The sequence below is a fragment of the Dichotomicrobium thermohalophilum genome, from assembly GCF_003550175.1.
Lineage (GTDB): Bacteria > Pseudomonadota > Alphaproteobacteria > Rhizobiales > Rhodomicrobiaceae > Dichotomicrobium > Dichotomicrobium thermohalophilum.
The window spans coordinates 285,403-340,709 of sequence record NZ_QXDF01000002.1 but is presented as its reverse complement, the minus strand read 5'-3'; the positions used below and the strand labels follow the sequence as shown (position 1 = coordinate 340,709).

General features: G+C 64.2%; 55 protein-coding genes and 1 tRNA gene (2 of these 56 only partly in view). 21 read left to right on the top strand and 35 right to left on the bottom strand.

Features of this window, described 5'->3' with window-relative positions; translation table 11 throughout:
- Together BXY53_RS11635 and BXY53_RS11630 are read left to right on the top strand one after the other, a co-directional pair.
- Nucleotides 1-325, top strand: the 3' portion of a protein-coding gene (locus BXY53_RS11635) for a type I secretion system permease/ATPase (RefSeq protein WP_119062153.1). 1,586 nt of this gene lie to the left of the window's left edge; 325 of the gene's 1,911 nt are visible here — the last part of the coding sequence; its start codon lies beyond the left edge, outside the window; the stop codon is at nt 323-325.
- A 12-nt stretch (nt 326-337) separates the two neighbouring features.
- Nucleotides 338-1,675, top strand: coding sequence for an HlyD family type I secretion periplasmic adaptor subunit (locus tag BXY53_RS11630; protein WP_119062152.1), 1,338 nt, complete (start codon nt 338-340; stop codon nt 1,673-1,675).
- Here the strand turns inward: BXY53_RS11630 and BXY53_RS11625 are convergent.
- Nucleotides 1,672-2,235 carry a type 1 glutamine amidotransferase domain-containing protein gene (locus tag BXY53_RS11625; protein WP_119062151.1) on the bottom strand — a complete coding sequence of 188 codons (564 nt, stop codon included), beginning with the start codon at nt 2,233-2,235 and terminating at the stop codon, nt 1,672-1,674. The genes BXY53_RS11630 and BXY53_RS11625 overlap by 4 nt on opposite strands.
- 156 nt (nt 2,236-2,391) lie before the next feature.
- Between BXY53_RS11625 and BXY53_RS11620 the strand changes: the two genes are divergently transcribed.
- Nucleotides 2,392-2,880 (top strand): YciE/YciF ferroxidase family protein, encoded by a 489-nt coding sequence (locus BXY53_RS11620; RefSeq protein WP_119062150.1) that lies wholly within the window; start codon nt 2,392-2,394, stop codon nt 2,878-2,880.
- Nucleotides 2,881-2,889: 9 nt separating this feature from the next.
- A complete protein-coding gene (locus tag BXY53_RS11615) occupies nt 2,890-3,330 on the top strand; it encodes an NUDIX domain-containing protein (RefSeq protein WP_119062149.1) in 441 nt (146 codons plus the stop codon).
- A gap of 123 nt (nt 3,331-3,453) precedes the next feature.
- On the opposite strand, the gene BXY53_RS11610 is transcribed toward BXY53_RS11615, so the two are convergent.
- A complete protein-coding gene (locus BXY53_RS11610) occupies nt 3,454-5,148 on the bottom strand; it encodes a glycine/sarcosine N-methyltransferase (RefSeq protein ID WP_119062148.1) in 1,695 nt (564 codons plus the stop codon).
- A gap of 665 nt (nt 5,149-5,813) precedes the next feature.
- Here BXY53_RS11610 and pstB point away from each other — a divergent pair.
- Nucleotides 5,814-6,632, top strand: coding sequence for a phosphate ABC transporter ATP-binding protein PstB (pstB, locus tag BXY53_RS11600; RefSeq protein ID WP_119062146.1), 819 nt, complete (start codon nt 5,814-5,816; stop codon nt 6,630-6,632).
- Here the strand turns inward: pstB and BXY53_RS11595 are convergent.
- Together BXY53_RS11595 and BXY53_RS11590 are read right to left on the bottom strand one after the other, a co-directional pair.
- Nucleotides 6,629-7,714, bottom strand: coding sequence for an alpha/beta hydrolase family protein (locus tag BXY53_RS11595; RefSeq protein WP_119062145.1), 1,086 nt, complete (start codon nt 7,712-7,714; stop codon nt 6,629-6,631). The two genes, pstB and BXY53_RS11595, sit on opposite strands and share 4 nt — an antisense overlap.
- A 183-nt stretch (nt 7,715-7,897) precedes the next feature.
- Entirely contained in the window at nt 7,898-8,503 is a 606-nt protein-coding gene (locus BXY53_RS11590; protein ID WP_170144433.1) for an HdeD family acid-resistance protein, read from the bottom strand.
- 382 nt (nt 8,504-8,885) lie between these two features.
- On the opposite strand from BXY53_RS11590, the gene BXY53_RS11585 reads away from it, so the two are divergent.
- On the top strand, nt 8,886-9,335 hold the full coding sequence (locus tag BXY53_RS11585) for a cysteine rich repeat-containing protein (protein ID WP_170144432.1): 450 nt from the start codon (nt 8,886-8,888) through the stop codon (nt 9,333-9,335).
- Between the two features lie 63 nt (nt 9,336-9,398).
- On the opposite strand, the gene BXY53_RS11580 is transcribed toward BXY53_RS11585, so the two are convergent.
- Entirely contained in the window at nt 9,399-10,748 is a 1,350-nt protein-coding gene (locus BXY53_RS11580) for a DUF2254 domain-containing protein (RefSeq protein ID WP_119062142.1), read from the bottom strand.
- A gap of 103 nt (nt 10,749-10,851) precedes the next feature.
- Nucleotides 10,852-12,117 carry a CaiB/BaiF CoA transferase family protein gene (locus BXY53_RS11575; RefSeq protein WP_119062141.1) on the bottom strand — a complete coding sequence of 422 codons (1,266 nt, stop codon included), beginning with the start codon at nt 12,115-12,117 and terminating at the stop codon, nt 10,852-10,854.
- Nucleotides 12,118-12,308: 191 nt separating this feature from the next.
- Between BXY53_RS11575 and BXY53_RS11570 the strand changes: the two genes are divergently transcribed.
- Both BXY53_RS11570 and cpdR read left to right on the top strand, forming a co-directional pair.
- Nucleotides 12,309-12,791 carry a secondary thiamine-phosphate synthase enzyme YjbQ gene (locus tag BXY53_RS11570; RefSeq protein ID WP_119062140.1) on the top strand — a complete coding sequence of 161 codons (483 nt, stop codon included), beginning with the start codon at nt 12,309-12,311 and terminating at the stop codon, nt 12,789-12,791.
- A 180-nt stretch (nt 12,792-12,971) separates the two neighbouring features.
- Nucleotides 12,972-13,331 (top strand): cell cycle two-component system response regulator CpdR, encoded by a 360-nt coding sequence (cpdR, locus tag BXY53_RS11565; protein ID WP_119062139.1) that lies wholly within the window; start codon nt 12,972-12,974, stop codon nt 13,329-13,331.
- A gap of 73 nt (nt 13,332-13,404) precedes the next feature.
- Here the strand turns inward: cpdR and BXY53_RS11560 are convergent, their stop codons facing one another.
- Nucleotides 13,405-14,103, bottom strand: coding sequence for a winged helix-turn-helix transcriptional regulator (locus BXY53_RS11560; RefSeq protein ID WP_119062138.1), 699 nt, complete (start codon nt 14,101-14,103; stop codon nt 13,405-13,407).
- A 171-nt stretch (nt 14,104-14,274) separates the two neighbouring features.
- On the opposite strand from BXY53_RS11560, the gene BXY53_RS14175 reads away from it, so the two are divergent.
- Together BXY53_RS14175 and BXY53_RS11550 are read left to right on the top strand one after the other, a co-directional pair.
- Complete coding sequence (locus tag BXY53_RS14175; RefSeq protein WP_170144431.1) at nt 14,275-14,442, top strand: hypothetical protein; 168 nt, start codon at nt 14,275-14,277, stop codon at nt 14,440-14,442.
- Nucleotides 14,443-14,473: 31 nt separating this feature from the next.
- Nucleotides 14,474-14,548 (top strand) — tRNA-Val (locus BXY53_RS11550).
- Between the two features lie 24 nt (nt 14,549-14,572).
- On the opposite strand, the gene BXY53_RS11545 is transcribed toward BXY53_RS11550, so the two are convergent.
- The 3 genes from BXY53_RS11545 to BXY53_RS11535 are packed head-to-tail and all read right to left on the bottom strand — an operon-like array spanning nt 14,573 to nt 19,435.
- Complete coding sequence (locus BXY53_RS11545; RefSeq protein WP_210209228.1) at nt 14,573-16,117, bottom strand: SpoVR family protein; 1,545 nt, start codon at nt 16,115-16,117, stop codon at nt 14,573-14,575.
- Nucleotides 16,114-17,439, bottom strand: coding sequence for a YeaH/YhbH family protein (locus tag BXY53_RS11540; protein WP_119062136.1), 1,326 nt, complete (start codon nt 17,437-17,439; stop codon nt 16,114-16,116). The genes BXY53_RS11545 and BXY53_RS11540 overlap by 4 nt, the downstream gene beginning before the upstream one ends.
- Nucleotides 17,440-17,491: 52 nt before the next feature.
- Nucleotides 17,492-19,435 (bottom strand): PrkA family serine protein kinase, encoded by a 1,944-nt coding sequence (locus BXY53_RS11535; protein ID WP_119062195.1) that lies wholly within the window; start codon nt 19,433-19,435, stop codon nt 17,492-17,494.
- Between the two features lie 1,045 nt (nt 19,436-20,480).
- Between BXY53_RS11535 and hflK the strand changes: the two genes are divergently transcribed.
- From hflK to BXY53_RS11515, 4 genes are all read left to right on the top strand, one after another.
- Entirely contained in the window at nt 20,481-21,602 is a 1,122-nt protein-coding gene (gene hflK, locus BXY53_RS11530; protein ID WP_119062135.1) for an FtsH protease activity modulator HflK, read from the top strand.
- Entirely contained in the window at nt 21,599-22,582 is a 984-nt protein-coding gene (gene hflC, locus BXY53_RS11525) for a protease modulator HflC (protein ID WP_119062134.1), read from the top strand. Before hflK ends, hflC begins: the two co-directional genes overlap by 4 nt.
- Before the next feature lie 12 nt (nt 22,583-22,594).
- Nucleotides 22,595-22,780: a DUF2065 domain-containing protein gene (locus tag BXY53_RS11520; protein ID WP_119062133.1), complete on the top strand. Its 186-nt coding sequence runs from the start codon at nt 22,595-22,597 to the stop codon at nt 22,778-22,780.
- Between the two features lie 180 nt (nt 22,781-22,960).
- A complete protein-coding gene (locus BXY53_RS11515) occupies nt 22,961-24,433 on the top strand; it encodes a Do family serine endopeptidase (protein WP_119062132.1) in 1,473 nt (490 codons plus the stop codon).
- Between the two features lie 6 nt (nt 24,434-24,439).
- On the opposite strand, the gene BXY53_RS11510 is transcribed toward BXY53_RS11515, so the two are convergent.
- The 4 genes from BXY53_RS11510 to BXY53_RS11495 form a co-directional block, all read right to left on the bottom strand.
- Nucleotides 24,440-24,877 (bottom strand): HIT family protein, encoded by a 438-nt coding sequence (locus BXY53_RS11510; RefSeq protein ID WP_119062131.1) that lies wholly within the window; start codon nt 24,875-24,877, stop codon nt 24,440-24,442.
- Nucleotides 24,878-24,957: 80 nt separating this feature from the next.
- A complete protein-coding gene (locus BXY53_RS11505; RefSeq protein ID WP_119062130.1) occupies nt 24,958-26,142 on the bottom strand; it encodes a GNAT family N-acetyltransferase in 1,185 nt (394 codons plus the stop codon).
- Between the two features lie 20 nt (nt 26,143-26,162).
- On the bottom strand, nt 26,163-26,906 hold the full coding sequence (locus BXY53_RS11500; protein ID WP_119062129.1) for a glycerophosphodiester phosphodiesterase family protein: 744 nt from the start codon (nt 26,904-26,906) through the stop codon (nt 26,163-26,165).
- A complete protein-coding gene (locus BXY53_RS11495; protein WP_119062128.1) occupies nt 26,907-27,377 on the bottom strand; it encodes a RidA family protein in 471 nt (156 codons plus the stop codon).
- A 94-nt stretch (nt 27,378-27,471) separates the two neighbouring features.
- On the opposite strand from BXY53_RS11495, the gene BXY53_RS11490 reads away from it, so the two are divergent.
- The gene (locus tag BXY53_RS11490) at nt 27,472-28,344 is read left to right on the top strand and encodes a cell envelope integrity EipB family protein (protein WP_170144430.1); all 873 of its coding nucleotides are present in this window, start codon (nt 27,472-27,474) and stop codon (nt 28,342-28,344) included.
- Between the two features lie 11 nt (nt 28,345-28,355).
- On the opposite strand, the gene BXY53_RS11485 is transcribed toward BXY53_RS11490, so the two are convergent.
- Nucleotides 28,356-28,643, bottom strand: a complete 288-nt coding sequence (locus BXY53_RS11485; RefSeq protein WP_119062126.1) for a DUF3572 domain-containing protein — start codon at nt 28,641-28,643, stop codon at nt 28,356-28,358.
- Between the two features lie 233 nt (nt 28,644-28,876).
- On the opposite strand from BXY53_RS11485, the gene BXY53_RS14325 reads away from it, so the two are divergent.
- Entirely contained in the window at nt 28,877-29,293 is a 417-nt protein-coding gene (locus tag BXY53_RS14325; protein ID WP_280985264.1) for a response regulator, read from the top strand.
- Between the two features lie 658 nt (nt 29,294-29,951).
- On the opposite strand, the gene rpmG is transcribed toward BXY53_RS14325, so the two are convergent.
- From rpmG to topA, 5 genes are all read right to left on the bottom strand, one after another.
- A complete protein-coding gene (gene rpmG, locus BXY53_RS11475; protein WP_119062124.1) occupies nt 29,952-30,119 on the bottom strand; it encodes a 50S ribosomal protein L33 in 168 nt (55 codons plus the stop codon).
- Nucleotides 30,120-30,200: 81 nt separating this feature from the next.
- Nucleotides 30,201-30,929 (bottom strand): NUDIX domain-containing protein, encoded by a 729-nt coding sequence (locus BXY53_RS11470; protein WP_119062123.1) that lies wholly within the window; start codon nt 30,927-30,929, stop codon nt 30,201-30,203.
- The gene (locus BXY53_RS11465; protein ID WP_245410452.1) at nt 30,926-31,252 is read right to left on the bottom strand and encodes a DUF983 domain-containing protein; all 327 of its coding nucleotides are present in this window, start codon (nt 31,250-31,252) and stop codon (nt 30,926-30,928) included. Before BXY53_RS11465 ends, BXY53_RS11470 begins: the two co-directional genes overlap by 4 nt.
- Nucleotides 31,253-31,385: 133 nt before the next feature.
- Nucleotides 31,386-33,737 (bottom strand): ribonuclease R, encoded by a 2,352-nt coding sequence (gene rnr / locus BXY53_RS11460; RefSeq protein WP_119062121.1) that lies wholly within the window; start codon nt 33,735-33,737, stop codon nt 31,386-31,388.
- Nucleotides 33,738-33,818: 81 nt separating this feature from the next.
- Nucleotides 33,819-36,581, bottom strand: coding sequence for a type I DNA topoisomerase (gene topA / locus BXY53_RS11455; protein WP_119062120.1), 2,763 nt, complete (start codon nt 36,579-36,581; stop codon nt 33,819-33,821).
- A 213-nt stretch (nt 36,582-36,794) separates the two neighbouring features.
- On the opposite strand from topA, the gene BXY53_RS11450 reads away from it, so the two are divergent.
- Nucleotides 36,795-37,076: a hypothetical protein gene (locus tag BXY53_RS11450; protein ID WP_147361556.1), complete on the top strand. Its 282-nt coding sequence runs from the start codon at nt 36,795-36,797 to the stop codon at nt 37,074-37,076.
- 165 nt (nt 37,077-37,241) lie between these two features.
- On the opposite strand, the gene murB is transcribed toward BXY53_RS11450, so the two are convergent.
- From murB to BXY53_RS11395, 11 genes are read right to left on the bottom strand one after another with little or no spacing between them, the layout of a single operon-like run.
- Nucleotides 37,242-38,213: a UDP-N-acetylmuramate dehydrogenase gene (gene murB, locus BXY53_RS11445; protein WP_119062118.1), complete on the bottom strand. Its 972-nt coding sequence runs from the start codon at nt 38,211-38,213 to the stop codon at nt 37,242-37,244.
- Nucleotides 38,214-38,218: 5 nt separating this feature from the next.
- Nucleotides 38,219-39,664 (bottom strand): UDP-N-acetylmuramate--L-alanine ligase, encoded by a 1,446-nt coding sequence (gene murC, locus BXY53_RS11440; protein ID WP_119062117.1) that lies wholly within the window; start codon nt 39,662-39,664, stop codon nt 38,219-38,221.
- Between the two features lie 5 nt (nt 39,665-39,669).
- A complete protein-coding gene (murG, locus tag BXY53_RS11435; RefSeq protein ID WP_245410451.1) occupies nt 39,670-40,839 on the bottom strand; it encodes an undecaprenyldiphospho-muramoylpentapeptide beta-N-acetylglucosaminyltransferase in 1,170 nt (389 codons plus the stop codon).
- Entirely contained in the window at nt 40,836-42,023 is a 1,188-nt protein-coding gene (locus BXY53_RS11430) for an FtsW/RodA/SpoVE family cell cycle protein (RefSeq protein WP_119062115.1), read from the bottom strand. The genes murG and BXY53_RS11430 overlap by 4 nt, the downstream gene beginning before the upstream one ends.
- Nucleotides 42,020-43,429 (bottom strand): UDP-N-acetylmuramoyl-L-alanine--D-glutamate ligase, encoded by a 1,410-nt coding sequence (murD, locus tag BXY53_RS11425; protein WP_119062114.1) that lies wholly within the window; start codon nt 43,427-43,429, stop codon nt 42,020-42,022. The genes BXY53_RS11430 and murD overlap by 4 nt, the downstream gene beginning before the upstream one ends.
- Before the next feature lie 9 nt (nt 43,430-43,438).
- Complete coding sequence (gene mraY, locus BXY53_RS11420) at nt 43,439-44,524, bottom strand: phospho-N-acetylmuramoyl-pentapeptide-transferase (protein WP_119062113.1); 1,086 nt, start codon at nt 44,522-44,524, stop codon at nt 43,439-43,441.
- 57 nt (nt 44,525-44,581) lie between these two features.
- Nucleotides 44,582-46,045, bottom strand: a complete 1,464-nt coding sequence (locus tag BXY53_RS11415) for a UDP-N-acetylmuramoyl-L-alanyl-D-glutamate--2,6-diaminopimelate ligase (protein ID WP_119062112.1) — start codon at nt 46,043-46,045, stop codon at nt 44,582-44,584.
- A 47-nt stretch (nt 46,046-46,092) separates the two neighbouring features.
- The gene (locus tag BXY53_RS11410) at nt 46,093-47,751 is read right to left on the bottom strand and encodes a peptidoglycan D,D-transpeptidase FtsI family protein (RefSeq protein WP_119062111.1); all 1,659 of its coding nucleotides are present in this window, start codon (nt 47,749-47,751) and stop codon (nt 46,093-46,095) included.
- Nucleotides 47,748-48,041, bottom strand: coding sequence for a cell division protein FtsL (gene ftsL / locus BXY53_RS11405; protein ID WP_170144429.1), 294 nt, complete (start codon nt 48,039-48,041; stop codon nt 47,748-47,750). The genes BXY53_RS11410 and ftsL overlap by 4 nt, the downstream gene beginning before the upstream one ends.
- A gap of 60 nt (nt 48,042-48,101) precedes the next feature.
- Nucleotides 48,102-49,142, bottom strand: a complete 1,041-nt coding sequence (gene rsmH, locus BXY53_RS11400) for a 16S rRNA (cytosine(1402)-N(4))-methyltransferase RsmH (protein ID WP_425359187.1) — start codon at nt 49,140-49,142, stop codon at nt 48,102-48,104.
- Nucleotides 49,142-49,627: a division/cell wall cluster transcriptional repressor MraZ gene (locus tag BXY53_RS11395; protein ID WP_119062108.1), complete on the bottom strand. Its 486-nt coding sequence runs from the start codon at nt 49,625-49,627 to the stop codon at nt 49,142-49,144. Before BXY53_RS11395 ends, rsmH begins: the two co-directional genes overlap by 1 nt.
- A gap of 665 nt (nt 49,628-50,292) precedes the next feature.
- On the opposite strand from BXY53_RS11395, the gene BXY53_RS11385 reads away from it, so the two are divergent.
- Nucleotides 50,293-50,511, top strand: coding sequence for a tail protein X (locus tag BXY53_RS11385; RefSeq protein WP_119062106.1), 219 nt, complete (start codon nt 50,293-50,295; stop codon nt 50,509-50,511).
- Nucleotides 50,508-50,906, top strand: a complete 399-nt coding sequence (locus BXY53_RS11380) for a hypothetical protein (protein WP_119062105.1) — start codon at nt 50,508-50,510, stop codon at nt 50,904-50,906. Before BXY53_RS11385 ends, BXY53_RS11380 begins: the two co-directional genes overlap by 4 nt.
- A 118-nt stretch (nt 50,907-51,024) precedes the next feature.
- Here BXY53_RS11380 and BXY53_RS11375 read toward each other — a convergent pair whose 3' ends face one another.
- From BXY53_RS11375 to BXY53_RS11360, 4 genes are all read right to left on the bottom strand, one after another.
- Nucleotides 51,025-51,228, bottom strand: a complete 204-nt coding sequence (locus BXY53_RS11375; RefSeq protein ID WP_342634975.1) for a DUF2905 domain-containing protein — start codon at nt 51,226-51,228, stop codon at nt 51,025-51,027.
- Between the two features lie 130 nt (nt 51,229-51,358).
- Complete coding sequence (locus BXY53_RS11370; protein WP_119062104.1) at nt 51,359-51,736, bottom strand: hypothetical protein; 378 nt, start codon at nt 51,734-51,736, stop codon at nt 51,359-51,361.
- A gap of 179 nt (nt 51,737-51,915) precedes the next feature.
- Nucleotides 51,916-52,185, bottom strand: coding sequence for a 30S ribosomal protein S20 (gene rpsT, locus BXY53_RS11365; protein WP_119062103.1), 270 nt, complete (start codon nt 52,183-52,185; stop codon nt 51,916-51,918).
- Between the two features lie 107 nt (nt 52,186-52,292).
- Nucleotides 52,293-52,895 (bottom strand): histidine phosphatase family protein, encoded by a 603-nt coding sequence (locus BXY53_RS11360; protein ID WP_119062102.1) that lies wholly within the window; start codon nt 52,893-52,895, stop codon nt 52,293-52,295.
- Nucleotides 52,896-52,996: 101 nt separating this feature from the next.
- On the opposite strand from BXY53_RS11360, the gene BXY53_RS11355 reads away from it, so the two are divergent.
- Both BXY53_RS11355 and BXY53_RS11350 read left to right on the top strand, forming a co-directional pair.
- Nucleotides 52,997-54,784, top strand: a complete 1,788-nt coding sequence (locus tag BXY53_RS11355; RefSeq protein WP_119062101.1) for an OPT/YSL family transporter — start codon at nt 52,997-52,999, stop codon at nt 54,782-54,784.
- A gap of 26 nt (nt 54,785-54,810) precedes the next feature.
- A protein-coding gene (locus BXY53_RS11350; protein ID WP_119062100.1) for an acetamidase/formamidase family protein crosses the window boundary here: on the top strand, nt 54,811-55,307 show its 5' portion. Its footprint extends 436 nt past the window's final position; the window shows 497 of its 933 coding nt (coding positions 1-497); its start codon is at nt 54,811-54,813; its stop codon lies off the right edge, out of view.

The following is a 55,307-nucleotide window of genomic DNA, read 5'->3' as shown; positions in this document are numbered from 1 at the left end:
TGACGGCGAAAAGGCACTGCGGGCCGCGCTCAAACACGCCAAGGAGCAGGGCATCACGATCGTGCTCATCACGCAGCGGCTGGCGATCCTGGAATCGGTCGACAAGGTGATGGTGCTGCAGCAAGGCCGCGTTGCCGGCTTCGGCCCGGCCCGCGAGATCATCCCGCGCCTGCTCTCGACCCAGCAGGCCAGCCAGCAACAGCCGAAGCAGGAAACCCAGCGGGCGATCAAGGCCCGCCACGCCGGCACCCATGCAGCCTTTGGTTCAGGCGGGGGCGTCCAGGGCGTGACCGGCGCGGCGAACGTCACCTTCCAGCAATCCTAAGAGGAGACCGCAATGCTTCAGGAATGTCCGAACCTGCACAGCTGGGGCAAGGGCGTCCCCCGCGGCCTCGGCAAGGCGACGATCGCCGGTGTTCTGATCCTGCTGTTCGGCCTCGGCGGCTTCGGCGTCTGGGCGGGCACGGCGCCAATCGACGGCGCGGTGGTCGCCAGCGGCTCGTTCGTCGCCACCAGCCAGAACAAGACGATCCAGCATCTGGAAGGCGGCATCATCAATGAAATCCGCGTGCGCGAGGGCGATCACGTCGAGGCGGGCGAAACCCTTGCGGTCCTCGACGACACCGCCGCAAAGGCCAAGCTGGCGCGGCTGCGCGTGCGCCTGCGCCGGCTGCAAGCGGTAAGCGCGCGCCTTGAGGCCGAGACGAAGCTTGCCGAGGCCGTCGACTTCGGCGACCTAGCTGAAACGGCGAGGACCGATCAAACGCTCGCCGGGGTGCTTGAGCGCCAGCGCGCGGAGTTCCGCTCGCGGCTGACCAGGCGGCTCGATCAGGAGCGCGTACTGGACCTGGAGATCGCCAGCCTGAAGGAAAGTGTGCGCGGCTACCAGACGCGGATCGCTGCCCTGGGCACCCAGCTCGACCTGATCGAGCAAGAGCTGGCCGACAAGAAGACGCTGCTCCAAAAAGGATTGATGCGCAAGCCGGAGGCGCTGGCGCTGGAGCGCAAGCAGGCGCAGCTCGAAGGCGAGATCGGCACGCTGCAGGCGCGCATCGGCGAGGTGAAGGAGCGCATTGCGCGCGCGAGGCAGAAGATCGTGCATCTGCGTAGCAGCACAGTCAGCGCAGCTTACGAAGAACTGCGCAACGTTGAAACCCAGATCGACGACATTCGCGAGCAGATCGGCGCGGCCCGCGACGTTGTGGAGCGTTCGGAGATCCTCGCGCCGGTGGAAGGCACGGTTGTCGAGCTGATGTATCATACGCCGGGCGGCGTTCTGGAGCCGGGCGGCACGCTCTTAAAACTCCTGCCAAGCAACGACGATCTCATCATCGAAACGCGCGTGCGCCCGACGGACATCGACAACATTGCGGTGAACCAGAGCGCCCATATCCGGTTGACGGCGCTCAACCAGCGGACCACGCCGATGATCCCCGGCCAGGTCGAATACGTCTCGGCCGATGCGGTGAGCGAGGATCCTGCGAACAGCCGCAAGAAAGCTGCCTACATCGTCCGGGTGAAGCTGGACAAGGCGCGCGCAGCGGAAATTCCCGGCTTCGACGCCCGGCCGGGCATGCCGGCCGAGGTCTACATCAAGACGGGCGAGCGTACCTTCTTCGACTATCTGATGCGCCCGCTGAAGGACACGCTCACCCGCGCCTTCCGCGAGAGCTAGGCCACCGCGCGCCGCGAGTGCTTACCCTCCAGCACCTCCTCGGCGATCTTGTCGCAGAACGCGTCGAGGTCGCCGGGGTGGCGGCTGGTGATCATGCCCTGGTCGGTCACGACCTCGGAATCCTCCCACTGCGCACCGGCATTGATCATGTCGGTCTTGATCGAATGATACGAGGTCGCGCGGCGCCCGCGCACAATATCGGCCTCGATTAGCAGCCACGGCCCGTGACAGATCGCGGCGATGGGCTTCTGCGCCTTGTAGAAGGCTTTGACGAGTTCGACCGCCTTCGGCTTGGTGCGCAGGATATCAGGGTTGATCTGACCGCCCGGTATGACGAGGGCGTCATATTCCGACTGATCCACTTCGTCGAGCGGGCGGTCGACCGAAACGCTCTCGCCCCAGTTCGTCTTGTTCCAGGCCGTGATTGTGCCCGTCTCGGGCGAAACGACATGCACCTGCGCACCTGCCTCATGCAGCTTCTCGCGCGGCACGAACAACTCGGATTGTTCAAAGCCGTTGGTTGCGAGAATCGCGATCTTCTTGCCGGTCAGATCCTTCATGACGGCGTCCTCTCGTTTGAATTGCTGGAATGACGTTCTGCACGAATAACGCCGGAGCGCCCGCGTGCGTTCCGGCGGGAACCAGCCGGCGGAAAGCCGCGTTGTAGACGTAACCCGCGTGCGCCAGGCACAGCCGGAAATGCAGTGAGGAGAGCCATGAACGTCACCGACTTCAAGCAGATGTATCTCGCCGAGCTTCAGGAGCTCTATTCCGCCGAGGATCAACTCGCAAAGGCCCTGCCCGGCATGGCCGAACTGGCCCACAACCCGCAGCTCAAGGGCGCGATGGAAGGCCATCTGGGCCAGACGCAGTCCCACGTCCAGCGACTTGAGGACATCCTGAAGCGTCACAACATCGACCCGCGCGAACACCAGGACCAGTCGATGAAGAGCATCATCGGCGAGGCCGACAAATGGGCGCACATGATCGAGAACCCGGACCTGCGTGACGCCGGACTGATCTCGTCTGCGCAACGCATCGGACATTACGAGATCGCCGTTTACGGCACGCTGGCGAGCTGGGCGAAGCGGCTCGGCCATGAGGACGATGCCAACACCCTGCACGCGATCCTCGAAGAAGAGAAAAGCACCGACGAGAAACTGACCGAGCTGGCCAAGTCGGCCGTTAATCCACAGGCAGCCTAGCGCGTAGGCATGAGCTATACCTACGACCACCCGCGCATGGCGGTAACGGTGGATGTCGCGCTATTCGCCAATGGCGAGGCGCCGGAGGTCCTGCTTGTCCGGCGCGGAAAGCCGCCATTTGAGGGCACATGGGCCCTGCCCGGGGGGTTCGTGGGGATTGAGGAGAGAGTGGTGGACGCCGCCGCGCGCGAACTCGCCGAAGAGACCGGGGTCAGTGGCATCCCGCTGGGCTTTCTCGGCTATTTCGATGCGATCGACCGCGATCCGCGGGGCCGGACGCTGTCGCTGGCCTTCTGGGGACGGGCCGACAAGCGCGCAGCAGCCCTGCGCGCGAACGACGATGCGGCTGATGCCGGCTGGTTCCTGATCAATGAGTTGCCGCGGCTGGCCTTCGACCACGACCGCATCATAAGCGAGGCGCTGCAAGCGTTTCGCGCCGCTCGTGTTTAGACATCTCGACAGGTCGCGCAATGCATGGGCGGGGGGTAAGTGCGGGAATGACGTCTTCAAACCATCCGGGCGCTCCGCCACCCCACAAAAGGACCGGGCCGCGAACGGCCCGGTCTGATTGCGTTACGCCGGCTTGCGGAAAAGCTGGATACCCCAGGCTAGGTTGCCCTGGTCGGCGGCCTTCACCCAGTTCTCCAGGCCCACGGCCATCTTGTCGAGATATTCGGCCGAGGCGCCGTTCTCGCGCAGCTTGTCATAGTTGGCGAGCAGTTCTTCGCGCACGCGGGCGTAGTGATTGCGCAGATGCCCGGTCAGTTCATCCTGGCGCAGCACCTCGAAGCCCAGCGCCTGCGCAGCTTCGCGATAGAAACGCAGCGAGCCGAGGCTCGAGAGCTGGAGCCGATCGTAGACCGGCTGAAGCGCGGCCGGGTCGGCCTCGTCTGCCTGCATCGGGTCGGTGAAGACGAAGTAGCCGCCCGGCTTCAGCACCCGCCAGACTTCGGCCAGCACCTTCGCGCGCTGGTCGGAATGCAGGATGGCGTCCTGGCTCCAGACCACGTCGTAGCTGGCATCCGGCTCCGGGATATCCTCGAACACGCCGTGAACGACGCGGATCTTTCCGGCCAGCCCGGCCTGGCGCGTCTTGGCGCGGTTGTAGTCGTTCTGCGTCTCCGAGATGTTCAGGCAGGTCGCCTCGCAGCCATGCGCCTTGCAGACCCGCCGCATCGAACCGCCATAGCCTGCGCCAATGTCGAGGATGCGGGAGGATGGGCCGAGATCGGGCACGACAGCCGCCATCCGGTCGACTGTCGTGTCACTGGCCGCGCGGATGTCCTTGGTGTCGTCATAGACGCCGATGTGCAAGTCCTCGCCCCCCCAGATGGTGGAGTAGAAGGTGTCGGCGTCGTCGCTGTCGTAATAGTCCTCCGCGACGTCCCGCACGTCCGTCTCGCCGTCCGCGCGCGTGCCGCCACCCCAGCGCACGACGTGCAGCGTCGATTTCTCGGCGACATGAACGAAGAAATCCGGCTCGTTCTCGGCGTAGGTCTCCTGGAAGTCGCCGTAGGTGCGCACGCGCTGGAAACCGGCCTCGTTGAGCAGGCGGCGCACATAGTTCTTCCGGATCGGGCACAGGTTCAGCGTGTATTCCGAACCGTCGGGGAAGCTGTAAAGCATCCGGCAGAGGCCCTCGTCGATATGGCTCGGCTCCGCGCTGACCTGGTCGCCGCAATAGTAGTATTTGTGCTTTGAGGAAAAGCCCTCATCAAGCATCGCGTCGTAGTTCCGCTGGTCGAGGATCAGGATGCCGTCGTGCTTGAGCGCGGCGTAAAACTCCGCGAGCGCGCGGCGGCGATCGGCCTCGTCATGCAGGTGGGTGAACGAGTTGCCGAGGCAGATGATCGCGTCGTACTTGCCCTGAATGTCGCGGTTGAGCCAGCGCCAGTCGGCCTGCACGGTTTTCAGGATCAGCCCGCGCGACTGGCCGTTCTCGAACGCCTTGGCGAGCATCGCGGCTGAGCCGTCGGCGGTGGTGACGTTGAAGCCGGCCTCGGTCAGGCGGACCGAGTGAAAGCCGGTGCCCGCGGCGACATCAAGCACGGTCTCCTTGCCGCGGGCGCGCAGGACGTCAATGAAGAACTGGCCTTCGCTTTCCGCGCGCGCTGTCCAGTCGATGAGTTCGTCCCACTTCTCGACGAAGCTCATGACGTATTCGCCGCGATAGAGGTCGGTCTGGCGGTCGGCGAGCGGATCGTCCCCGTAGGTCTGCCGATCCAGGCTCAGTTCCGCATTCGTGCTCTTGAGGGCTGCTCGCGCCATTCAATGGCCTCCGTGTCGATTGTTGTCAGTTGGCCGCCCCGCGGTGGCGCGCCGGTCTGGCGCTGTGGATGCGAGGCGTTTTGGCGCCGGCGAGAAAAATCCAAGCTGCCGCTGGCAACCTGCCGTTTGTAAGCGCGCGGAGCGCGTTCGCCGGCTTCGGGCCGCGCTTGGTGGTAACGCGGCAGATCACCACGCTGAGGATAAAGTTCCGTTTGCGACATCACAAGGCCGAAAAGCGACATTCGGCCTCGCGGGGTTGACGGAACGGTGCTAGGCCGTTGAACGGGTTCGCCAAAATCAGATTGTGAAAATTTTGTGTTGGCCCGAATTCTCGCTACACCGGGCGGCATCTCGCAGGCGAAAAAGCCTCGACATTTGGCCGTGGCCGGAATGCGCTGTGGAAAATGATATTTCTCAACAAAAGGCGAATTTCATCGCCGCGTCAAAAACTATTCGAAAAAGAACTCGTGATAGGCGCTATTTTTATTCAAACTCAACTTCACTTTTCTGTAGCACGCTCGGCACGCTGAGCTTGCCGGTGGTTCCAGATGCGACGTATCACACTGACGAAGGAACGCGCCCAGATCCTTGTTGCTTAGTCGCCGCCAACAGCGCAAATTGGCCTCCGAGAACCGTGAACGACCGCCCCGATTGGGACTGCGGCCATGACCGACCCTGCTCTCGACGAACGCTTCAGATTCGGCGATGCGCACCATAACGATGGGGTGCACACCAAGATCGCTATCCGCCGGCTGAATTTCTGGTACGGCGAAACTCAGGCGCTTCGCGACATAAACCTCAACATTTACGAGCACGAAATCACCGCGTTCATCGGGCCATCGGGCTGCGGCAAGACCACGCTTTTGCGCTGCCTGAACCGTATGAACGATGTTATTTCCGACATTCATGTCGAGGGCGAGGTCCTGCTGGACGGTCAAGACGTCTACGCGCCGGGCACGGATCCAGTCGTTCTGCGCCAGCGCTTCGGCTGGGTAGCTCAGAAGCCCAATCCGTTCCCCTGGTCGGTTTACGAGAATGTCGCCTATGGAATACGCATTCACGGCCTGACCAACACGCGCGAGGAGCAAGACGAGCTCGTGAAGGTCAGTTTGGAACGCGCCGGCCTGTGGGATGAGGTGAAGGATCGGCTGCGCGATGCCGGCACCGACCTCTCCGGAGGACAGCAGCAGCGACTTTGCCTTGCACGCGCGATCGCCACCAGCCCCGAAGTCATTCTGATGGACGAGCCGGCCTCTGCGCTCGACCCGCTCGCCACCGCGCGCCTGGAAGAGTTGATCGAGGACCTGCGGAAAGACTACACGGTCGTCATTATCACGCACAATCTGCAGCAGGCGGCCCGCGTCTCGCAGCGCGCGGCGTTCTTCCATCTCGGCCGGCTGATCGAGGTGAACGACACGGAAGAGATGTTCATGCGGCCGGAAAACCAGATGACGCAGGACTATATCACCGGGCGCTTCGGCTAAGCGCGCGCTGTGAAGGCGGTGATACGCGGCGCGATTTCCCGGCGCACCGTGTCCCCGTGAAACGTGTTGAAATGCCCGCCACCGGGCAGGACATACCGCTCATGCCGCGCCGCCGGCAGATGCGGGCACAAACCATGGGCCGCTGCCCCCTGCCCCGGTGCAGCGATGTCGTCATATTCCGCTTCGACAGTCATCAGAGCGGTGTGATCCATAGCCGCCAGATCGACTGGCTGTCCCCCCCAAACCAGCGCGTTTCGCGCCAGGGCCCGCTCATGGAAGACGATGCGGGCATTATCGAGGAACCATGCCGCCGGCAGGTCCATCACCGAGGTGAATGCATCGAGAAACGGGAAGCGCGCCGGGTCCGCGCCGTCGTCCCGCCGCAACTTTTCGACCAGGACGCCGTTCTGGAGCAGGTGCCGCGAGAGATAGGTCATCAGGGCGCCGAGCTGGTACTGAGCCGGATAGACGCGCCGGCCCGCGCCGGGGTATCTGGCGGGCACATCTGCCAGCGCGTATCGCTCAAACCAGTCCAGCCGGCGCGCCCGGATCAGGCGCACGACATCTGTGGGGTTGGCGGTCGGATCCACCGGCGCGGCGATCAGGACGAGTGAGCACGGCGGCACGTCGCCGGTCTGCGCCATGATCGCGGCCGCCGCAAATGCGGAGACCGCGCCCTGGCATATGCCGACGACGTGAACATCGCCGTCCAGATACCGTATCGCCTCTATGGTCTCGGCAATGTCGCTGTCCAGTGTAAATGGCCCTTCAGCTGCCTGGACGTGACGCGCGTTGACCCATTCCAGAACGGCAACGTCATGGTCGGGCAGCAGCGCCAGAATGAGATCGCGAAACAGAAACGGGAAATGCCCGGACAGCGGCGGGATGAGCAAAAGCTTGCGCGCCGGGGCCGGGCCTTCACGCGCGAAGTGCGTAAGCACACAGAACGCCTTCCGGTAGAGATCGCGCTGCACGACCCGCAGTGTCGTGCCGGCGCTCTCGACCTCGTCGATACCAAAAGCGCGCCGGGCCGGCTGGTCCGCGCCGCGCCAGAAATCGTCCCTGCTCCCTCTTGGGGCCATGACCTGCGGGCCCTGCTGAGGCCGCCCGGGACATCACGCGGCGCAATCTTCGCAACGCCACGCGTCCCGGTACGGCGGTCGCACGAGGACGATATCTTAACGGAAAACAGGCGGCGCGCGCCTTGATGAAAGATAACGCGCGCCGCCGGACGGCTCGGGTGGGATCGCAGCGGCTCAGGGCACCTAGGTCCGCTGTCCCATTCCCAGTTCAGCTTCATGTCGCCGGGCGCTCATTGCCAAGGCGATATAGGCTACGCCCGAGGCGATCAGGTTGATCCCGACCAGCAGGCCGATCGCCCAAGCGGCAGAGCTTGGGAAGCGGTAGAGGATCATCAGTCCGACGATTACACCGAGGATGCCGGCGAACAGCACCCATCCCCATCCCTCGTGCGGACGCATGCGGAAGGACGAGATAATCTCCAGCACGCCCTGAATGACGAAGGTGAACGCGAGCATGAGCGTCAGCGTCAGCACGCCTGTCAGAGGGAAGAACGCCAGCCAGATGCCGACGATGGCGAAGACGATGCCGACCACCAGCTCAAGGAAGAAGTCGGTCCAGCGCGTCGTCGAGAACGAAAAGATAATCTGCGACAGGCCGGCGATCAGCAACACCCAGCCCATCATGATCTTGACGACAATTGCCGTCGTCAGCGGATAAACAAGCGCTACGACACCGATCAGCGTCAGAATAATGCCGAAGATCATGATCGGCGTGCGGTTTTCCTGGATCGTGTGCTTCAGGCTTTCCGAGCCTGCCGGGGACATGCCCTGTCTGAGTTGTTCCGCCATGGTGCATCTCCATGCGATTGCGTGAAGCGAGGCGCCGCGACCAAGGCGCTTTCGCGGAACAAGCCCACGATCAGGCGCCGGGCGACTCCTCGCGCGCGTTTCAATGCCGTTGCGCGCCCGCATGTTTGCGAGCGGAAACGCGACAAGCGATTATTATAGATTATGCACGGATGTGATCGGCGGTGATCTACTGTCATGAATAATAATTCTTTATGAGTACGCATTATTTACACAATAATATTTAGAGTTTTATTGATTGATGATTGTTAATCAACGCACAGCCATGCGGGATAATGCTCTGTCGACAGAACTGGAGGACGGCATTGACCGGAGGTCTGCACCAAGAATCGTCGTCACCACCATCCGTGAAAGGAGAACTGTGATGTCGCACGGCAAGTCCCTCTTAGCCTTCATCTGCTGGGCGGTGCTCACGCTCGGCGTGGCGAACGCAGCCGGAGCGCAGGAGCTCGGCGAAAAAGCCCGCAAAATCGGCGAAAACGTTCGTGAAGCCTGCGCCAAGGACATGAAGACCTTTTGCTCGCAGGTGACTCCGGGCGACGGCCGGATGGTGGCCTGTTTCTACGCCCACGAGGACAAGATCTCGGTCGGCTGCGACATGGCCATCCTTGAAGCGGGCGATAAGCTCGCGTGGTTCGTCGACGAGGTCCGCACGGCCGTTGCTGGCTGCGCGGCCGACATCCGCGAATACTGCCGCGGTATGACGCCGGGCGAAGGCCGGATCTTCCAGTGTCTGCGCGACAACCAGGGGGAACTGAGCCAGGGTTGTCGGGGGCTGGTCAGTCGCCTGGCCTCCCGCCTCGCCGCACGGTGATGCATGAGCCCGAAGCGTTCGCGCCGCCGCGAGCCTTCGGGCGTTCGTTCTCTTGCACCGAAGCTAGGTCTCGCTCGAGTTCTCAAAACCGGCCAGCGGCGGTTCCAGATCGGCAAACGCGTAAATTTCTTCCTGCTGGGCTCGCGAGAACCCCTTCCGCCTGGCCATCGCCACGACGCGGTCGAGCTGCTCCGTAATCGCCTCTTCCTGATGCAGGTAGCATGCCGCCCCGCGGAGTTGGCTGAGCACCTCAGCCAGCTTGCTCAGGATGATCGCGTGGTCCCCACCGGCCTTGATGATCGCATCGAACGCCAGTGACAGATTGCGCTCGAACGGCTCAGGCATGTGGATGATCCGCACTTTGCCGTCCTCGTCGCGGGTCACGCGCTGCTCCGTTTCCCGCGCCATCAGAACGCGGATGCCGTCAGCCAGCCGGTCGATGCAGGCCGCGGCCGTGTAGGGATCATTGATCCCGGGCGAGAGCGCGCGCAGCGCGACTTCGACCAGCGCCTTGAGATCGAACTCGATGGACGATTGTGGGGTTCGGCGCGAACCGACGGAAAGCTGGTTGCGAAACTGGCTCAGCGTGTTGTCCTCGATCTCCGCGTCCTTGCCCGAGATAGCGGTGAGCAGCGGGTGGCCGGCCAGCACGAATGCGCCGGGGCGTTCCTCGACGCGAAGCACCAGCTCGTGCTGCTGCGCCAGCCGGCACATGGCGTCGGTGTCGAAGCGAAGGAGATAACCGCTGCTTTCCAGCGCGACCGCGTAGCACTTCCCTTCCTCGAACTGCTCAAGCAGGTTTTCGCGCTCGGCGTCATCGGCGAAGGCGTCTTCGGCCTGCCCGCGCGACACGAAGGTCTCGGCCGCGGACCGGAAGTCGCCGCCGAGTTCGGCGATCAGGACATCCGCCTGAATGCGCGTGGCAATATGGTGGATGAAGTGGATCACCGTTCCGAGCGCCACGACAGATAACGCAACCGCGGCGATCACGGCCATCCCGGGCACCTGACCCCGGATGACCTCATCATCCAGGCGGGTCAGGACCACCAGCGCGAAGAGAAAGGTGGCGATGAACAGCCCAAGCACGATCTGAGTCGGCCGGTCGTCCATGAAGTGCAGAAGCGCGCGCGGCCCAAGCTGCTGCGAGACGAGTGTCAGGGCAACCAGTGTGAGCGAGAACACCAGCGAGGCCACGGTGATCATCGAGCCGGCGATCGTCGAAAGCACGAGGCGGGCGCTTTCCACCGGCATCTGCAGCGAGGGGATATAGGCGTCGTAGGCCCCGCGGGCGATCCAGAGATCGGCCTCGACAAACACGAAGGCCGCGGCGATCGCAATCAGCGACAGAATGGCCGGAATGAACCAGAAGTTCGACCGGATGGCGAAGATGATCTCGGAGATTTTCAGGCGCATGAACGGGTCTCTTTCCAGCGGGCCGCAAGCCTGGCGTACCCGACCGGGTCGGCGCCCGTGCGCAAGCGGGCGGGCTGCTTACGACACGATCGCGCCAAGGGTTTCAATCGCCGCTGCCAATAGCTCCGCTGGCACGCAGCGCCGCGATTTGCTGATCGTCCAGCCCGAGCGTGTTGCGCAGCACCTCGTCGGTGTGCTCGCCGAGAAGCGGCGGCGCGTGGCGGTAGGTTACTGGCGTCTCGCTCATCTTCACCGGGTTGCCGATCAGATCGACCGCGCCCCCTGGCGCCTTTTCATGCGACATCGTGATCCGCATCTCCCGCGCCAGCGTCTGAGGGTCGCTGAACACCTCGGAGAGCGTGTTGACCGGCCCGCAGGGCACGCTGACGTCTTCCAGCGCGGCAATCCATTCCCCTGACGGACGCGTGGCGGTGATCTCCTCGATCAGCGGCATCAGCGTCTTGCGGTTGCGCACGCGGTCGACGTTCTTGGCGAAGCGCGGGTCTTCGGCCCAATCCGGCCGGCCCAGCACCTCGCACAACCGCGCGAACTGCCCGTCATTGCCGACGGCGATGATGAAATGGCCGTCCGAGGCCGGGAACGTATCATAGGGCACGATGTGCGGATGGCCATTGCCCAGCCGTTCCGGGTTCTCCCCGCTGACGAGATAAGCAAGCCCCTGGTTGATGAGCCACGCGATCTGGCTGTCATAAAGGGCGAGGTCGATATACTGGCCCTTGCCCGACTGCTGGCGCGCGTGAAGGGCCGAGAGCACGGCCGTGGTGGCATACATTCCCGTCATGACATCCGCGATGCCGACGCCGACCTTGGTCGGGCGGCCACCGTCCTCATCCGGGAAGCCGGTGATGCTGCAGATGCCGCCCATGCCCTGGATCAGGAAGTCGTAGCCAACGCGATGGCGATACGGCCCCGTCTGGCCGAAGCCAGTGATCGAGCAATAGATCAAGCCGGGATTGATCGCCGAGAGGCTTTCATAGTCCAGCCCGTAGCGGGCCAGCCCGCCGACCTTGAAGTTCTCGCAGAGAATGTCGCTCCTGGCGGCGAGGTCCTTGATGAGCCGCTGGCCCTCCTCGGTTGCGATGTCGATGGCCACGGAGCGCTTGTTCCGGTTGGTGCAGAGGTAATAGGCGCTTTCGGTACCGTCCTCGCCGTCGAGAAAGGGGGGTCCCCAGCCGCGGGTGTCGTCCCCCTTTCCGGGGCGTTCGATCTTGATGACCTCCGCGCCCAGATCGCCCAGAAGCTGGGTGCAGGTCGGCCCGGCAAGAATGCGTGTCAGGTCGAGCACGCGCAGACCGGCGAGCGGACCGGGGGCAGTCTGGGCCTCAGGCGGTGTGGCGGATTGAGACATGGACCTCCCGACGGTTTGTCCTTGTGCGTATCAGTCCGCCGCGCCCGGGGCGCCGAAGCGGATGCATCCGCTTGTTCTAGCCAGACTTGCGGCCGAAATAAATAGCACGTCTTGGCGCCGCCCCAGATAACGGCCGAATATCATGGTCCGACGGGCTGGCGCGACAGGCCACGGCGCAGTAAGGTAGCGTAATGGCGAGCGGTTTCTGGACACACAATGCAGGCGCGGACGATGTGAGCGGACAGACACTGGCACAGCGTCACACGCGCCTTGAGATAGCCACGCGCGGCCCGGGCTTCACGGACATCACAAGTGACATCAGTCACTGGCTGAGCCAGATCGGCGCCTCCCAGGGCCTGCTGACGGCGTTCATCGCGCACACCTCCGCATCGCTTATCATCCAAGAGAACGCCGACCCCTCGGTGAAGAGCGACCTGCTCACCGCGCTGGAAAACCTCGCCCCGCGGGACGCCCCCTATCGACATGCCACGGAAGGCCCTGACGACATGCCGGCGCACATCAAGGCGATGCTGAACTCGGTGAGCCTGTCGATCCCGGTCGTTGGCGGCAGCCTGGCGCTTGGCACCTGGCAGGGCGTCTACGTACTGGAACATCGCGACAACCCGCATCGCCGCCGCATCGACCTGCAATTTATCGGCACAGTCGGTGGCTAATGCGCGTTCAAGTTGTGGAAAAGCCGGTGCGGCGCGCTGACAACGCTGGGCGTCGCCTTGACGGTAACGTTAATGTAACGCTGAGGCTGATTTCGCCATTGTTCTGGATAGGTTGGCGGCCGGGCACACAGTCGAGGGACCACGCCGTTCGTAGGGCGTGTATTGCGTATAGAGCGAACGATGCAGCGTATTCTTCTGGCCGAAGATGACGAATCCATGCGCCGCTTCCTGGCGCGCGCGCTCGAAAGGGCCGGCTACGAGGTGCGTGCGTTCTGTGACGGGGCACAAGCCTACAAGTGTCTGCGACGCGAACCGTTCACCCTGTTGTTGACGGATATCGTCATGCCTGAGATGGACGGCATCGAGCTGGCCCGGCGCGCTGCCGATCTTGATCCCGACCTCAAGATCATGTTCATCACCGGCTTCGCGGCCGTCGCACTTCACCCGGAGTCGACCGCGCCGCGAAACGCCAAGATCCTGTCAAAGCCCATCCACTTGCGGCATCTGGTCGACGAGGTCGATCGGCTACTGGCAGCGTGACGTAAACTACCGCAACCACAAGGCGTCGGTGCCTCGTTGCGCCGTGATAGGCGCCTTCGCGTGCCGCCTCTCCTCAGTCAACCAGCTTTCTCTGTCCGGCGAAGGGGCTCAGGCCGAGCCACTGCTGCATGGCGTCCGCAAGCGTCCGCTCGCCAATAAGTTCAAGCCGGTCGTTTGCTGCGGCAGCCCTGACCGTCGTCAGCCCCATCCAGATCTCGGTCATGCACCGGAGATCCGTCTCGACGTAAAGGTCGACAGCGAACCCGGGGTCGATCGAGCAGAGGTCGACCTCTGAACCCGGCGCTACTATCAGCCACCAATACCGCCGCACCTCCGGCTGGTCGGTGTAGGAGAAAGCCACAACCGTGTGCCGCGGGGGCATCGGCGTCGGGTCGAGGTTGCGGCGCATGTCCCACATCAGGAGCCCGGGATCGACGTTTGCCAGGCTGGGCTCGGTCCCGATCCACTTCTGGCCCCACATACCAATCGCTTCGATGATCGGACCGAGGTCGCGCCCCGCAGCGGTCAGCTCGTATTCGAAGTGGGCAGGCTCCTCCGCCATTCGGCGTCTATGCACGATCCCCGCCTCCTCCAACTCACGAAGCCGTTTGGAAAGTAGTGTCGGCGACATCCGCGGCACGCCGCGGCGCAGGTCATTGAAGCGGGTGGAGCCAGCCACAAGCTCGCGTATCAGCACGATCGTCCACCGCGTGCAGAGCACCTCGGCGGCCATCGCGACAGGACAGAACTGACGATAGCGATCCTGGGGCATGTCCAGCCTCCATAGGATTGAGCTGCGCATGCTAACCGATCTCGCCGACCTAATCGACACCAGTACCGTTCGGGCACTGGTCGCGCCGCGACCGGCCCTGCAGGGGCGCACCAGCGACCGCATTTGCGAGCGCCAAAAAGATTGAAACAAAGGGCAAAATTCACGAACAAAGTGGCAACCGCCAAGTTCGCCCTAGCGCTGACGGCGACGGCAGCCGGCGCGCAATCCGACAAGGCGAAGACCAATGAAGCACTGAGCGCCGCCCGCCCCAACTTCGCGACGACCTGGGGGCCGCGCGAGGGGCTTGCCGTCCCGCGCGGTCTCATGCTATCGAATTAGCAATATCAATCGTTCGCAGACTATCCCCTCAGCGCGCATAGCTCAGCGGGAGAGCACTACGTTGACATCGTAGGGGTCCCTGGTTCGATCCCAGGTGCGCGCACCATTTCTTGCCTGAAACTTGAAACGGTTACAGCTCGGCCGTCTCGTAGCTGCCGAGTTCCTCCCCGTCTTCCTCGACCTCGGTGAGCCGCACTTCATAGCCCCACAGCCGTGCGATATGGCGTAGCACGCGTCGCGTCTCCAGCGCGTCGAGCTGCTGGCCGTCATGCACCCAGTGACGCAGGTGCAGCTTACGGTCGCCGCGCAGGTCAGCGTCGACCACCTCGATGCGGGGCTGCTGCGCCGCCGGGTCGTAGAGGTCGGCCAGCGCACTGCGGATCTTGCGGTAGCCGGCCTCGTCGTGGATCGCCTCAACGAGATATTCCGGGTCCTCGGCGTCGTCGCGAAGCCGGAACATACGCCAGTCGCGGATCAGCTTCGGCGAGAGGAACTGGCGCACGAAGCTCTCGTCACGGAACTCGGACCACGCCCAGCGCAGGGTGCCGATCGGGTCATCATTGCCCGCGATCTCTGGAAACCACTCCTCATCCTCGCGCGTCGGCGCGGTGCAGATGCGGGCGATGTCGCGCATCATCGCAAAGCCGAGCGCATACGGGTTGATGCCCGGATAGCCACGCTGGTCAAAGTCCGGCTGGGCAACGACATGCGCGTGCAGATGCAGGAACTCCAGCATCGCGCCCTCGTCGATCTCACCGCGGTCGCGCAACCGGTTCATGATCTCGAAATGGCACCAGGTCGCGCAGCCCTCGTTCATCATCTTCGTCTGGCGCTGCGGCTCGAAATAGGTCGCGAGTTGGCGTACGATGCACAGGAGCTCGCGCTGCCAGTCCTCCAGCAGCGGCGCGTGCGACTCGAGGAACAGCAAGAGATTGTCCTCAGGCAGGCCCAACGCCCTGCGCTCGGCGTCGCGGTAGGCTTCCTTGGCGTCTTCCTCCTCGTCGGCGAGGGCATGTGGTACTGTGCGCAGCCACAGCTCATCCATCGCCTCAAGCGCCTCGCGGCGGCGGCGGCGCAGCCGCTCGCGCTGCTCCAGCGGGTCAGGACGCTGCGCCTTGTCGCGGCCGACGCCGTGGGCGAACAGCGTGTGCGCGGCGTCCAGCACCTGCTCGACGGCGTGGCGGCCGTGCCGGTCCTCGCACGCCTTCACGAAGCTGCGCGCATAGCGCAGATCGTCGAGGATCGTGTCGGGCGCGGTCCAGGCCTGGAAAACCTGGTTGTGCTTGAAGAAGTGGTTGTGCCCCATGGCCGCGTGCGCGATCACGGTCGCCTGCGTGGCCATGGTGTTCTCTTCCATGATGTAGCAGAGGCTGGGATCGGAGTTGATGACGATCTCCAGCGCCAGGCTCTGATAGCCCTTGCGGTAGAGAAGCTCCTGCTGGGCAAAGCGCTTGCCGAACGACCAGTGCGGATACATCACCGGCATTCCGGTCGCCGCATAGGCATCGAGCATCTGCTCGGAGGTGATGACCTCAAGACGCGTCGGGTACGGGTCGAGGCCAAGGTCCTCCAGCGCGACGCGCTCGATCGCGTCAAACGTGCGCTGAAGCGTGTCGAAGTCCCAGTCCGCACCGCTGAACAGCGGCTTTGCGGGCCGGATATCCTGAACCGTCACGACGTTTGCCCTTCGCTTTTGAACAGATCGCGGAAGACGGGGAAGATGTCGCTCGCCTCGCTGATGCGGCGCATCGCCAGGTTCGGGCGGCGTTCGGCGAGTTCGGCATACCCGTGCCACAGATCGCTCTCGCCGCGGCGGGCGATGTTGCGGCGTCCGCGCATTGGGGGGTTGATCTCGACATAGGCCATGTACTGTGTGATGGGCAGAATGCGGCCTTCGAGCAGGTTGATGCACGTCTCTATGTCGCTGCGGACGTTGTCGCCGTCGGAGGCCTGAGCAACGTAGATGTTGTAATCGGCCAGCGGATAGCGGGCCTGGGCGATACGCAGCATCTCCTTGAGCGCGGAGGAGACGACGGTGCCGCCGGTCTGGCGCCCCTCGAAGAAGGTCTGCTCGTCCACCTCTTCGGCATGCTGAGTGTGGCGGATAAAGACCACCTCGACGTTGTCGTAATGACGCTCCAGGAACAGGTGCAGCAAGAGGAAGAAGCGCTTCGCAAGGGCCTTCATGTCCTCGTCCATCGAGGCGGAGACGTCCATCAGGCAGAACATCACCGCCTGCGCGATCGGCTGCGGCCGATGCTCCAGCCGGTTGTAGCGCAGGTCCATCGGGTCAATGAACGGCACGCGGGCGCGCTTCTGCCGGGCCCGCTCCAGCTGCTCGCGCAGTTCGGCGATGCGGCGCTCGGCTGAGCGGCCGTCAGCGGGGGTGATCTCCTCGTGTTCCAGCCGCTCCAGCTCCCGTTCCATCTGCACGATCACGTCCTGCTTCGGCCGGCTGAGGGCGGCGCGGCGCACCAGTGAGCGGCGAGCCGTGCGGACCAGATTCAGCCGGTTGGCGGGACCAGAGGTCGTCAGGCCCGCGCGCTTGGGCTTCTCGGTCTCTTCGCTCTTGAGCTGCTTCTTGACCAGGTCCGGTAGCTTGAGGTCCTCGAACAGGAGGTCGAGAAACTCGTCCCGGCTCAGCGTAAAGGCAAAGGCATCCTCGCCCTCGCCTTCCTCGCTACCTTCGCTGCCGCCGCGGCCGGCTCCGCCAGAGGGGCGCGGAATCCGGTCCCCCGCGCGGAACTCCTTGTTGCCCGGCAGAACGCGTGACCGCTCGCCGGTTTCGGAGTCATGGCGGAACACGGGTTCATGCGTGCCATCGGCAGGGATGACCACCGTCTCGCCGGACTGGGTGTCGGAGATGCTGCGCTGGCGAATGTTTTCCTTGATCGCCTTGCGCAGCTGCTCCCGCGCCCGGTCCATGAAACGCTGTCGGTTGCCGAGACTCTTGCCACTCGGATTCTGTCTGCGGTCGATGATCCGCAAATTTGCCATCGTGTGACCGATCCAGTCGGCGTTTGATCGCCAGTTGGCGGCGAAACGGGCCTTAGCCCGCTTCGCGCATGCGCATGTACCACTCCACGAGGCGGCGGACCTGCGGCTCGGTGTAGCCGCGCTCCGTCATGCGCGTTACGAACGCCTCGTGCTTCTCCGCGCTTTCCTTGTCCTGCTTGCTGCCGAACGTGATGACCGGAAGCAGCTCCTCGATCTGCGAGAACATGCGCTGCTCGATCACCTCGCGGATCTTTTCGTAGGACGTCCACCGCGGGTTGCGCCCCTCGTTGTGGGCACGCTGGCGCAGGGCGTACTTGACCACCTCGTTGCGGAAATCCTTCGGATTGCGAATGCCCGCCGGCTTTTCGGTCTTCTGAAGCTCGCGGTCGAGCACATCGAGGTCGAAGATCTGGCCCGTGTCCGGGTCCTTGTAGTCCTTGCCTTCGACCCAGGCGTCCGCATAGGCGATGTAACGGTCGAACAGGTTCTGACCGTATTCCTCGTAGGACTCGAGGTATGCCTTCTGAATTTCCTTGCCGATGTAGTCGGCGTAGCGCGGCGCCAGTTCGTCCTTGATGAAGGCGATGTAGCGCTGCTCCGTTTCGCGGTCGAGCTGTTCGCGGCGGATGGCCTGCTCCAGCACATACATCAGGTGCACAGGGTCGGCCGCAACCTCGGCAGTGTCAAAGTTGAATGTCTCTGACAGCACCTTGTAGGCGAAGCGGGTGGACATGCCGTCCATCCCCTCGTCCACGCCCGCTGCGTCGCGGTACTCCTGCACCGTCTTGGCGTGCGGGTCGCTGCCCTTCAGGTCCTGGCCGTTGTAGACGAGCATCTTTGCATAGAGCGACGAGTTCTCGTGCGGCTTCAGCCGGGTCAGGACCGAGAAGCGGGCCATCATCTCAAGCGTGTCCGGGGCGCAGGGCGCCTCGGACAGCTCGGACTGCGCCAGCAGCTTCTTGTAGATCATCGACTCTTCATCCACGCGCAAACAGTACGGCACGCGGATCAGGCTGATGCGGTCGAGAAAGGCCTCGTTGTTGCGGTTGGCCTTGAAGCTGCGCCACTCCGACTCATTCGAGTGCGCGATGATAATGCCCTGGTATGGCATCGCCCCGAGATTTTCGGAACCGACATAGTTTCGCTCCTGCGTGGCCGTCAGGAGCGGATGGAGCATCTTCTGCGGCGCCTTGAACATCTCGACGAATTCGAGCAGACCCTGCGTCGTCAGATTCAGCGCGCCCGAGTAGGAATAGGCGTCCGGGTCGTCCTGGCTGAAGAACTCCAGCTTGCGGATATCCGGGTGACCCACGAGCGTCGAGATGTCCTGGTTGTTCTCGTCGCCGGGCTCGGCCTTCGCCACGCCGATCTGGCGCAGCTTCGAGGGGTGCAGCTGCACCACAGTAAACTTCGAGACGTCACCATCAAACTCGTCGAGCCGCTTCAGCGCCCAGGCCGAGCACATGCCCGGCAGGCGGCGCTGCGGAATACCGTAATCGCGTTCGAGCGCCGGGCCGTCCTTTTCGGCGTCGAACAGCCCAAGCGGGCTTTCATAGATGGGGCTGACCTCATCACCAGCCTTCAGCACGTAAATCGGCTCGGATTCCATCAGCTTCTTCATGCGCTCGGCGAGCGACGATTTGCCGCCGCCGACCGGGCCCAGCAGATAGAGGATCTGCTTGCGCTCCTCCAGACCCTGCGCGGCGTGGCGCAGGAAGGCCACCACGCGCTCTATGGTCTCTTCCAGACCGTAGAAGTCGTTGAAGGCCGGATACCGCCGCACCGTCCGGTTCTGGAAAATGCGGCCCAGCCTATCGTCGCGCGAGGTGTCGACGATTTCGGGTTCACCGATCGCGGCCAGAAGCCGCTCCGCTGCGCTCGCATACATCTTCGGATCGTCCCGGCAAGCTTCAAGATATTCCTGCAGGGACATCTCGGAGGTCCGTCGATCAGCGTAGCGCCCACGGAATTCTTCGAGGATCGTATCTTTGCTCATGCCTTTCAGTTCGCCCAAGCTGTCACCGTGACTCATGTTCGCCCATGACCTTAACCCCGGCCTCCAATTACATCGTCACTTAAAAATCGAAGGCAAAGGGTTGATTTCGCCAAAAAAACGCATAGCGCCGGTACAATTTCCGGACATCGCCGGATCGGTTGCATCCGCGTCGACGCCCACGCATGCGCGTCCCGGCGCCCGGCCGCGTCATGATGCAGCACTGCAACAGGTCGCTTGCCTTGGTCGCCAAAACCGTTGACTGCGGCGATCAGCCTCGTTAATGCACCCTCGGCGCGTCGCTGAGAACGCTGTAATGGCAAGCGCCAAGCTCGCGTTGCGTTCCTTGTCCAAGAGCGGCTCACCGTAGCTCTCTTGCGCACTCTGTAAAACGGGCTCACGCCTTCATCGCCTGTTCGCCACGAAAGGCTTCGCCCGCCCAGCCGTCAGGCCGCTGCTGGCACCAAAGCGCCAGGAGCAGCCCGGAAGACAATTCCAACCGGTGCGTCGTTGCTGATCCGATTCGCCGGCTTGGACCCGACTGTGTTCGACAAGCCTCCCCGCCAAGCGTGGCTGCGGGAGCGGGTCCGTTATGCTCTTCTTCATGCTACACCAGCATCTCATCGCCAGCAACGGCGATCAACACTCAAAGGCCGCGCCTTTCGTAGGGGCGTGGCAGATGTGCAGTGTCTCACGTCGACATTTCCCCTGCCTTAACCATCGTGTGGAAAGCCTGTAATCATCATCCACCGGTCACCGCGGGCCGTAATTGATCCAGTGCACATTGACGCTCTTGCAGCGCCTCGCCATATCCGGCGAAGTGCCAAATGACTGTCCCGCCAATCGCCGGCCGGCAGCGGATCAGCTTCCCAGCTCGTGATTTGCGCCGTGCCAGCAAGTGGCTTATAAGCAGGCCAAGATTTTTAGCGATATGATCGCGGTATGGACTTCCCCACAATCGAACCGGGTCAGCGGTCCCGATCAGATCACGGGCCTGATCGCGAACCGCAACCCTTCTCGCATCTGAGACGTACAAAGGATCATCACCATGCCTTGGAGTAGTCAAAATGGCGGAGGCTGGAGAGGCGGCAGCGGCGGCCCCTGGGGACAGGGCCCGTCTGGCGGCGGCAACCAGGGCCCCGACCTCGAACAGATCCTGAAGCAGGGCCAGGACCGTCTGAAGAAAGCCATGCCGGGCGGTGGCGGCAGTATCGGCGGCGGCGTGATCGCGCTGATCGTCTTGGCCGTGCTTGCATTCGTCGGGTTTCAGGGTTTCACGACGCGCGTCCAGCCGGATGAGGTCGGCGTCGTGCTGCGCTTCGGTGAATTCGATCGCCAGTTGCCGCCGGGCCTGAACTTCCGGCTGCCCTATCCGGTCGAGACCGTCTACAAGCCGAAGGTTACGCGTGTGAACCGCGAGACCGTTGGCTTCCGTGGCGAGGTTGACGGCGTGACGACAAGCGTCTCCCGCCAGGTCCCCGAAGAAAGCCTGATGCTGACGGGCGACGAGAACATCGTGGACATCAACTCGGTGATCTTCTGGCGGATCAAGGACGCCGAAGACTTCCTCTTCAACATTCAGCAGCCGGAACAGACGGTGAAGGACGTCGCGGAAAGCGCGCTGCGCGAAGTCGCGGGCGAGAGCGAACTGCAGCCGCTGCTGACCCGGTCGCGTCAAGAAACGGAGCAGGCCGTCCAGGAGCTGATGCAGAAGACACTGGACAGCTACGAGGCTGGCATCCTGATTACGCAGGTGCAGCTCCAGAAAGTCGACCCACCCGCGCAGGTTATCGACGCGTTCCGTGACGTTCAGGCGGCCCGCGCTGACCAGGAGCGCCTGCAGAACGAGGCGCTTGCCTACGCCAACACGGTCGTGCCGGAAGCCCGCGGTGAAGCCGCGAAGATCATGGAGGCCGCTCAGGCCTACAAGGAGCAGACGGTCGCGGAGGCCGAAGGTCAGGCAGATCGTTTCGTCAAAATCTACGAGCAGTACGCTTCGGCGCCTGAGGTGACGCGCCGGCGCATGTTCCTGGAGACGATGGAGCGCATCTTCGCGGGAACCGAAAAGATCATCATCGACGAAGCCAAGACCGGACAAGGCGTGGTGCCCTACCTTCCGCTCAATGAGTTGCGGAGGCAGGAGGGCCGCACGCAGGGAGCCAGCCAATGAGAAGCGCGCTTTTCGCCATAGTCGTCATCGTGCTTGCCCTAGGCGCATTCGCCGCCTACTCGGCAGCTTTCATCGTATCGCAGACCGAACAGGCGCTTGTGCTTGAGTTCGGTAAACCCAAGCGCGTGATCAAGGAGCCGGGGCTGTACTTCAAGTACCCCCTCGTGCAGACGGTCACGGTCTACGACAAGCGCATCCTGGCGCTGGACAGCAAGCCGCAGGAGGTAATCGCGGCCGACCAGAAGCGGCTGGTTGTCGACGCCTTCGCACGGTTCCGCATTACCGATCCGCTGCTGTTCTATCAGGCGGTCACGAACGAAACGGTCGCGCGTTCGAGGTTGAGTTCGACGCTTGATGCCTCGCTGCGCCGCGTGCTGGGCGCCGCCGACTTTCAGACGGTGGTGCGGGACCAACGCGACGTGATGATGGAGCGCATCAACGAGGACGTGAACGACCAGGCAAAGGAGTTCGGCATCGAGGTGGTCGATGTGCGTCTCAAGCGCGTCGATCTGCCGCAGGCCAACAGCGAGGCGATCTATCGCCGGATGCAGACCGAGCGCCAGCAGGAAGCCGCCGAAATCCGCGCTCAGGGTAAGGAGGCGGCCCAACGCATTCGCTCCGAGGCCGACCGCAAGGCGACCATTATCAAGGCCGAAGCCGAGCGCGATGCGCAGATCCTGCGAGGTGAAGGCGACGCCCAACGCACCAAGATCTTCGCCGATGCCTTTGGCCGCGACGAGGACTTCTTCGCCTTCTACCGCTCGATGCAGGCCTACGAGAAGGGCATCAAGGCCGACGACACCCGCATGGTGCTCTCGCCGAGCTCGCCCTTCTTCAATTACTTCTCAAGCCCATACGGCGCGGGCTCCGACCAGCAGACGGCCGGTTCCGATGAGCCGACACCGACACCTGCCGGCACCGTTGAGGCAAACGAAATCGACGAGGATGCCCCGGGCCCACGGGCCGCTGCTACACGGTAAGCTGCATCCGCTATGAATGACCTGCTGGTCGGGCTCGGGCTTGTGCTGGTGATCGAGGGGCTCTTGTGGGCCCTAGCGCCACGCATGGGCGCCCGCCTGGTAGAAATGATGGCACAGACACCTGAAAGCACCGTTCGCACGGCGGGCGCGATCGCCGTTGCGATCGGTGTTTTCATCGTCTGGCTGGTGCGCGGGTAAGCACGCCAGCCGGTTGTGGCCTCCGGGCGATACACCTCCGCCCCGTTTGGGCCGGCCGCCGCAAATTCCTTCGCAGCGTCGTCACCGTCTGCTAGATTTTCGAGAGGCTCTTCTTGAAGTCTTGGCGGACATGGACGCGATGGCCTCTAGCCCCGGCCTGAAGCATTCGGACAGCATGACATGACCTTTTCCCGCATCTCGCCGGCCCGCGCCGGCGCTCTGCGCGCGAATGCAGCGTACAACGCGGCTGCCGCGCTTCTCCTGGCAGCCACGATCTGGCTCGGCCTCGCCGCGCCGGCGCTGGCGCGCGGGCCCGAACCCGTCTCCGAACTGGCAAAGGACCTGCAGGGCGCGGTCGTCAACATCTCCACCACCCAGCTCCTATCCAACGGCCCATCCGTTCCGGTGCCACGGGCGCCGGAAGGCTCGCCCTTTGACGAGTTGTTCGAGGACTTCCTCGACGAGCGCGGGCAGGCGCGGCGCATCAACTCGCTCGGCTCGGGCTTCGTGATCGACCCGTCAGGGCTGATCGTCACCAACAACCACGTGATCGAAAACGCTGACGAGATCATCGTGAATTTCGCCGATGGCCGGAAACTCACCGTCACGGAGGTCATCGGCCGTGACGACAAGACTGACCTCGCACTCCTCCGGGTGGAGCCGGACGAGGCATTGCAGGCCGTGCCATTCGGCGACTCCGCCAAGATGGAAGTCGGCGACTGGGTGATGGCGATTGGCAACCCCTTCGGCTTGGGCGGCTCCGTCTCGCTGGGAATCGTCTCAGCGGTCAAGCGCGACATCAACGCCGGGCCCTATGACGCCTTCATCCAGACCGACGCGGCCATCAACCGCGGCAATTCTGGCGGGCCGCTGTTCAACATGGACGGCGAGGTGATCGGCGTGAATACCGCGATCATCTCGCCCACCGGCGGCTCGATCGGCATCGGCTTTGCTTTGCCGGCCAACACGGCCCAACGCGTGATCGCGCAACTCCGCGAATATGGCGAGACGCGCCGCGGCTGGATCGGCGTACGCATTCAGGATCTGAACGAAGAGATCGCGGCTAGCCTCGGCATGGACGAGGCAAAGGGCGCGCTGGTGGCCGCCGTGACTCCCGACGGGCCGGCGGCCGAAGCCGGCATCGAGGTCGGCGATGTAATCGTGCGCTTCAACGACAAGCCAGTGAATACCGTCCGGCAACTCCCACGCGTTGTCGCCGAAACGCCCATCGGCGCGGAGGTTCCGGTCGTAGTGAACCGGCGCGGCGAGCGGGTCACACTGAAGCTCACCGTCGGCCGGCTGGTCGAGGACGAAAACGAAACCGCCGTCAAACCGATGGAGGATGATCAGGGGGACACTGTGCTCGGGCTTTCGCTGAGTGCGCTGTCCGATCCGCTCCGTGACGAATACGGAATCGCGGAAGATGTGGAGGGGGTTATCGTGACCGATGTCGCGCCGGGTAGCGGCGCGGCGGAGCGGGACATCACCCCGGGCTCGGTGATCGTGGAAGTCTCTCACAAACCCGTGAGCACGCCGGACGAGGTCCGCGCACGCGTTGCCGAGCTCAAAGAATTGGGCCGCGCGACTGCCCTGCTCCTGTTTGCACTCAATGCGGACGAAATGAAATTCGTCGCGCTGCCGCTTGACCCGTAGCTACCTCTAGAGGCTGGCCAGGGCGTCACGGATACGTTGGGCGTGCTCTTCGAGCACGTCGTCATCCGCCTTCTGCCCCGGCGGGCGCAGATCAACGCCGTCCCAGCGCGGCATGATGTGGAAATGCAGGTGAAAGATCACCTGCCCCGCCGCGCTTTCGGATGACTGCTGGAACAGAATGCCGTCCGCGTTGAACGCCTTTTGCGCCGCCTGCGCAATCTTCTGCGAAGTGACCGCGGCGTGCTGAACGTCCTCCGGCCGTGCGTCCAAAAGCGTGCGCGATGGCGCCTTGGGGATGATCAGGGTGTGGCCGTCCGTTCGCGGCATGATGTCCATGAAGGCCAGCGTGTGGTCGTCTTCATAGACCTTGAAGCACGGCATCTCGCCGCGCAGTATCTTCGCGAAGATGTTGTCGGGATCATAGGCGGGCGGCTGTTCGCTCATGGCGGACCCCTTGTCTGGAAGCGGGCAGCACATCGCTAAATTTCAGTCGCGGCGGATTTAACGACGCCCGCCGGCAAGGGTCAAGCGCCACCTTGGCCTGGATCGCGGCGGCGGAATGGGGTCGCCTCGGCGAGGATCTCATTGTCTTGCGCGACCATTTCGCGCTCGCGCTCCAGAAAACGCTCGACCGCCTCGGCCAGCCCCGGATGCGCGAGGTAATGCAGGCTGTAGGTCGTCTGCGGGACGTAGCCACGCGCCAGCTTGTGCTCGCCCTGCGCGCCGGCCTCGACCCGCGCCAGCCCACGGGCGACCGCCAGCTCGATCGCCTGATAATAGCAGACCTCGAAATGCAGGAATGGATGATGCTCGATCGCGCCCCAGTAGCGGCCGTAAAGGGCGTCCCCGCCGATGAAATTGAGGGCCCCCGCGATATACCGACCGCCCCGCCGCGCCATGCACAGCGCCACGCTCTCGGGCATCGCTTCATGCACGCGGCTGAAGAACGCGCGGTTCAGATAGGGGCGGCCCCATTTGCGGTTGCTGGTGTCGATGTAGAACGCGAAGAAGTCGTCCCAGTGCGCCTCGGTAATGTCGCTGCCAATCAGCCATTCAATCTCGATGCCGGCGGAAACCGCCTCGCGCCGCTCCTTGCGCACTGCCTTGCGCTTGCGCGAGGCCAGTGCGCCGAGAAAATCATCGAAGCTCTGATAGCCCGCGTTGAGCCAGTGGAACTGCTGTCCGGTCCGCTGCAACAGGCCGAGGCGCGCACCGAGATGCCACTCTTCCTCCGGCAGGAAGGTCAGATGAAGCGAGGACAGACCGTTCTTTGATGTCAACTCGACAGCCGCGTTCAACAGCGCCTCGCCGCGCCAGCCTGGCGCGCCATCCGGAGTCAGCAGCCGGCGGCCCGTCACTGGCGTGAATGGCACGGAAGATTGCAGCTTCGGATAATACTCCCCGCCCGCGCGCTCGTAGGCGTCGGCCCAGGCATAGTCGAAGACGTATTCGCCCATGCTGTGGCCCTTGAGGTAGAGCGGCATGGCGCCCAACAGCGCGCCCGCGCGGTCGCGCAGCAGCAGGTGGCGCGGCGCCCAGCCGGTCTCCGCGCGCACTGAGCCGCTGTCCTCCAGCGCCTTGAGGAAGGCGTGTGAGACGAACGGATTGTAGGTCGAAGGGTCTGGATTGGCGCAGGCATCCCATTGGGCAGCGGGCACGTCGGCGATCTCGCCGGTGACCTCGACCTTTAGCGGCTCGCTGTCTCCCATGCGGTGTCTCCGTTGCCACTTCAGGGCATGAAGCCTTCGAAGATGATCGCGCCAGCCCGGCGCAGGGCGCGGTCGGCTTCGGCCGGGGTGCGTACGGTCCAGGCAATGGCCGGCAACCCCGCCGCACGGCGCGCGAGCACCGGCCCAAGCAGGCCCAACGCCGTGTGCTCGCAGGAGATAAAGTGGGGCCGTGCTTCCGCAATGAAAAGCAGATGGGTGAGCGCGATGCGCTGGAGCGTACTTGCCTGCGGCAATTCGTCCGCCCTGACCCGCGTTGCGCCCAGCCCGCGCGGGATGTGCGGTGCGAACTCGCGGAAGGCGCCGAGCAATCGCGGGTCGAACGACATCAACGCGACCGGGCCATCGTAGTCGCGCAGGTCCGCCGCGATGCGCTGCGCGAAGGCTGTTTGATCAGTAAAGTTGCTCTTCACCTCAAGGAACAGCGGCACCCGCCCGCCAACCTGATCCAGCAGCGCAGCGAGCGTCGGCATCCGGTCGGCGCTTTCGCGAAAGCGCAGCGCACGGAGCGTAGCGGCGTCCCGCGCCGCGAGAAGACCTGTCCCCTGCGTCAGCCGCTCCAGCGTGGCGTCGTGAAACACCATCGGCGTGCCGCAAGCCGCGGCGCGCAGGTCCGTTTCGATCGCATAGCCCGCGTGCTGGGCTGCCTCAAAGGCGGAAGGTGTATTCTCGATGACACCGCACGCCGCATCATGCAGCCCGCGATGCGCGATCGGCTGCAACAGCCAGTCGGGCGGCTTGGGCATCTAGGCAGGCGACACCGCGAAAACCGCATCCACCTCAACCGCCGCGCCCATCGGCAGGCTGGCACAGCCCACCGCGATGCGCGAATGCACGCCGGAGGTGCCCAGCACCTGTCCCATCAGGTCAGACGCGCCGTTGATGACCGAGGGCTGGTCGGTGAAGTCCGGCGTGCTGTTGACGAAGCCGTTGAGACGGAGGCACAGCGTGATCCTGTCCAGATCGCCAAGAGCCGCCTTCGCCTGAGAGAGGATATTGAGTGCGCAAAGGCGCGCGGCCGACTGGCCATCCTCCAGGCTGACGGTCTCGCCAAGTTTCCCGGCATAAGCAAGGCCTGATTCGTCTTTGGGAAGCTGCCCGGCCACGAACAAAAGGCCGCTCGCCATCGCATACGGCGCATAATTCGCCGCGGGCGCCGGGGCGGGCGGCAGCGTGATGCCGAGTTCGCGCAACTTTTCGTCCACAATACCGGGCATAGTTTCCCCCTCGCTGTTCAACCAGGCGATTTCGTCATTGGTGCGTTCAGGCTTGCCCTGTATATTTCAACTTATGAGATCAGGAAACAGAATCATGCGCTCTTGCGAAGCGAAATTCGGTAGGCTTGCCGGTGCTGCGGTGGTCACCGCCGTAGCGGTCACGGCGGCCTCCGCGCCAGCGCAAGCGACTGGGCTGGGCATGCCGTTCGCGCCGCATCGGGCGGTCTACGAGATGCAGCTCGACGAGACGGATGCCGCCAAGAATATCGCCGGCGTGGAAGGGCGGATGGTGTTTGATATTTCCGGCTCGCGCTGCACGGGCTATACGCTCGAAAACCGCATGGTTACACGCATTGTCGATGCCGAGGGCGTCGAAGTCGTCAGCGACATCCGCTCCTCGACCTGGGAAGCTAGCGACGGCGAACGTTTTCGGTTCAACTCCTCACAATATCTGAACAATCAGCTCACCGACAATCTGGAAGGCCGGGCTGAGCGCGAGGCGCCGGGCGGACCGATCACCATCACGCTGGAGGCTCCGCGCCAGACGCAGATGCGGATTGATGAGCCGGCCCAGTTCCCGACACAGTTCTCGCTGAAGATCCTGGAAGCAGCGCGCGCAGGAGAGCGCGTGATCCAGACCAATGTCTATGACGGCTCGGAGACCGGCGACAAGCTGTTCGCCACGACGACCTTCATCGGCGAGGCGATCCCGGCAGGTCAGGACACAGGGGCGGACGTGCCGGGCCGCGACCGGCTTGCGGACAAGCAGTCGTGGCCGGTGTCGATCAGCTATTTCGAGGTCGGTGCCGCAGACGACTCCGTGCCAAGCTACCAGTTGTCGTTCCGGCTCTACGAGAATGGGGTCAGCCGCAAGTTGCGGATCGACTACGGCAGCTTCGCGCTGACAGGCGAGTTGTCATCGCTGGAATTTCACAAAGCGGACGCCTGCCGGCAGACACCCGGCTAGACCGAATTCGCTCAGGAGGGCGACAGAGCATTGCGCGCCGGCAGAATGTCCGCAGGGTCGATACCCGCGTTGCCGCAGAAGGCGAGCAGGAGAGATTCATCCGCCAGGAGATGGTCCAGAACGCCAGTCAGGAACGCCCGGTCCTCGATGGATTCGGCCAGCGATTGCGGGGAAAGGCCGCTGCGGGACAGGAAATCGGCAAGATAGGCGTCGTCGGACGCAATGAAGGCCACAGCCCGAAACGCAAGGGCTTCGGCGGCGTCAAGATCAAGGCGATGAGTATCGGACGCGCGTTTCATGGTTGCTCGGTTCGGTCCATCACAGGTTTGTGCGAGCACAGAGGTTTTTATTAAGGGTTGGCCACTACGATCTGCGCGTGCGGCGCGCGGAACCGAAGGGGCGTCCTGAAAACAGAACATCCGCAAGATAAGCTATGCCGGAATTTGAAGATACGAGGACACGCCGCAGAAAAAGAACGGCCAAGCCCCACAGCGCCAGGGGTGCGGCGTCCGCGCCGCCGGTTGAGCCCACAGTGCCGGGCCCCGGGGCCCCGAATGGCAACGGCCAGTCGAGTGCCAGCGGCAAGACAGTGCTGATCGTTGAAGACAACGAACTGAATATGAAGCTGTTCAACGATCTTCTGGAGGCACACGGCTATCAGACCGTTCAGACGCGCAACGGCATGGATGCCTTGCCGCTGGCGCGCAAGCATCGGCCAGCCCTGATCCTGATGGACATCCAGCTCCCCGAAGTGTCGGGTCTGGACGTGACAAAATGGCTGAAGGAAGACGATGCGCTGAAGGACATTCCGGTCATCGCGGTCACGGCCTTCGCCATGAAGGGCGACGAGCAGCGCATCCGTGAGGGTGGCTGCGAGGCCTATATCTCGAAGCCGATCGCGGTAGGCGCGTTCCTGGAGACGATCGAGCAGTTCATTAACAAGGGCTAAGCGGTCAGCAGGCTCCGGCAATCGGCTCCGTACAAGGCGGATGTGGTGATATTTCCTGGGGAAAACTCACGCGCGGACAGCGCTTGAAGCGTGCATAGCCTGCGGCAGCTGCACCGTTTACCGTAAACAATTGTAAATATTGCTTTTTGGTGAATTATGAGTTTATGCTTGATTGCGATTTAGGTCGCAGGCGGACAATGCGCTAATGGTGATTGTCCAACAGGAAAGCGGGGACATGCCGGCTTGACGGCGTGGCAGAATCAAGAACTCTTGAAAAGTGCCGCTTTTTCCCGCTTACTGTTGTGGAAATTGAGAGTTTCCCCCGGCTCGCCAGGTTCGCCGCATCTCCTGGCTTGGGGGATAGGCCGGATGGTGCGCGGTTGAGTGGCCTCCTCGCAAGCGCCGGTACCATCTCGGCCAACAAGTCAAATGACCAACGCCCTCTTTGGTCGATTTGACTTGAAGGCCAGCCCTCACGACTCCTTGGATGTACCCCGCTGCCGAGTGGTCGTGGGGCTGGCTCGCGGCGTCGGCAGCGTTCAAATTGACACAGGCATCCCGTGCCGCGCTCCACCGGGCTCTCCTGTCCTGGATTTTCCGAAGGCTGGCAAGGCGTTCGCGGGAGGGGCGCTTGCGCGCCGACCAGACGTCACCCGAATTACTTCAGCTTGGCTTCCTTGAATTCGACGTGCTTGCGCGCGACCGGATCGTATTTCTTGAGAACAAGCTTTTCCGTCAGGTTCCGCGTGTTCTTCTTCGTCACGTAAAAATATCCGGTTCCAGCCGAACTCACGAGCTTGATCTTTTGTGTTGTCGGTTTGGCCATTGACCTGCTCCAGAAAACGGTTCTGCTATCTTGGCGACACAGTTACCGAGGGGGACGCTGATGTCAAGAACGGGTGTCAGGCTACAATACCACCCGTTGAAAACCGCTTCCGCGTGCAAACAGGAACGGAACCGGCGCTTGCGGATCGTCAAGGCGCCCTGTGTTGAGACGGTCCATCAGCGTCTCGATGACCGCGCGCGATACCACATGCAGGTCCTCCTTGGCCAGCGCACCAAGTGCATACCAGCTTACATCCTCAAGCTCACCGTCGCCTGGCCGCAGGATCGCCGCCGCCCCGCGGCAGCGCAGGCAGAAGAAGCGCGTGTCAAAACGGCGCGGTCGTTTCGCCGGCGTCAGCGCCCGCAGAACGAAGCTGAGCTGGCGCAGGTCCGCGCCGCGTTCGGGCCGGCAGGCCGGCGACAGGAAACCGACCTCCTCTCGTGCCTCCCGCAGGGCCGCGGCCGCCAGCGCGCGCGCGAAGGCCGCGGGGTGGCGCGTGCGGCTGCGCGCGGCGAGCTTTGCGACCGCGGCGCCGGGAAAGTCGTAACCGGGCCTGATGCGATAGTCTTGCGGCTCAACGCGCCCGCCAGGAAACACCAGCACCCCCGGCAGGAAGACATGCCCGCTCGCCCGACGCCCCATCAAAAACCGCGGCTCGCCATCACTGTCATCGAGGATCACGAGGCTGGCGGCATCCCGCGCTGGACGCTGCGGCCATGTGCCCACCCTGAGCGGGCGGGCGAGATATTCACCTGTCGCCCCCGCAATGCCCTCGGGCACGCGCAGGCGCGGCGCGCGGCGCGGTCTCACGGCTCAAGCTGGGGGTCGCCTTCACGTTCGTCACTTGTCGGGTCGAAGCCGTGCATATAGTTCGCCCACTGCAACCCGACGATCGCGCCCTTCACGATCGGCAGCAGCCACAGCGTCAGCAGCACCGACAGCGGCAGCCAGAGCAGCAAGTGAAGCCATATCGCCGGCTGAACGGCCGTCTCCAGCCACATGAGCGGCGGGATCATCACGTGCCCGACGATGAAGATGGTGAAATAGGGCGGCGCATCGTCGGCGCGGTGATGATAAAGCGCCTCGCCGCACGACGCGCAGGCATCGCGGACCTTGAGAAACCGCGAAAACATCCCGCCATACCCGCAGGCAGGGCATTTATGGCCGGCACCGCGCCACAGGGACCGCCACACCGGGCGCGGTGGCAAGTCTTCAACTGTCTGCGTGCTGAAACCCATCTTCCGTCTCGTCTCCCGTCATCTCCCGCTAACGCCGCGCCGATTTCTTCGCACTGCGCTTTGCGCTTGCCTTCTTCCCGGCCTTCTTGTCCCGCGTCGGGGCCGTGCGCCGTGTTGGCTTGCCGGTCCGAGCCGCAAGCTGTTTGCCCAACACCTCGGTCTTGTGCCGGCCCTCGCTCAGCAGCTCGAACCGAAGCGCGCCAGCATCCGGCACCGCCTCCACCAGCCGCACCTCCACGCTGTCGCCAAGGCGGAAGGTCTCGCCCGTTTGCTGACCGACCAGCGCGTGAGCGTCGGCCATGTAGATGTAATGGTCATTACCGATTGTCGAGATGGGAATGAACCCGTCCGCCCCTGTGTCCGAAAGCCGCACGAACAGCCCAGCCCGCGTTACGCCGGAAATGCGCGCGCGGAAGGTCGCGCCGACCTTGTCCTCCAGATAGGAGGCGACCAGCCGGTCGATCGTGTCACGCTCGGCCGCCATCGCGCGGCGTTCAGCGTTCGAGATCGCCTCGGCCACCTTGTCCAGATGCGCGACTTCGTCGTCCGTCAAGGCGCCCGGCCCGCCGCCCAGCGCGCGGATGAGCGAGCGGTGAACGATCAGGTCGGCATAGCGGCGGATCGGGGAAGTGAAATGCGCATAGCGACGCAGGTTGAGGCCGAAATGCCCGTAATTGCCGACGCTGTACTCCGCTTGCGCCTGCGCGCGCAGGATGACGTCATTGACCAGCAGTGAATATTCGCTGTCGCGGGCGCGCTCCAGGATCCGGTTGAACTGCTCCGGCTTCATCACGCCGGATTTGGGCAGCTTGAAACCGATAGATTGCAGGAACTCGTTGGTGGCTTCCAGCTTGTCGAGCGCCGGCACGTCGTGGACGCGATAGAGCAGCGGGGAGTCCCGCTCCTCAAGAAACTCGGCCGCGGCGACATTCGCCTGGATCATGAATTCCTCGATCAGCCGGTGCGCCGTCAGCCGCTCGGGCATCACGATCTCGGCGATCTCGCCGGTCTCGTCCAGCTTGATCTTGCGCTCGGGGATGTCGAGTTCGAGCGGACCGCGCCGGTCCCGCGCCTCGGCCAGCGCGTCATAGGCTGCGAACAGCGGCTTCAGCACCGGCTCCAGCAGCGGCTCGGTCACCTCGTCCGGGCGGCCGTCGATGGCAGCCTGCGCCTGCGCATAGTGGAGCTTGGCGTGCGAACGCATCGCCGCGCGCATGAACTTGTGGCTCCGCTTGGAGCCGTCGGCATTGAACACCATGCGCACCGCCAGGCACAGCCGGTCCTCGTCCGGGCGCAGCGAACACAGCTCGTTCGATAGCTTTTCCGGCAGCATCGGGACCACGCGATCCGGGAAATAGACCGAGTTGCCGCGCCTTAGGGCTTCCTGGTCGAGTGCCGTGCCGGGCCGGACGTAGAAGGCGACGTCCGCGATCGCCACGACAACGATCCAGCCGCCCCTGTTCGCCGGATCGTCGTCCGGCGCGGCCCAGACCGCATCGTCATGGTCGCGCGCATCTTCGGGGTCGATGGTGATCAGCGGAAGGTGCCGTAGGTCCTCGTAAGCGTCGAGGTTCGGCTCGGGGAGCCCGTCCAGCTCGTTCAGGACCGGGTTCGGGAACTCGTAGGGCAGATCGTAGGCGTGGATGGCGATCAGACTTACCGCGCGCTGCGATTTCGGGTGACCGAGCCGCTCAACGACACGGCCCAGTTCGCCGAAACGGCCGTGCCGCACGGTCTCGAAGCGCACCAGTTCGCCATCATTCGCATCGCCGGTGCGGCCCGGCTCGACGCGCCATTCCTTGCGCTGCTTCTTGTCGATCGGCGTAATAATGCCCCCGGGGCCGCGTTCACGAAAAACGCCAAGCTGGCGGATCTTCTCGCGGCTCAGGCGCTTGATCGGGCGGGCGATATAGGCGTAAGCACCCTCTTCCGCCTCGACCTCTTCCGGGTTGACCGGCGCCAGCCGCGCGAGCACGCGGTCGCCGACGCCGACCGCCGCGCCGGGGCTCTTGCTGTCCGGCGCGATGAGGATGCGCGGCGGCGGGCCTTCATCCTCGGGCCAGGCGGCGGGCAGCGCCACGAACTCGCCGTCGCTGTCCCGGCCGGTGATCTCAATGACAGTGACATTGGGCAGCGCGCCCGGCTTGCGCAGGTGCTTTCGCTTGCCCTTGATAAGGCCCTCGTCGGCCATCTCGCGCAAAAGCTGTTTAAGCGCGATGCGATCCGAGCCCTTGATGTGGAAGGCGCGGGCGATCTCGCGCTTACCCACCTCGCCGGGCGATTCCTCAATGAAGGTGAGGATGTCCTGCTTGCTGGGCAGGTGATCCCGGCCGTCGTCGCGGGGCTTGCCGCCAGGCCGGGAGGATGTCTTGCTGGTCATGGTGTCCGTGCCTGGCTTTTTGGCGCTGCCGGGCAATCCTCGTATCTCATGTTTCAGTATGCCCGCGCCTGCCGGGCACGATCAACGGGCACTGTCCGGCGCACTGTCACGGGCCTTCTTGCCGCTGGACGTCTTGCCACCCGACTTGGCGGACGCGGACTTGGGCTTCGTCCGCGCGCCGTTCGCGCTCTTGGCGGCCTTGCCCTTGGACTTGCTCGCGGCGTCATCGCCGGAGGACTCCGTCTTAGTCGCGGGCTTTTTCGCGGTTTTGGCGGCTGTTTTCGTCTTGCTCCCGCTTTTCCCGCCCGACTTCGCCTTTGCGGGCTTCTTGCCGCTCTTCTCGGCCTTTGCGGCGATCAGCTCCACCGCCTTCTCGACACTCACCTCGCTGGGATCAGTGTCCTTGGGCAGCGTCGCATTAATCTTGCCATGCTTTACATAAGGACCATAACGCCCGTCGCAAACCTGGATCGGGCCACCCAGTTCCGGATGCTCGCCCAAATCCTTCAGCACCGTGCCGCCACGCGGCCGACGCGTCTTGGCCTCGGCGAGAAGGCTGACCGCCCGGTTGAGGCCAACCGTGAAAACCTCGTCCGCGCTTTCGAGATTGGCATACTTGCCCGCATGCTCCACGAACGGGCCGTAGCGCCCGATCCCCGCCATGATCAGCTTGCCGGTCTCAGGGTGGGGGCCAACCTCGCGCGGCAACGAGAGCAGCTTCAGCGCCATATCGAGCGTGACCACCGCGGGGTCCATCCCCTTCGGTACCGAGGCGCGCTTGGGCTTTTCGCCGTTCTGCGCCTCGCCGAGCTGGACGTAGGGGCCGAAGCGCCCGCTACGGAGCGTGACCGGCTCGCCGGTCTCCGGATCGTGGCCCAGCTCGATCTTGTCCGGCGTCGCCCCCTCCTCACCGTCTTCGCCGGGTCGGCCGAGCTGGCGCGTGTAGCGGCATTCGGGGTAGTTCGAGCAGCCAATGAAGGCGCCGAACTTGCCGACCTTGAGGCTCAGCCTGCCATCTTCACATGACGGGCATTTGCGCGGGTCGGTACCGTCCCCCGGATCGGGGAAGATGTGCGGCCCGAGAATCTCGTTAAGCGCCTCCAACACCTCGGACACGCGCAAGTGCTTGATCTCGTCGACCGCGCCGATGAACTCGCGCCAGAAGTCGCGCAGGACCTGCTTCCACGACAGCTCGCCGTTGGAGATGCGGTCGAGTTTTTCCTCCAGATCGGCGGTGAAGTCATATTCCACGTAGCGCTGGAAGAAGCTCTCCAGAAACGCCGTGACCAGCCGCCCGCGGTCCTCCGGCACCAGCCGGTTCTTCTCCAGGCGCACATAGTCGCGCTCGCGCAGGACGTTCATGGTGCTGGCGTAGGTTGACGGCCGCCCGATACCGAGCTCTTCCAGCTTCTTGATGAGCGTGGCCTCGGTGAAGCGCGGGGGCGGCTCGGTGAAGTGCTGCCTCGGCTCGATCGCCTTGGCCTTGACCGTCTCGTTTTCCATGAGCGGCGGCAGGCGGGCGCTGTCCTCGTCCGCGGCGTCGTCGCGACCTTCCTCGTAGAGCTTCAGGAAACCATCAAAGGTGATGACCTGCCCGGTGGCGCGGAAGGTGTAGCGCGTGCCGTCCTTGCCGTCCGTGTCGATATCGACGGTCGTGCGATCGACCTCGGCGCTTGCCATCTGGCTCGCGACGGCGCGCTGCCAGATAAGCTTGTAGAGCTTGTATTCGTCGTCCTTGAGATAGCGCTTGATGTCGTCGGGCGCGCGCCGGTAATCGGTCGGACGGACCGCTTCGTGCGCCTCCTGTGCGTTCTTCGCTTTGGTCTTGTAGTGGCGCGGGCTGTCGGGGAGGTATTTCCGGCCGAAATCGCCGCCGATCACGTCGCGGCACTGCGACAACGCCTCGGGCGCGATCTGCACGCCATCGGTTCGCATGTAGGTGATTAGGCCGACCGTCTCGCCGCCGAGATCGACGCCCTCATACAGCTTCTGTGCGATCTGCATGGTCTGGCGCGGCGAGTAGCGGAGCTTGCGCGAGGCTTCCTGCTGAAGCGTCGAAGTGGTGAAGGGCGGGGCCGGATTGCGTTTGGTCGACTTGCGCTCGATGCTGAGCACCTTGAAGCTGCCGCCTGTAACCGCATCGCGAATCGCCTTGGCCGCCTCTTCATTCGGGATGTCGAACTTGCCAAGCTTCTTGCCGTCGCGCGCCTGCAACTTGGCCGTGAAGTCCTCACCGGTGGCATTCGCCAGCCTGGCATTGATGGTCCAGTATTCCTGGCTCTTGAAGGACTCGATCTCAAGCTCGCGGTCGCAGACAAGGCGCAGCGCGACAGACTGCACCCGCCCTGCCGAACGCGCGCCCGGCAGCTTCCGCCAGAGCACTGGTGAGAGCGTGAAGCCCACGAGATAATCGAGCGCGCGGCGCGCCAGATAGGCCTCCACCAGCGGCGAATCGATGTCGCGCGGCTGCTCCAGCGCCTGGCGCACGGCATCCTTCGTCACCGCGTTGAACGCAACGCGCTGAACCTTCACGCCCTTGAGCGCCTTCTTCTCCTCCAGGATGCGCAGCAGGTGCCAGGAGATCGCCTCGCCCTCGCGGTCCGGGTCGGTGGCGAGGATCAGTCGATCGGCTTTCTTCACCTCGTTGACGATCTCGCGGATGACCTTGGTCGAGTCCGGCGACACGCGCCAGTGCATCTCGAAGTCCTTCTCCGGCTCGACGGAGCCGTCCTTCGCCGGCAGATCGCTCACATGCCCGTAGGACGCGAGCACCTTGTAGTCCCGGCCAAGGTACTTGTTGATGGTTTTCGCCTTCGCGGCGGACTCGACAATGACAATGTTCATGAATGCGCTCGTATCTCAGCCTCTGCAGCGCCGTCTGCTGCGCGATCCCGGCCGTCCGGTGACGGGGAAGAACTGTGGATTTTCGGCCAGTCTGTCAAATCAATGTCACGGATCGCGCGAGCTGGCTTGCCACGAACAACCTGGGCGTGTATCCTCATTTTTACGAGGTGATAGTTGGCATTAACAAAACCTTTAAGACGACGGGAGCACGGAATGAGCCGCTCTACACTGAACGTGGCGCGCGATCAAGGTGAGCCGACCCTTGAGCCGGAACAGAAACTGACGGAAGCCATTTCGCGGTTGAATAAACATGCCGCCAATGTGGATATCGCAGTCTATGATGAACAGAACGTCTCCCAATATATTTGTGACCTTCTCGCCGAGTTGAGCAGCATCGCGTCCAAGGCCAATCTCGTCTTTCTGACCTATCTGATCGACGTGGCGCATGAGGAAGCACGTATCCAGGCCCAAAGTCGCCAGCAGTCACGGGCGTAAAATTTCGGGACGAAAGACGACGATCTTTTGGCAGCGAAACTTGTTTCTGGGTCCTGACCGGCGATAAGGACTCTCAACCTGAAGCTGTACCCGTTTCACGCATTGTGTGAAAGGCAACAGGCAGTATAACCTTGACGGCGTCTCGACCTCCTGTCAATGCGGGGTTCAGGCGCCGTCGCCATCCGCCGGCGCCGCCGACTCGCCAATGCGTTTGATTTCCCAATCCAGGCTCACGCCGCTCGTCGCCCGCACGCGCTCGCGAATCGTCTCACCCAGCCCCTCGATGTCGGCGGCCGTCGCCTCGCCGTCGTTGATCAGGAAGTTGCAGTGCTTCTCGGAGACATGCGCGCCGCCCACCCGCAGGCCCCGGCATCCTGCGGCATCAACGAGTCGCCATGCGCTATGGCCGGGCGGGTTCTTGAAGGTTGAGCCCCCGGTTCGCGCCTTGGTCGGCTGATGTTCCTCGCGATAGTCCGCGACCTCCTGCATCGCCTTCTCGATGACGTCGCGCAGGCCCGCCTCGCCCTGAAATGTCGCCTGCGTGAAGATGAAGTCCGGTGGCGCGCCGCAATGGCGATAGCCGTAACCGAGGTCATCGACGCTGAGCACGTGCAGCTGTCCGCGACGATCAACGGCGCGCGCTTCTACCAGAACATCGCGCGTTTCCGTGCCATGCGCACCGGCATTCATCCGCAGCGCGCCCCCGATCGAGCCGGGGATGCCACGGTAGAAGGCGAGCCGGCCAATCCCCGCCTTCGCCGCCGCCTGCGCCAACCGCACATCGGGCACCGCCGTGCCACAGCGGATCCGCTCCTCATAGAGCTGTTCGATCGAGCCGAAGCCACGCCCGAGCCGGACCACCACGCCGCGCACACCGCCGTCCCGGACCAACAGATTCGACCCTACACCAACGACCGTGACGGGCAATTCCTCCGGCGCGTTCTTCAGGAAATAGACAAGGTCGGCTTCATCCGCAGGCGTGAACAGAACTTCGGCCGGCCCGCCGACGCGGAACCAGGTGATTTCCGCCATGCTGACATTCGCCCGCAGGCGACCGCGCAACTCCGGCATCGCCTCGGCCAGCTCGGCAGCCAGCCCTTTCAAGTCCTCCGCGGCTGTCGCGGTGTCTGAAGCCATGCGCCCTACTCCGCAGCACCGGCGTGTGCAACCGGATGCACGGAAAGCGCCCGTAACCGCTCCGGCAGCGCCTTTGCCCAGTTGGTAATGGTTCCGGCGCCAAGGCCGATCACGAGGTCACCCGGACGGGCAAGCTCTGCGATGGTCGGGGCCAGAGCCTCCTCGCCGCTGATCTCAAGCGCATGAGTGTGACCCGTCGCCCGCAGGCGCTCCAGCAGCGTGCGGTGGTCAACACCGTTGCCGGTTTCGCCGGCGCTGTAGACCGGCGTAATGATAGCGATGTCGGCATCGCTGAAGCAGCCGGCGAACTCATCAAGCAACCCGGTCAGGCGCGAATACCGATGCGGCTGCATTACGGCGATCACGCGGCCGCGGGCCGCGTGCCGCGCCGCCTTCAGAACGGCCGCAATCTCCACCGGGTGGTGGGCATAATCGTCATAGACCGAGACGCCGTTCCAATCGCCCACCGGCGTGAAGCGCCGCGCCACGCCGCAGAAGCTGCGCAAGCCCTCCTCGATCGCCTCATCGCGCAGCCCGATCTCGCTCATCACCGCGATGGCGGCCAGCGCGTTGAGAGCGTTGTATTCACCCGGGATCGGCAACCGCAACCCGTCCAGCAGCCGCGCGCCGCCGCGCACGCGGTCGCCCAGCCGGGCATCGAACATCACGCCGCCGGCAATGTCGCGGACCTGCTCCAGTCTCAAGTCGGCATCCGGGGACCAGCCGTAGCGCAGCAGCCGGCGACCGCGGAAATGCGGTTCCATCTGATCCAGAATCTCGCGCACCACCGGGTGGTCGATCCCTGCGACGACCGCGCCGTAATAAGGGATCTGCTCGAAAAACCGGCGGAAGGTCGCGTGCAGCGCGCGCTCCGAGCTGTAGAAATCCATGTGCTCCGGGTCGATATTGGTCACGACCCCGATACGCGTGGGGAGCTTCACGAAGGTCGCATCCGATTCGTCGGCCTCGACCACCATCCATTCGCCCGCGCCGGCCCTTGCGTTCGAGCCCCAGGCGTTCAGGATGCCGCCGTTGATGACGGTCGGGTCGCAGCCCGCATGGGTCATCGCCCAGGCAATCAACGAGGTTGTCGTGGTCTTGCCGTGCGTGCCCGTCACAGCGACGGCCGGGTGTCCGCGCATCAGCTCACCCAGCATCTCGGCGCGGCTGATGACCGGCACTCCCCGCGCCTGCGCGCCGTCGAGCTCCGGGTTGCCAGGCTTGATCGCTGTCGAGACGATAACATGCGTCGCGCCTTCGAGATTGGCGTCGTCATGCCCGACGAACACGCGAATGCCCTGGTCGCGCAGGCGCTGGGCGTTGGCACTGTCGCTCTGGTCGCTCCCTTGCACCGCGAAGCCGCGCGCGCGCATGATCTCCGCGATCGCGCTCATGCCGATGCCGCCGATGCCGACGATGTGATAAAGCTCTCGCCGAGCGTCCTCGTCCATTTGCTTTACGTCCCCCCGTCCCGGCTGAGAATTTCGGCCCTCTCCTGTTCTTCAATCTCGGCTTGTTCGTCAGAGGGCTTCTGCTCGATGACGCTTTCGACGACATCGGCCAGCCGTTCCACCGCGTCGTAGCGCGCCATCGCCTTGGCCGCCGATGCCGCTCGGATCAGGCTGCCGGGTTCTTCGAACAGGCGGCGCACCACCCCGGCGAAGCGTTCCGGCGTCATGGCGCCCTCCTCATAGCACCAGCCGCCGCCGCCACGCTCGAAGCGCATGGCATTCTCATATTGGTCGTTATCAAGCGAATGTGGCAGCGGCACGAGCACGGCCGGACGCCCGATCGCGCAGAGTTCGGCGACGGTCGTCGCGCCCGAGCGCGAGACCACCAGATGCGAGGTCGCCATGCGCTCGGGGAGGTCGTCGAAGAAAGTCGCCAACTCCGCAGCGACGCCCGCGCGCTCATAGGAATCGAAGACGTTTTCGATGTCTTCCTCGCGGCACTGCTGCACGACGAGCAGCCGATCGCGGATATGTTCTGGCAGCAGATAGAGCGCCGCAGGCATCATCTCGGCGAAGAAGTGCGCGCCCTGGCTGCCGCCGAAGACCAGAAGGTTGAGTTGCCCGTCCGGCGGCGGCGAGTTGTAGACCTGCGTGCGCATGTTGAGCACGGCGCGGCGCAGCGGCGTACCTGTCAGGAACGCCTTGTGCAGCAGCTTGCCCTCGAGGAACTTCGTGTCCTCGAAGGAGTAGGCGACCGCGCGCACCATGGGCCCCAGAAGCCGGTTGGCCCGCCCCATGACGGCGTTCTGCTCATGCGTCAGCGTCGGGATGCCCCGCGCCAACGCCGCGAGCATCGGCGGGATCGTCGGATAGCCGCCGAAGCCAATCACGGCACTGGGCTTGATCTCCCCGAGGACCCGGTAGGCCATGTGAAAGCCGCTCGACAGCTTCGCCACCGTCTTTGTCGCCTCGATCGGCGAGCGGCCCCTGAAGGTCGCCGCGTTCACGCGATAGACCTCGCGCGCGGGGAAGTCGGTGTCGAACTTGCTGCTGCGCGTATCGGTGATCAGGTCGATCGCGTAGCCGCGCCAACTGAGTTCCTGTGCCAGAGATTTGGCGGGAAACAGATGTCCGCCAGTGCCCCCGGCGGTCATCACGATCGAAGGTCGCGTCACGTTCTTATCTCCCGTGGCGAGGCGGCTACCCCTGCCGCCTGCATATCAGCCGGGCGCTCCGGCCAAGATAAAGCCTCGGTGTTCGGTCTGCGCCGCGAAAGCGCGATAATCATGGCCATTGCCATGGCCATCGAGACCAGCGAGGAGCCACCATATGAGATGAACGGCAGTGTCATCCCCTTCGCCGGCAGCAGGTTGACATTAACTGCCATATTAATCAGCGCTTGAAAACCAAACAGCATCGCCAGCCCGCTGATCGCGACGCGCACGAACGGGCTGTGCTGCGTCAACGCACCCGCAACCGCGCGCAGTGTGACGAAGGCATAGACCCCGACGAGCAAGAGACAGGCCGCGATTCCAAGCTCTTCGGCGATGACAGCGAAGACATAATCGTTGTGCGCGTCCGGCAGGCGCGTCTTGAGCACGCCTTCGCCCGGCCCGCGTCCGAACCAGCCGCCCTCGGAGAACGCCGAGAGCGCGATCGCCGTCTGATCGCTGACGGTGCCGCCCCAGCCCATGAACGCATCGATTCGCTCCGCTGCGTGGGGAAGACTGAAATAAATGGCCACCAGACCGGCGATACCCGCCAGCGCGATTGCCAGCATCCAGCGCAGCGGATAGCCCGCCGCCATGAACATGCCCGCCCAGACCATCGCGATCAGGGCCAGTTGGCCGATATCCGGCTGCATCGCCAGGAGCCCGGCGAAAAGAATGAGAAGCGCCAGTGCAAACTCTGTCGCCGGAACATCATGGCGCTGGGCGCCTTCGGACAGCAGCCACGCGCTGATGACGACGAAGCCAGGCTTGACGATCTCCGACGGCTGAAAGGCTAAGCCGGCGAAGTGCACCCAGCGCACCGCGCCGTTCAGCGCAACGCCCTGGTAGAGGGCAACGACCATCAAAGCCAGCCCGAAAAAGCACAGGAACAGCGCCAGTCGCCGCACCCCGCGCGGGCCGAGCATCGACACCGGCACCAGAACAGCCAGCCCGGCCAACAGGAAGAGTGCGTGTCGCTCGACGAAATAGAAATCCGGCAGGCCGAGCCGGGCGGCAGCGGGGGGCCCGGCCCCAAAGGCCATGACCATGCCCGCGAGCATGAGAAACAGGACGGCCGCAAGCAGTCTGTGGTCGACGGAAAACCACCAATCCGAAAGCAGGCTGCGTTCTGCGCGTGATAGCCTCATGCAGCGATCGCCTCGCGCATGGAGACGCCCTCGTGCGCGGCGACAAGGCGGCGGAACGCCTCACCGCGCTCGGCAAAGTTGGGGAACTGGTCGTAGGACGCGCAAGCCGGGGACAGCAGCACCACCGGCGCGCGCGCCGCGGAGCGCAGCGCATCGCGCGAAGCTGCGGCGACGGCATTCTCCAGCGTGCCACACCGCTCATAGCCCACATGGCCATCGAGCTGGTGCGCGAAATCTTCCGCCGCCTCACCGATCAGATAGGCCTTGGCCACACGCGGGTAATAGGCGTCCAGGCCAGCAAGGCCGCCCTCTTTCGCCCGGCCTCCGACGATCCAGAAGATCGGATCGAAGCAGGCCAGTGCGCGCGCCGCGGCATCGGCATTTGTTGCCTTGCTGTCATTGATGAAGGCGACGCGGTCCAAGCGGCCGACCTCTTCCATGCGGTGTGCGAGGCCCGGGAAACTGCGCAAGCCCTCGATGATCGTCTCGCGCGAGAGGCCGAGCGCGCGGGCCGCTGCGTAGGCCGCCGCGGCGTTCTCCCAGTTGTGCGCGCCGCGCAACGCGGGGATGCCGTGCAAGCTGATCGGCGCTTCGACCACGCCGCCCAGCGCCTCGAACAGCAGGCCGTCATGCACATAGACCCCGTCGCTGACGGGGTGTGCCGTGGAGACAACCTTGCGCGCAGCCGCGAACGGCCAGTGCTCGGCGAGCCGACGCGTCAGGTCGCTGTCCACGCCGATCACACCGCACTGCGCCGCACCGAGGCGATTGAAGATGCGGGCCTTGATCGCCGCGTAGTTCTCCAGCGTTCCGTGCCGGTCCAGATGGTCCGGCTGGACATTGAGCAGCACCGAAACGTCCGCATCCAGGCCGGGCGTCAAGTCGATCTGGAACGAGGAATATTCCAGCACGTAATGCCGCTCCGCCGCGAAAGGTGGCAGGTCCAGCACCGCCTTGCCGATATTGCCGCCAAGCGCGGTATCACGCCCTGCCGTCGACAGCAGATGCGCGGTGAGCGCCGAGGTGGTCGACTTGCCATTGGTACCCGTGATCGCGACGACCTTACCGGGCAGCCCCTGATGGCGGCGCTCGCGGCAGAACAGTTCGGTGTCGCCGATCACCTCAACCCCGGCGGCGCGCGCCTGCTCGACGATCACGTGCGGTTTCGGATGCGTCAGCGGCACGCCGGGCGAAAGCACGAGCGCGTTGAGTGCGGACCAGTCCCACTCTTCGGGCAGCGCAACCAGAACGCCCGCTTCATTCGCTTTGGCCCGCGCAGGCTCATTGTCATCCCATGCCACCACCTTGGCGCCTCCCAGCGCCAGCGCGCGCGCAGCGGCGATGCCGGACAGGCCGAGGCCGAACACCGCGACGTTCCAATCTGCGCAAACCGTTATGGGAATCATTTTCGCATCCTAACGTAGTTTGAGCGTGGACAGCCCAATCAATGCCAGCACCACCGAAATGATCCAGAACCTGACGACCACGGTGGCTTCGGCCCAGCCCTTCTGCTCAAAGTGATGGTGCAGCGGGGCCATGCGGAACACGCGCTTGCCGGTGAGCTTGTAGGACAGCACCTGGACGATCACCGACAGCGTTTCCAGCACGAAGAGCCCGCCGACGATCGCCAGCACGATTTCATGCTTGGTCGCGACGGCGATCGTGCCGAGCGCACCGCCCAGCGCCAGCGAGCCGGTATCACCCATGAAAATCATTGCCGGCGGCGCGTTGAACCACAGGAAGCCCAGCCCTGCGCCCACCAGCGCGCCGCAGACGACCGCCAACTCGCCCGTACCCTGTACAAAATGAATCTGCAGATAATCAGCAAAGATCGCGTTACCGACGAGGTACGAAATCACGCCAAACGCGCCCGCGGCGATCATCACCGGGACGATCGCCAGGCCATCGAGCCCGTCGGTGAGGTTCACAGCATTACCCGCGCCGGCGATGACGAACACGCCAAGCACGATGAACAGCGGACCAAGGTCAATCAGGACATCCTTGAAGAACGGCACGGCGAGGGAGCTGGAAAAGCCCGCCTCGCCGATCATCATGATCGAATATGTCGCGATGCCGGCGACGATCAGCTCCAGTGCCAGCTTGATCTTGCCTGAGAATCCGCCGGTCGAGCGTTTCGTCACTTTGAGGAAGTCATCAATGAAGCCGATCAAGCCGAAGGCGAGCGTCACCGCCAGGACGATCCAGACATATTTGTTGGCGAGATTGGCCCAGAGGATCGTCGCCACGCCAACCCCGAGCAGGATCATCAGCCCGCCCATCGTCGGGGTGCCCTGCTTGGTGAGCAGATGGCCCTGCGGCCCATCGCTGCGGATGGGCTGGCCGCGGCCCTGGCGCACGCGCAGCAGGTTGATGAGGCCTGGGCCGAACAGGAACACCACCAACAGCGCAGTCATGATCGCGCCGCCGGTGCGAAAGGTGATATAGCGAAAAACGTTGAGAACCGGGAACTGATCGCTCAGTTCGACAAACAGATAAAACATCGTTCCCCGTCGACGCCTCTTCGGCGCAATGACAATTCTTGGGCGCTTACACGCTACCTAAACGGGCGGTGTCTCCGCCCGCGCGAATCCATCAAGCACCTTTTGCACCGCCTCCATGTCGGAGAACGGGTAGGTGTGCCCCTTCACGATCTGTCCTGTTTCGTGCCCCTTGCCGGCAATCAGCAGCACGTCGTCACGCCCGAGCTCGGCGATGGCTGCGGCGATAGCCGCGCGCCGATCCGCAATATCGCGAGCGCCGGGCGCCGCCCGCAAGATTTCCTGCCTTATCATGGCCGCGTCCTCGCCGCGCGGGTTATCGTCGGTGACGTAGACTCTTTCGGCGAGTTGTTGCGCGATCGCCCCCATCTCCGCGCGCTTGCCGGTGTCGCGCTCACCACCGCAGCCGAACACGACCGCGACTTGGCCGCGCGCGAAAGGCCGCAGCGCGCGCAAGGCGGACTCCAGAGCGTCGGGCGTGTGGGCGTAGTCGATGAAAATGCCGCCGCCAGAGGGGGCTTGACCGGCCAGCTCCATGCGCCCCCGTGCGCCCTGAAGCGTCTCCAGCGCGGGAAAGACGACGTCAGGCGCGCTGCCTGTGGCAAGCGCCAGCCCGGCCGCAATCGCGGCGTTGGACCCCTGAAAGGAGCCGGCGAGCGGTAGCGTCACCGAATAGTTCGCGCCCTCGAAGGAAAAATCGACCCGCTGTCCGAAGCCTTCCGGGCGCGGATCTGAAACGCGAACGGCTGCCCCTTCACGCCCCACGGTCCAGACCTCACGCCCCCGCGCCTTAGCGAGCGCCGCGACGCGCGCACCCTCCGGCCGGTCGATGTCGATCACCGCCGGTGCGCCTTCTGGCAGCACATCCGCGAACAGGCGCATCTTCGCAGCGAAATAGCTCTCGAAGTCCGGGTGATAGTCCAGGTGATCGCGCGAGATGTTCGTGAACGCGGCAGCGCTCAGGCGCACCCCGTCCAGACGGTGCTGGGCCAGACCGTGGCTTGAGGCTTCCAGTGCCGTGTGGGTGACTCCCTCGCCGGAAAGCCCATCGAGGATCCGGTGCAGTTCGACCGGCTCCGGCGTGGTATGACGTAATGGCCGCGTTTCGCCATCGACGTGAACGCCGAGCGTGCCGACGCTGGCCGCGCGCAAGCCCTGTTCTCGCCAGATCTGGTAGAGAAAGGAAGCAACCGAGGTCTTGCCGTTCGTGCCGGTCACGGCCGCAAGCGTGTCGGGCTGGCGCGGATAGAACGTTGCAGCCATCTGCGCAAGCCGGCGACGCGGTTGGGCATCGCGGATCACGGCCACGCCGTCGGGCACCGGCGCATCCGCCGCTGCCAGAATGGCGACCGCCCCGGCCGCCAGCGCCGCAGGAATGAACTGGGCGCCGTCAACCTTGGTGCCCGGCAGCGCGGCAAACAGATAGCCGGGCTTCACCGCGCGGCTGTCCGCCGTAATGCCAGCGATATCAATATCGGCGGAGACGCCGAGAGGGACGCCACCCGCCAGCTCGCTCAGCTTCATGTCGGTCTGGCCTCGCCGGAAGCCGCTTCACCATCGGAATGGTTCGGTTAATAGGCGGTGCCGGCGACTTCGTCAAACGCGCGTTCCGGCGCTACGCCGAGGATCGGGGCTGCCCGCTTGACAACCGCCGCAACCGTCGGCGCCGCGTTCCAGGCCGCTTCGGTCCGCCGGTGCGCCGCCTTCGTCGGTTTCGGCTCATCTATCATCACCAAAACCAGATATTGCGGATCGTCCATCGGAAACGCGGCAAAAAAAGTACTAATGACCTTTTTTCGTGAGTAGCCGCCAGCGACCGGCTTGTTGGCCGTCCCGGTCTTGCCGCCGAGACGGTAGCCCGCGACCTGCGCATTGCGGCCCGTCCCCTCACGGACATTGCGCCGCAGCAACCGACGCATCGCGTCGCTGGTGCTGGAGCGAAGCACCTTCTCGGCAAGGCGGCGCCCCTCGCTGCGGCTCCGTTTGAGGAAGGTCGGCTGCACCAGATAGCCGCCATTGACCAGCGCCGCGCCGGCAGCCGCGAAGTTCAGCGGCGCGACGGCGATGCCGTGGCCGTAGGAGACCGTGACCGTCGTGGATTCGCGCCAGACCTTGGGTACCTGCGGGTCGGCGGTCGGCGGAAGCTCGGTATCGAGCGGTTCGAGCAGGCCGAGGCGTTCGAGAAACTCGCGCTGGCGATAGCCGCCGACATCGAGCGCGATGCGCGCTGCGCCCGTGTTAGACGAGCGGATGAAGATTTCAGGGACAGTTGCATAGGTCGAGCGCGCGTGCTTGTCCGCAATGCGGAAGCCTCCGACATTCACCGGTTTCTTGATGTTATAGCGGTCGTCGAGCTGGATGATGCCGTGATCAAGTGCCATCGCCACGGTGAAGGCCTTGAAGACCGAACCCATCTCATAGGTGTCGGCGACGAGCCGGTTCTGGCGGTGCGGCTTGAGCGACTCCTCCCTGTGGTTCGGGTCATAATCGGGCAGCGATGTCATCGCCAGCATCTCGCCGCTGTGCACATCCATGACCAGCCCGGCGACGGCCCTGGCCTCGTAGGTTTCGTGCGCGCGGCGGAGTTCTTCGCGCATGATATGCTGAACGCCCAGATCGAGCGCCAGGCGCACCTTGGGCCGCTCATCAGGCGATGCAGCCGGCTCCGCAAGATCCCCCGCGCCATCGACGAATTTTTCGATGCCCGCAATCCCGCGATTGTCGACATTGGTGTGGCCCAGAACATGCACCCCGGTCGCGCCCGACGGGTAGACCCGCTGATTCTCGGTGAGAAGGCCCACGCCCGGGAGCCCAAGGCGATGCACCGCCTGCGCCTGCTTCGGTGTCAGCCCACGATAGAGCCAGACGAAGCGGCCATCACCCGAGAGCTTCTTGCGCAGGGTCGCGATGTCCTGATCGGGCAAGACGCGGGCGAGCTTCTCCGCCGCATCATCGACATCAACGACGCGCGCCGGATCGCCATAGGCCCAGTAGACCTGCAAGTCAGTCGCGAGCATGCGGCCTTTGCGATCAACGAGGTCGGGCCGGGATGCGGAGCGCTGGGCATCGGGTTGGGCAACAGCAATCTGCGGCCCGCCGTCAGGCTCCACGCCAAGCGAGATCAGCCGTGCGGCCAATCCCGCGAAGCCGAGGAACAGGGCACCGAGGACCAGCCCGATGCGCGCCGCGTCCGGGCGTCCGCCCCGGCGGCGTTTCGGCTGCGCGGTCATGGCCGCTCTCCCTTGCCCTGCGGCCCGGCGATCGCCACGAAGGATTTGATCTGCTCCGGCTTGACCGGTTCCAGCCCCATACGCTCCCGCGCGATCTTCTCCAGCCGCTCGGGCCGCGTCAGGTAGGTCCACTCGGCGCGCAGCACAGCAAGCGCGCGGGTTTGCTCGGAAATCTCGCGTGAGAGTTCAGCCGCCCTCGCTTCAAGCTCGCGGGTTTCGTGCTTCTGCTGGTAGATCAGCATCAGCAGACCCGCCATGACGCCAAATAGCGTAAAATTGACAACACGCATGACTGAACGCCTTACCTTTAAGATTTTGAACGACTTTGCGCCGGTCATGGTAAACATTCCCTAACCGAGCGCGGAGACATCCCGCACCTCCAGGCGCGGCAGGCCCAGCGCCTCGCGGTCGAGCGGCAGCGGCGGCGCATCGGTGCGGATGCCCCAACGCAGCCGGGCCGAGCGGGCGCGCGGGTTCGCTTCGATTTCGGAGTCGTCCGGCGTCACCGGCTGGCCGCGCGGGAGCTGGAAGCTGGGCGGGGGCGCGGCGGTGTCCGGGGGAAGATGGCGCGACGGCGCGGGGGTCTTGCCGCTACGCGCGGCGAAGAATCGCTTGACGATCCGGTCTTCGAGCGAGTGGAAGCTGACCACGACGAGCCGGCCGTCCTGGGAAAGGAGCCGTTCAGCACCGGCGAGCGCCTCGGCCAGTTCGCCGAGTTCGTCGTTCACGTAAAGGCGTAAGCCCTGGAAGGTCCGTGTGGCTGGGTGGATGCGATCGCCGCGTTTCGGCCCCAGCACCCCCTCGACGATCTGGGAGAGCCGGCCGGTCGTCTCGATCGGCGCTTCGGCGCGCGCGGCAACGATCCGCTTCGCGATAGCGCGGGCGCGCTTCTCCTCGCCCAGCCGCTGAAAAATCTGCGCCAGCTCGCGCTCTTCCAGCGTGTTGACAACGTCCGCGGCGCTCGGCCCCTCGCCCGACATGCGCATATCAAGCGGGCCTTCCTGCATGAACGAAAAGCCCCGCGCGGCCTCATCCAACTGCATGGAGGACACGCCGACATCCAGCACCACGCCATCGGGTGCGAAACCGTGCGCGTCTGCGATCTGCTCTATCTGGGAAAAGCGCGCCTGCGCCAACTGAAGCCGGCCGGGATGCTCCGCGGCGAGCGCCTGCGCCCGCGTGATCGCCACGGGGTCGCGGTCGATGGCCAACACTTCGGCCCCGGCCTCCAGCAGCGCGCGGGTGTACCCGCCCGCGCCGAATGTCGCGTCAATGAATCGTTCGCCGCTTTGCGGAGCCAGCGCCCGCATCACCTGAGAAAGCAGCACGGGAACGTGATCCGCCGGTTCGCCAGCGGCTCGGGCGCCCTCTTCCCTGCCGCGACGGATCATCATTCCCGTGCCTTCTCAGTCTGGCCGCTGGTTGAGCGGCCTCCCGCGCCGAGCTGTTGTCGCAGGGCGCGCGCTCTGTCGCGCGCTTCGCTGCGGAATGCGTCATATTCGTCGGCTTCCCAGATCTGGAACTTGTCCCCGAGGCCGACGAAAACGGCTGTGTCTCCGATCCCCGCGAACTCCTTGAGCCGCTTTGGGAGGATGGTTCGTCCGTCCGCGTCGATTTTGAGCGTTTCGGACTCCCCGAAATAAAACGTAGCGAGGTCCTCGCGTTCCTGGGAGAGGACGGGAAATTCTTCCAGTATCTGGTGAATCTTTCGGACCAGACGGTTGCCGCCGGCTTCGAGACAGCGCCGCTCCGGGTGCGGGTAGCAGAAGATTTCCTCAGCACCGTCTTTGGTGAGCACGGCGCGGAACGATGCGGGCACCGAGACCCGTCCTTTCGCATCCACCCTGTTGTCGTATCGGCCGGCAAACTCGTCCATCTCCGCTCCGAGCCGCGGCCGCCTTTCTACGCCGAACCATCAAGGCCGCTTGCGCGGCTGGTGAAACCGTCATGGCCGCGCTCAGGCGGCTGGATGCCCCGTCAGGTGTCGAGGGAAGAGCGTCCGCTCCCGCGCCCTTGGCTTGAAGGGGTGGCGTGTTTTGGGACCCCCCTCCCCTCGAATCACCCTTCCGAACGGGCAATTATGGGATAGCATGGGTTTTCATGGGTGTCAATGGATGTTTGGCGGGTCAACGCGGGTGCAGGCGGGAAATCGCGGACGAGCGCGGGCCGCTGTTTTTTGCTTTGCGAAGCACATCCGTGCTTCGCGTACCGGCTAAGCCGGGCGCGCGGTCGCGCTTGCCGCCCTTCGGGCGGAAGGGGAGGCCCTTGCGAACGCCTGCGGGAAAACGCCCCAGCGCGCCTTGCCGCGCTGTAATGCCGACTGGCCACCGCGCGTTGCGCGAACGCGAAGCGCGGATGCGCTTCGCAAACCAAAAGAGCGGGCCGGCATGGGAATTGGTGGGAAGCCGCGTTGTTAGAAAAGGATCGCTGATTGCCGCCGGCGCGCAGCCCGCGAGTGCCAAGCAGGCTCAGCCCAGATCACCTGATCTCGCTTGAGAAGTTCCAGGTCAATCGCGACGGCGGCCTGGGAGGCCTGTTCTAATGGCCGTGGAAAACGTGACCGGGCAGAACGACATGCTGGATCTGATCGTCTGGCGCCATTACGGCTTCCAGCAGCGGGCGGTGGAGGCCGGTCCGGACGCGAACCCGCCGCTGTCCGCTCGACCGCCGATGCTGCCCGAAGGCGTGACGATCACGCTGCCGGAGATCGCCCGGCCGCGCGGCACGCCGCCTAAGATTCGATTGTGGGATGTGCCATGACCAAGAACGAAATCGCCGACATGTTTATAACCCACATTTTCAGGGAGCTCTACGATTGCTATGTTCTGCCGAAAAATCTTCGTTATCAAGATATCAAGCAGAGGGCTGACCTAAGTAATTTGAACAAAGACGAACACAACTACCATCTAATTTTCAACAGTACTGTAATATGGCTTCACGCTAATGGCTTTATAAATAGCGACGCTCAACCACATTTGGATATCGCAAAGTTCACAATTTCTGATAAAGGGCTAGCCGCGCTAAATGGCCGGTTGCCAGCCAGTCTCGGAGGGAAAGGGCGTCTGCGGGACTGGATTACCAACACGGTCGAACAGGCGAGCCAGACGGCCGTTATCGAGGCTGGTCGCCACCTCGTGACACAGTTTTCTTCATGATGACATGAGACGGGATGGGGGAGATTGAACTAAGGACCGGTGAGCATTCCCCCGCCTCCACTATATTGATTACTCCCGCTTAAGGAGAAAAACCAATCACAGTAAGCGCCTGCGCCAGTCACCGCCCCAGCAGCCACAGGATCACGCTCAACACCACGCTCACCAGGATCGACGTCGTGATCGGCAGGTAGAAGGTGAAGTTGTCGCGCTCGATGACGATGTCGCCGGGCAGCCGCCCCAGCCCCAGCTTCGACAGCCACGGCCACAGCACGCCGACGACGATCAGCACGATCCCGAGAATGATGAGCCAGCGACCGATCATCTCTCCCTCTTGAGCTTTGCGAAGCCCTTCCCTGCTTCGCTTACAGGCTAAGCGCGGAGCGGCCGCGCTGACAGCGCGCTCATGCGCGCTGGAGAGGTTTACCGCTTGTGCCAACAGATAGGCGGTGGGCCTAGCCCTTCAACGTCTCCTTCAGGGCCGTCAGCAGCTCCTTCGCTTCGCCCGCCTTTGCCGCCACGGTCTCGCTGCGCGCCTTGAAGGTATCAAACACATCTTTCTTGTTCTGCCGGCCGCTCTCCCACGCAGCGCGGAGATTTTCGAGAGACTTCAACTCGGCCTCAAGCTCACCGAGCTTGCCCCTCAGCTTGTCCTTCTTGCCCTTGATGTCCGCGGAATCGCCCTTGTTGGGCGCGATCAGGTCGCCATAGAGATCGTAAATCTTTGCGGAAGGGAGATCGGCTGGGGCGTCCCTGGAAGCGCCGTTTTGACTGCCCAAGCTAAAAACAAGGAGCACGGCCAAGCCAATAATGGCCAGTGCGACGACTTCCATCGCGTCCCCCGCGCTATCCGAAATGACCGTAATCTACTTGATTTTTGGCATTTCGGCAACACGGGGCGCAGATGTTGCGGCCGGCGCGGCCCGTAGGCGCAAGTGGCGGCGATCGGACGCGCGAACACGCCCGCCGGGAAACCCACCCGCGGGCGCAACAACGCCGGAATGGCGGACGCTTACGCCTCGCTCAGCTTGCGGACGCGATGCGACAGCCGCGAAATCGTTCGCGCGGCGGTGTTCTTGTGCATCACACCCTTCTGCGCGCCGCGCATGATCTCTGGCTGCGCCTTGCGCAGTGCCTCGCGCGCGGCCTCGGCGTCGCCGGAGGCCACGGCGTCGTTCACGTGGCGGATGAAGGTGCGCACGCGGCTCTTGCGCGCCTTATTGATTTCCGTGCGCCGCTCGATTTTCCGGACGGCGCGTTTCGCGGTTTTCGTGTTGGGCATTGCGGCTCTCGTCTCTCAAAACTGAAAGCGCGCGCGAACCCGCCCGCGCGCGCATCGCATTCGGTTGATTTGTGGTGTATACCGCGCCCGCGCGCCGGGTCAAGCCGTCACTGTGTCGAGCGCGGATCAACCGTGCCAAGCACCGCGAGATCGCCGTCCGCCTCGCGCCGCAACACCACGATCTCGCCGGAACTGGGAAACACATCCGTCAGCCCTGTGATATTCACCTGGTGCGTAACCATCAGCACAGGCTGCGACAGGTCCAGTTCCCCGATCTTCTCGCGGAGTTGGCGGGTCTGCTCGGGGCCGCCCGCGCGGTCGCGGAAGAAGGAGTTGAGCGCCGGCAGCGGCTCGACGGCGCCGAGCTCCAGCAGTTCCGCGGTGTCCATGCAGCGACACCACTGGCTGGAGAAGACGCGGGCCTCGCTCACGCCAACACTGCGCAGGAAATCGCCGGTGCGCCGGGCCTGCCGCCGGCCGGCCTCTGACAGGTTGCGCTGGGTTGCGCAGTCGCCGAGTGTGAAATTCGCCGGGTCGCCCGTACCGGGCGCAAGGGCGTGGCGCATCATCGCGATGTGCCCCGGTTTGGCCAGCTTGGCGGCCAGTTCGTCGCTTGCCGCCGCTGGACCTGCCCGGGCGACCGCAAAGACCAACGCCGCGAGGCCTGCAAACAGCCAGCGGCGCGACGGCAGCAATGGTTCGAAGCACATCCGCCAATCTCCCGCATTTTTGGCTTGAGGTCGCCACGTGTGCTACGCCCACGCGTTCAAGCCGGATCCGCGCGATTTTGCGCACCTCGAGAGACGCCCCAATGCCCGCCGACGCGCCGCACGCCCGCCAACCCGAACTCACCTTGCGCGCGATCCTCACCGGCATGGCGATCGGCGCGGTGCTCACGCCCTGCAACGTCTACAGCGGGCTGAAGATCGGCTGGGCATTCAATATGTCCGTAGCGGCGGGGCTGGTCGCCTATGCACTGTGGAATGTCGCCGGGCGCGCGGCGGGCGGGCGATGCATCGGGCTTCTGGAAAACAACATCAACCAGACATCCGCCTCCTCGGCTGCCTCGATCGTCTCCTCCGGGCTGGCCGCGCCGATCCCCGCGCTGACATTGCTGACCGGACAGGAACTCGCCTGGCAGGCGCTGGCGATCTGGCTGTTCGTGGTCAGCCTGCTCGGCGTTGTCGTCGCGGCGGGCCTGCGCAACCAGATGCTGATGCGCGAAAACCTGAGCTTCCCCTCCGGCGTCGTCACCGCCGAGGCGATGCAGGAAATCCACGCCGGCGGGCGCGAAGCGATGCAGCGTCTTCGCGTGATGATCTATGCCGGCGCGGTCGCCGCCGGGCTGAAGTTCATCAACGACTTCATCGCCGCGATCCCCAAGCTCGCCCCGCCGATCAATATCCCGTTCGCGCGGGTGGCCGAAGGCGCGCGCCAAGGGGAAGGCGTATCATGCAGCAATCTCGGGCTGGCGCTCGACCCATCGCTGCTGATGGTCGGGTTTGGCGCAATCGCGGGGTTACGCGTCGGGCTTTCGGTGCTGCTCGGCGCGGCTGTTGCGTGGGCGGTTCTCGCGCCGGTCGCGCTCAGCCAAGGCTGGGCCAGCGCGGGAGAAAGCGCGGACGCGCCTTGGTTCGGGAGCCTCGTGGAGTGGCTGCTCTGGCCCGGCGCAACGCTGATGACCGTTTCGGCACTCATCTCGGTGGGCATTTCGGTCGTCCGCATGCGGCTGCGCCGCGCGAAAGAGCAACAACCGGCCATGACGATCGCCGAGCAAGGCCGGATCATGCCGCGCGCGGTCGTGGCGGGCTTCCTCGTCGTCCTGCTCTTGTCCGTCTCCGCGCAGACGCAGTATTTCGCCATCACGATCCTGGAAGCCATCGCGGCGATTTTGCTGAGCTATGTGCTGGCCGTCGTCGCCGCGCGCGTTTCGGGCGAAACTGGCATCACCCCGATCGGCGCGCTCGGCAAGGTCACACAGTTCACCTTCGCGCTCATCTCGCCGGGCAATATCGCGGCCAACCTGATGTCGGCAAACGTCACAGGGGGCGCGGCCGGACAGGCGGCTGACATGCTGCACGACCTGCGTACCGGGCAGATCATCGGCGCAACACCGGGCTTTCAGGTGATCGCGCAAGTCTTCGGCGTACTCACCGGAAGTCTTGCCGGGGCGGCGGCCTATCTGCTGTTGATCCCCGATCCGCAGGCGCAATTGCTGACGCCGGAATGGCCCGCGCCCGCCGTGGCGACGTGGAAGGCGGTTGCCGAGGTGTTGATGGGCGGCCTGAGCGCGCTGCCGCCGGGAGCTCCCGCAGCGATGGCGTTGGCCGCTTTGGCTGCCGTCGCCCTGGCGCTGGCCGAGCGGTTCCTGCCGCCCTTTGTGGCGAAATGGGTGCCGAGCGCGCCGGCGATGGGGCTGGCCTTCGTTATCCCGGCCTGGAATTCGATCTCGCTCTTCCTGGGCGCAGTCGCGGGCGCGCTGCTGCTGCGGCTGTTTTCGGATCTGGCGCGGCGCCGGATCATCGTCATCGCGGCGGGGCTGGTGGTCGGCGAAAGCCTGATGGGCGTTGTCTCCGCGCTCTCCACGATTGCAGACTAGGCGAAACGCTGGCTCAGGAGGCTGACATGCTTCACCGGACGATCCACGACACGCACCGGCATTACGCCTGGGACCACGCGATCCCGCCTGTGGCCACCGCAGCGCCGGGCGACACCGTCACCCTCATATGCCGCGATGCCTGGGACGGCGTCATCACGCCTGAAAGCGGCCCGGAGATCCTGCGCACCGACATGAGCGGTCGGGTTAATCCTGTCACGGGACCTGTCTACGTCGAGGGCGCGGAGCCGGGCGACACGCTGGTGGTCACAATGGAGAGCTATCGCCCGTCGGGCTGGGGGTGGACCGCGAACATTCCCGGCTTTGGCCTGCTCACCGAGGATTTCCCGGAGCCGGCGCTGCAGCACTGGCACTATGACCTGACGGGCGGGACGCCACTGATGTTCGGCACGACCGCGCATATCCCGCTTGCGCCCTTCACCGGCACGATCGGCGTCGCGCCCGCGGCGCCCGGTCAGCACCACATCATCCCACCACGGCGCACCGGCGGCAATATGGATGTGCG

Excerpts from the sequence above, each read along its gene's own strand:
- BXY53_RS11580 (WP_119062142.1), bottom strand. The coding sequence starts at position 10,748 with ATGCGCCTGAAAATCTCCGAGATCATCTTCGCCATCCGGTCGAACTTC.
- hflC (WP_119062134.1), top strand. The coding sequence starts at position 21,599 with ATGAGAAGCGCGCTTTTCGCCATAGTCGTCATCGTGCTTGCCCTAGGC.
- murD (WP_119062114.1), bottom strand. The coding sequence starts at position 43,429 with ATGATTCCCATAACGGTTTGCGCAGATTGGAACGTCGCGGTGTTCGGC.
- BXY53_RS11430 (WP_119062115.1), bottom strand. The coding sequence starts at position 42,023 with ATGAGGCTATCACGCGCAGAACGCAGCCTGCTTTCGGATTGGTGGTTT.
- BXY53_RS11485 (WP_119062126.1), bottom strand. The coding sequence starts at position 28,643 with ATGAAACGCGCGTCCGATACTCATCGCCTTGATCTTGACGCCGCCGAA.
- BXY53_RS11615 (WP_119062149.1), top strand. The coding sequence starts at position 2,890 with ATGAGCTATACCTACGACCACCCGCGCATGGCGGTAACGGTGGATGTC.
- BXY53_RS11620 (WP_119062150.1), top strand. The coding sequence starts at position 2,392 with ATGAACGTCACCGACTTCAAGCAGATGTATCTCGCCGAGCTTCAGGAG.
- rnr (WP_119062121.1), bottom strand. The coding sequence starts at position 33,737 with ATGACCAGCAAGACATCCTCCCGGCCTGGCGGCAAGCCCCGCGACGAC.
- BXY53_RS11540 (WP_119062136.1), bottom strand. The coding sequence starts at position 17,439 with ATGGCAAATTTGCGGATCATCGACCGCAGACAGAATCCGAGTGGCAAG.
- murB (WP_119062118.1), bottom strand. The coding sequence starts at position 38,213 with ATGGCTTCAGACACCGCGACAGCCGCGGAGGACTTGAAAGGGCTGGCT.
- BXY53_RS11410 (WP_119062111.1), bottom strand. The coding sequence starts at position 47,751 with ATGACCGCGCAGCCGAAACGCCGCCGGGGCGGACGCCCGGACGCGGCG.
- BXY53_RS11535 (WP_119062195.1), bottom strand. The coding sequence starts at position 19,435 with ATGAGCAAAGATACGATCCTCGAAGAATTCCGTGGGCGCTACGCTGAT.
- BXY53_RS11375 (WP_342634975.1), bottom strand. The coding sequence starts at position 51,228 with ATGATCGGTCGCTGGCTCATCATTCTCGGGATCGTGCTGATCGTCGTC.
- rpsT (WP_119062103.1), bottom strand. The coding sequence starts at position 52,185 with ATGCCCAACACGAAAACCGCGAAACGCGCCGTCCGGAAAATCGAGCGG.
- BXY53_RS11415 (WP_119062112.1), bottom strand. The coding sequence starts at position 46,045 with ATGAAGCTGAGCGAGCTGGCGGGTGGCGTCCCTCTCGGCGTCTCCGCC.
- BXY53_RS11570 (WP_119062140.1), top strand. The coding sequence starts at position 12,309 with ATGGCGAGCGGTTTCTGGACACACAATGCAGGCGCGGACGATGTGAGC.
- BXY53_RS11450 (WP_147361556.1), top strand. The coding sequence starts at position 36,795 with ATGAGCCGCTCTACACTGAACGTGGCGCGCGATCAAGGTGAGCCGACC.
- BXY53_RS11380 (WP_119062105.1), top strand. The coding sequence starts at position 50,508 with ATGACCAAGAACGAAATCGCCGACATGTTTATAACCCACATTTTCAGG.
- BXY53_RS11630 (WP_119062152.1), top strand. The coding sequence starts at position 338 with ATGCTTCAGGAATGTCCGAACCTGCACAGCTGGGGCAAGGGCGTCCCC.
- BXY53_RS11575 (WP_119062141.1), bottom strand. The coding sequence starts at position 12,117 with ATGTCTCAATCCGCCACACCGCCTGAGGCCCAGACTGCCCCCGGTCCG.
- BXY53_RS11595 (WP_119062145.1), bottom strand. The coding sequence starts at position 7,714 with ATGGCCCCAAGAGGGAGCAGGGACGATTTCTGGCGCGGCGCGGACCAG.
- BXY53_RS11515 (WP_119062132.1), top strand. The coding sequence starts at position 22,961 with ATGACCTTTTCCCGCATCTCGCCGGCCCGCGCCGGCGCTCTGCGCGCG.
- BXY53_RS11500 (WP_119062129.1), bottom strand. The coding sequence starts at position 26,906 with ATGCCCAAGCCGCCCGACTGGCTGTTGCAGCCGATCGCGCATCGCGGG.
- cpdR (WP_119062139.1), top strand. The coding sequence starts at position 12,972 with ATGCAGCGTATTCTTCTGGCCGAAGATGACGAATCCATGCGCCGCTTC.
- topA (WP_119062120.1), bottom strand. The coding sequence starts at position 36,581 with ATGAACATTGTCATTGTCGAGTCCGCCGCGAAGGCGAAAACCATCAAC.
- mraY (WP_119062113.1), bottom strand. The coding sequence starts at position 44,524 with ATGTTTTATCTGTTTGTCGAACTGAGCGATCAGTTCCCGGTTCTCAAC.
- hflK (WP_119062135.1), top strand. The coding sequence starts at position 20,481 with ATGCCTTGGAGTAGTCAAAATGGCGGAGGCTGGAGAGGCGGCAGCGGC.
- BXY53_RS11490 (WP_170144430.1), top strand. The coding sequence starts at position 27,472 with ATGCGCTCTTGCGAAGCGAAATTCGGTAGGCTTGCCGGTGCTGCGGTG.
- BXY53_RS11585 (WP_170144432.1), top strand. The coding sequence starts at position 8,886 with ATGTCGCACGGCAAGTCCCTCTTAGCCTTCATCTGCTGGGCGGTGCTC.
- BXY53_RS11510 (WP_119062131.1), bottom strand. The coding sequence starts at position 24,877 with ATGAGCGAACAGCCGCCCGCCTATGATCCCGACAACATCTTCGCGAAG.
- BXY53_RS11370 (WP_119062104.1), bottom strand. The coding sequence starts at position 51,736 with ATGGAAGTCGTCGCACTGGCCATTATTGGCTTGGCCGTGCTCCTTGTT.
- BXY53_RS11625 (WP_119062151.1), bottom strand. The coding sequence starts at position 2,235 with ATGAAGGATCTGACCGGCAAGAAGATCGCGATTCTCGCAACCAACGGC.
- BXY53_RS11610 (WP_119062148.1), bottom strand. The coding sequence starts at position 5,148 with ATGGCGCGAGCAGCCCTCAAGAGCACGAATGCGGAACTGAGCCTGGAT.
- BXY53_RS11360 (WP_119062102.1), bottom strand. The coding sequence starts at position 52,895 with ATGTGCTTCGAACCATTGCTGCCGTCGCGCCGCTGGCTGTTTGCAGGC.
- pstB (WP_119062146.1), top strand. The coding sequence starts at position 5,814 with ATGACCGACCCTGCTCTCGACGAACGCTTCAGATTCGGCGATGCGCAC.
- BXY53_RS11505 (WP_119062130.1), bottom strand. The coding sequence starts at position 26,142 with ATGGGAGACAGCGAGCCGCTAAAGGTCGAGGTCACCGGCGAGATCGCC.
- ftsL (WP_170144429.1), bottom strand. The coding sequence starts at position 48,041 with ATGCGTGTTGTCAATTTTACGCTATTTGGCGTCATGGCGGGTCTGCTG.
- rpmG (WP_119062124.1), bottom strand. The coding sequence starts at position 30,119 with ATGGCCAAACCGACAACACAAAAGATCAAGCTCGTGAGTTCGGCTGGA.
- murC (WP_119062117.1), bottom strand. The coding sequence starts at position 39,664 with ATGGACGAGGACGCTCGGCGAGAGCTTTATCACATCGTCGGCATCGGC.
- BXY53_RS11355 (WP_119062101.1), top strand. The coding sequence starts at position 52,997 with ATGCCCGCCGACGCGCCGCACGCCCGCCAACCCGAACTCACCTTGCGC.
- BXY53_RS11560 (WP_119062138.1), bottom strand. The coding sequence starts at position 14,103 with ATGCCCCAGGATCGCTATCGTCAGTTCTGTCCTGTCGCGATGGCCGCC.
- BXY53_RS11495 (WP_119062128.1), bottom strand. The coding sequence starts at position 27,377 with ATGCCCGGTATTGTGGACGAAAAGTTGCGCGAACTCGGCATCACGCTG.
- BXY53_RS11520 (WP_119062133.1), top strand. The coding sequence starts at position 22,595 with ATGAATGACCTGCTGGTCGGGCTCGGGCTTGTGCTGGTGATCGAGGGG.
- BXY53_RS11465 (WP_245410452.1), bottom strand. The coding sequence starts at position 31,252 with ATGTTTTCGCGGTTTCTCAAGGTCCGCGATGCCTGCGCGTCGTGCGGC.
- BXY53_RS11395 (WP_119062108.1), bottom strand. The coding sequence starts at position 49,627 with ATGGACGAGTTTGCCGGCCGATACGACAACAGGGTGGATGCGAAAGGA.
- BXY53_RS11590 (WP_170144433.1), bottom strand. The coding sequence starts at position 8,503 with ATGGCGGAACAACTCAGACAGGGCATGTCCCCGGCAGGCTCGGAAAGC.
- BXY53_RS11385 (WP_119062106.1), top strand. The coding sequence starts at position 50,293 with ATGGCCGTGGAAAACGTGACCGGGCAGAACGACATGCTGGATCTGATC.
- rsmH (WP_425359187.1), bottom strand. The coding sequence starts at position 49,142 with ATGATCCGTCGCGGCAGGGAAGAGGGCGCCCGAGCCGCTGGCGAACCG.